General features: G+C 60.7%; 40 protein-coding genes and 10 pseudogenes. 25 read left to right on the top strand and 25 right to left on the bottom strand.

Translation table 11 applies throughout. From position 1 onward, the window contains the following. Positions 1–116: 116 nt before the first annotated feature. Genes pepN through BZ163_RS12070 form a run of 6 tightly spaced genes read right to left on the bottom strand, consistent with a single transcriptional unit; the run spans position 117 to position 6,648 of the window. Entirely contained in the window at positions 117–2,789 is a 2,673-nt protein-coding gene (pepN, locus tag BZ163_RS12095; protein WP_128871098.1) for an aminopeptidase N, read from the bottom strand. A 10-nt stretch (positions 2,790–2,799) separates the two neighbouring features. Continuing rightward, complete coding sequence (locus BZ163_RS12090; protein ID WP_128871097.1) at positions 2,800–3,630, bottom strand: DUF2797 domain-containing protein; 831 nt, start codon at positions 3,628–3,630, stop codon at positions 2,800–2,802. After that, on the bottom strand, positions 3,627–3,887 hold the full coding sequence (locus tag BZ163_RS12085) for a YeaC family protein (RefSeq protein WP_128871096.1): 261 nt from the start codon (positions 3,885–3,887) through the stop codon (positions 3,627–3,629). Before BZ163_RS12085 ends, BZ163_RS12090 begins: the two co-directional genes overlap by 4 nt. Before the next feature lie 33 nt (positions 3,888–3,920). After that, positions 3,921–4,790 carry a rhomboid family intramembrane serine protease gene (locus BZ163_RS12080; RefSeq protein WP_128871095.1) on the bottom strand — a complete coding sequence of 290 codons (870 nt, stop codon included), beginning with the start codon at positions 4,788–4,790 and terminating at the stop codon, positions 3,921–3,923. Further along, entirely contained in the window at positions 4,787–5,761 is a 975-nt protein-coding gene (locus BZ163_RS12075; protein ID WP_371916798.1) for a metallophosphoesterase, read from the bottom strand. The genes BZ163_RS12080 and BZ163_RS12075 overlap by 4 nt, the downstream gene beginning before the upstream one ends. Further along, positions 5,758–6,648, bottom strand: coding sequence for an NAD(+) kinase (locus BZ163_RS12070; RefSeq protein WP_010459816.1), 891 nt, complete (start codon positions 6,646–6,648; stop codon positions 5,758–5,760). The genes BZ163_RS12075 and BZ163_RS12070 overlap by 4 nt, the downstream gene beginning before the upstream one ends. A gap of 108 nt (positions 6,649–6,756) precedes the next feature. Between BZ163_RS12070 and BZ163_RS12065 the strand changes: the two are divergent. Continuing rightward, positions 6,757–7,706, top strand: a pseudogene (locus tag BZ163_RS12065) (DUF1853 family protein). Positions 7,707–7,835: 129 nt separating this feature from the next. On the opposite strand, the gene BZ163_RS12060 reads toward BZ163_RS12065, so the two are convergent. After that, complete coding sequence (locus tag BZ163_RS12060) at positions 7,836–9,119, bottom strand: arsenic transporter (RefSeq protein ID WP_128871093.1); 1,284 nt, start codon at positions 9,117–9,119, stop codon at positions 7,836–7,838. A gap of 384 nt (positions 9,120–9,503) precedes the next feature. Further along, on the bottom strand, positions 9,504–10,064 hold the full coding sequence (locus BZ163_RS12055) for an NADPH-dependent FMN reductase (protein WP_128871092.1): 561 nt from the start codon (positions 10,062–10,064) through the stop codon (positions 9,504–9,506). Positions 10,065–10,238: 174 nt separating this feature from the next. Between BZ163_RS12055 and BZ163_RS12050 the strand changes: the two genes are divergently transcribed. Continuing rightward, positions 10,239–10,499: a hypothetical protein gene (locus BZ163_RS12050; protein ID WP_128871091.1), complete on the top strand. Its 261-nt coding sequence runs from the start codon at positions 10,239–10,241 to the stop codon at positions 10,497–10,499. An 89-nt stretch (positions 10,500–10,588) separates the two neighbouring features. Then, a complete protein-coding gene (locus BZ163_RS12045; protein WP_128871090.1) occupies positions 10,589–11,482 on the top strand; it encodes a LysR family transcriptional regulator in 894 nt (297 codons plus the stop codon). Here the strand turns inward: BZ163_RS12045 and BZ163_RS12040 are convergent. From BZ163_RS12040 to BZ163_RS12020, 6 genes are all read right to left on the bottom strand, one after another. Beyond that, complete coding sequence (locus BZ163_RS12040) at positions 11,448–12,062, bottom strand: GNAT family N-acetyltransferase (protein WP_128871089.1); 615 nt, start codon at positions 12,060–12,062, stop codon at positions 11,448–11,450. The two genes, BZ163_RS12045 and BZ163_RS12040, sit on opposite strands and share 35 nt — an antisense overlap. A gap of 14 nt (positions 12,063–12,076) precedes the next feature. Further along, positions 12,077–14,332, bottom strand: coding sequence for an Orn/Lys/Arg decarboxylase N-terminal domain-containing protein (locus BZ163_RS12035; protein WP_128871088.1), 2,256 nt, complete (start codon positions 14,330–14,332; stop codon positions 12,077–12,079). A 155-nt stretch (positions 14,333–14,487) separates the two neighbouring features. Next, the gene (dnaQ, locus tag BZ163_RS12030; protein WP_128871087.1) at positions 14,488–15,246 is read right to left on the bottom strand and encodes a DNA polymerase III subunit epsilon; all 759 of its coding nucleotides are present in this window, start codon (positions 15,244–15,246) and stop codon (positions 14,488–14,490) included. Between the two features lie 13 nt (positions 15,247–15,259). Continuing rightward, complete coding sequence (locus BZ163_RS35565; RefSeq protein WP_256578988.1) at positions 15,260–15,391, bottom strand: hypothetical protein; 132 nt, start codon at positions 15,389–15,391, stop codon at positions 15,260–15,262. Between the two features lie 68 nt (positions 15,392–15,459). Beyond that, positions 15,460–15,912 carry a ribonuclease HI gene (gene rnhA, locus BZ163_RS12025; RefSeq protein WP_008152099.1) on the bottom strand — a complete coding sequence of 151 codons (453 nt, stop codon included), beginning with the start codon at positions 15,910–15,912 and terminating at the stop codon, positions 15,460–15,462. 92 nt (positions 15,913–16,004) lie between these two features. Then, positions 16,005–16,763: a class I SAM-dependent methyltransferase gene (locus tag BZ163_RS12020; protein WP_128871086.1), complete on the bottom strand. Its 759-nt coding sequence runs from the start codon at positions 16,761–16,763 to the stop codon at positions 16,005–16,007. Positions 16,764–16,829: 66 nt separating this feature from the next. Here BZ163_RS12020 and gloB point away from each other — a divergent pair, with 66 nt between their 5' ends. The 8 genes and pseudogenes from gloB (at position 16,830) to fabI (ending at position 27,589) form a co-directional block, all read left to right on the top strand. Next, positions 16,830–17,597, top strand: coding sequence for a hydroxyacylglutathione hydrolase (gene gloB, locus BZ163_RS12015; protein WP_128871085.1), 768 nt, complete (start codon positions 16,830–16,832; stop codon positions 17,595–17,597). A gap of 99 nt (positions 17,598–17,696) precedes the next feature. Next, the gene (locus tag BZ163_RS12010) at positions 17,697–19,127 is read left to right on the top strand and encodes a transglycosylase SLT domain-containing protein (RefSeq protein WP_128871084.1); all 1,431 of its coding nucleotides are present in this window, start codon (positions 17,697–17,699) and stop codon (positions 19,125–19,127) included. 262 nt (positions 19,128–19,389) lie between these two features. Next, positions 19,390–21,221: pseudogene (locus BZ163_RS12005) on the top strand (extracellular solute-binding protein). Continuing rightward, positions 21,218–23,060: pseudogene (locus BZ163_RS12000) on the top strand (extracellular solute-binding protein). Before BZ163_RS12005 ends, BZ163_RS12000 begins: the two co-directional pseudogenes overlap by 4 nt. 4 nt (positions 23,061–23,064) lie before the next feature. Further along, the gene (locus tag BZ163_RS11995; protein WP_128871083.1) at positions 23,065–24,138 is read left to right on the top strand and encodes a microcin C ABC transporter permease YejB; all 1,074 of its coding nucleotides are present in this window, start codon (positions 23,065–23,067) and stop codon (positions 24,136–24,138) included. Between the two features lies 1 nt (position 24,139). Beyond that, positions 24,140–25,159, top strand: coding sequence for an ABC transporter permease (locus BZ163_RS11990; protein WP_128871082.1), 1,020 nt, complete (start codon positions 24,140–24,142; stop codon positions 25,157–25,159). Position 25,160: 1 nt separating this feature from the next. Further along, positions 25,161–26,772: pseudogene (locus BZ163_RS11985) on the top strand (ABC transporter ATP-binding protein). A 22-nt stretch (positions 26,773–26,794) separates the two neighbouring features. Continuing rightward, positions 26,795–27,589: an enoyl-ACP reductase FabI gene (gene fabI, locus BZ163_RS11980; protein ID WP_008152082.1), complete on the top strand. Its 795-nt coding sequence runs from the start codon at positions 26,795–26,797 to the stop codon at positions 27,587–27,589. A 219-nt stretch (positions 27,590–27,808) separates the two neighbouring features. On the opposite strand, the gene BZ163_RS11975 is transcribed toward fabI, so the two are convergent. The 4 genes and pseudogenes from BZ163_RS11975 to BZ163_RS11960 form a co-directional block, all read right to left on the bottom strand. After that, entirely contained in the window at positions 27,809–28,390 is a 582-nt protein-coding gene (locus BZ163_RS11975; protein WP_128871081.1) for a GGDEF domain-containing protein, read from the bottom strand. Positions 28,391–28,464: 74 nt separating this feature from the next. Beyond that, positions 28,465–29,044: pseudogene (locus BZ163_RS11970) on the bottom strand (hypothetical protein). 1 nt (position 29,045) lies between these two features. Beyond that, a pseudogene (locus BZ163_RS11965) lies at positions 29,046–31,216 on the bottom strand (molybdopterin cofactor-binding domain-containing protein). A 25-nt stretch (positions 31,217–31,241) separates the two neighbouring features. Further along, entirely contained in the window at positions 31,242–31,697 is a 456-nt protein-coding gene (locus BZ163_RS11960) for a (2Fe-2S)-binding protein (RefSeq protein WP_128871080.1), read from the bottom strand. A 241-nt stretch (positions 31,698–31,938) separates the two neighbouring features. Here BZ163_RS11960 and BZ163_RS11955 point away from each other — a divergent pair, with 241 nt between their 5' ends. Next, the gene (locus tag BZ163_RS11955; protein ID WP_128871079.1) at positions 31,939–32,772 is read left to right on the top strand and encodes an AraC family transcriptional regulator; all 834 of its coding nucleotides are present in this window, start codon (positions 31,939–31,941) and stop codon (positions 32,770–32,772) included. Between the two features lie 55 nt (positions 32,773–32,827). Here BZ163_RS11955 and BZ163_RS11950 read toward each other — a convergent pair whose 3' ends face one another. Further along, positions 32,828–33,424 (bottom strand): LysE family translocator, encoded by a 597-nt coding sequence (locus tag BZ163_RS11950; protein ID WP_128871078.1) that lies wholly within the window; start codon positions 33,422–33,424, stop codon positions 32,828–32,830. A 360-nt stretch (positions 33,425–33,784) separates the two neighbouring features. Here BZ163_RS11950 and BZ163_RS11945 point away from each other — a divergent pair, with 360 nt between their 5' ends. The 4 genes from BZ163_RS11945 (at position 33,785) to BZ163_RS11930 (ending at position 36,786) form a co-directional block, all read left to right on the top strand. Then, positions 33,785–34,213, top strand: a complete 429-nt coding sequence (locus BZ163_RS11945) for a LysE family translocator (RefSeq protein WP_168187349.1) — start codon at positions 33,785–33,787, stop codon at positions 34,211–34,213. A 178-nt stretch (positions 34,214–34,391) separates the two neighbouring features. Further along, positions 34,392–35,474, top strand: coding sequence for a bifunctional transcriptional activator/DNA repair enzyme AdaA (locus BZ163_RS11940; protein ID WP_128871077.1), 1,083 nt, complete (start codon positions 34,392–34,394; stop codon positions 35,472–35,474). 45 nt (positions 35,475–35,519) lie between these two features. Further along, positions 35,520–36,137 (top strand): DNA-3-methyladenine glycosylase, encoded by a 618-nt coding sequence (locus BZ163_RS11935; protein ID WP_128871100.1) that lies wholly within the window; start codon positions 35,520–35,522, stop codon positions 36,135–36,137. A 160-nt stretch (positions 36,138–36,297) separates the two neighbouring features. Next, positions 36,298–36,786, top strand: a complete 489-nt coding sequence (locus BZ163_RS11930) for a GFA family protein (protein WP_128871076.1) — start codon at positions 36,298–36,300, stop codon at positions 36,784–36,786. Between the two features lie 15 nt (positions 36,787–36,801). Here BZ163_RS11930 and BZ163_RS11925 read toward each other — a convergent pair. Continuing rightward, positions 36,802–37,409: pseudogene (locus BZ163_RS11925) on the bottom strand (tRNA-(ms[2]io[6]A)-hydroxylase). A 159-nt stretch (positions 37,410–37,568) separates the two neighbouring features. Here BZ163_RS11925 and BZ163_RS11920 point away from each other — a divergent pair. Further along, positions 37,569–38,432, top strand: coding sequence for a universal stress protein (locus BZ163_RS11920; RefSeq protein WP_128871075.1), 864 nt, complete (start codon positions 37,569–37,571; stop codon positions 38,430–38,432). A gap of 99 nt (positions 38,433–38,531) precedes the next feature. Here the strand turns inward: BZ163_RS11920 and BZ163_RS11915 are convergent, their stop codons facing one another. After that, complete coding sequence (locus tag BZ163_RS11915) at positions 38,532–39,002, bottom strand: DUF1289 domain-containing protein (RefSeq protein WP_128871074.1); 471 nt, start codon at positions 39,000–39,002, stop codon at positions 38,532–38,534. A 406-nt stretch (positions 39,003–39,408) separates the two neighbouring features. On the opposite strand from BZ163_RS11915, the gene acnB reads away from it, so the two are divergent. Further along, complete coding sequence (acnB, locus tag BZ163_RS11910) at positions 39,409–42,009, top strand: bifunctional aconitate hydratase 2/2-methylisocitrate dehydratase (protein ID WP_128871099.1); 2,601 nt, start codon at positions 39,409–39,411, stop codon at positions 42,007–42,009. A gap of 167 nt (positions 42,010–42,176) precedes the next feature. Here the strand turns inward: acnB and BZ163_RS11905 are convergent, their stop codons facing one another. Next, positions 42,177–43,457 carry a serine/threonine transporter gene (locus BZ163_RS11905; protein ID WP_128871073.1) on the bottom strand — a complete coding sequence of 427 codons (1,281 nt, stop codon included), beginning with the start codon at positions 43,455–43,457 and terminating at the stop codon, positions 42,177–42,179. 302 nt (positions 43,458–43,759) lie between these two features. Here BZ163_RS11905 and BZ163_RS11900 point away from each other — a divergent pair, with 302 nt between their 5' ends. The 7 genes and pseudogenes from BZ163_RS11900 to BZ163_RS11865 all read left to right on the top strand — a co-directional run bounded on the left by BZ163_RS11900 (position 43,760) and on the right by BZ163_RS11865 (position 49,981). Beyond that, on the top strand, positions 43,760–44,143 hold the full coding sequence (locus BZ163_RS11900) for a tautomerase family protein (protein WP_128871072.1): 384 nt from the start codon (positions 43,760–43,762) through the stop codon (positions 44,141–44,143). A 236-nt stretch (positions 44,144–44,379) separates the two neighbouring features. Then, positions 44,380–44,901, top strand: a complete 522-nt coding sequence (locus BZ163_RS11895; protein ID WP_128871071.1) for a DUF4822 domain-containing protein — start codon at positions 44,380–44,382, stop codon at positions 44,899–44,901. 100 nt (positions 44,902–45,001) lie between these two features. Then, a complete protein-coding gene (locus BZ163_RS11890) occupies positions 45,002–45,439 on the top strand; it encodes a hypothetical protein (protein ID WP_128871070.1) in 438 nt (145 codons plus the stop codon). 214 nt (positions 45,440–45,653) lie between these two features. Next, a pseudogene (locus BZ163_RS11885) lies at positions 45,654–46,618 on the top strand (2-hydroxyacid dehydrogenase). 145 nt (positions 46,619–46,763) lie between these two features. Continuing rightward, positions 46,764–47,831: a phosphotransferase family protein gene (locus BZ163_RS11880; protein ID WP_128871069.1), complete on the top strand. Its 1,068-nt coding sequence runs from the start codon at positions 46,764–46,766 to the stop codon at positions 47,829–47,831. A gap of 43 nt (positions 47,832–47,874) precedes the next feature. Then, positions 47,875–48,642 carry an SDR family oxidoreductase gene (locus BZ163_RS11875; RefSeq protein WP_128871068.1) on the top strand — a complete coding sequence of 256 codons (768 nt, stop codon included), beginning with the start codon at positions 47,875–47,877 and terminating at the stop codon, positions 48,640–48,642. A gap of 222 nt (positions 48,643–48,864) precedes the next feature. Further along, positions 48,865–49,981, top strand: a pseudogene (locus tag BZ163_RS11865) (Gfo/Idh/MocA family protein). Between the two features lie 377 nt (positions 49,982–50,358). Here BZ163_RS11865 and BZ163_RS11860 read toward each other — a convergent pair. The 3 genes and pseudogenes from BZ163_RS11860 to BZ163_RS11850 form a co-directional block, all read right to left on the bottom strand. Continuing rightward, positions 50,359–50,607 carry a DUF1652 domain-containing protein gene (locus tag BZ163_RS11860; protein ID WP_128871066.1) on the bottom strand — a complete coding sequence of 83 codons (249 nt, stop codon included), beginning with the start codon at positions 50,605–50,607 and terminating at the stop codon, positions 50,359–50,361. 203 nt (positions 50,608–50,810) lie between these two features. After that, on the bottom strand, positions 50,811–52,301 hold the full coding sequence (locus BZ163_RS11855; RefSeq protein WP_128871065.1) for a helix-turn-helix transcriptional regulator: 1,491 nt from the start codon (positions 52,299–52,301) through the stop codon (positions 50,811–50,813). 132 nt (positions 52,302–52,433) lie between these two features. Next, positions 52,434–53,599: pseudogene (locus BZ163_RS11850) on the bottom strand (Zn-dependent hydrolase); the annotation flags it as partial.

Here is a 53,599-nt window from a genome sequence, read left to right as displayed (position 1 = left end):
TGGCTTGCCAGCGAAGGCGGTGGGTCAGTCGACATATTTATTACTGAACGGACGCCTTCGCTGCAAGCCAGCTCCTACAGGGGTCCGGGTGAACACCTGCAGGAGATGAGCCGGACTCAGGCCAGGCTCTTGCTGACCACTTCAAACACATCGCTGGACAACTGACCCGAAGCACGAATCCGCTCCAGCTCACCTTTCATCAACGCCTGGCGCGCAGCGTCGTATTTGCGCCAGCGCGTCAGCGGCGCCAATTGCCGGGAAGCGATCTGCGGGTTGAACCCGTCCAGCTCGATCACCAGATCCGTCAGGAACCGGTACCCGGAACCGTCCGCCGCATGGAAGTTGATCAGGTTCTGCCCGGCAAACGCGCCAATCAGTGCCCGGACCTTGTTCGGGTTCTTGATGTTGAACGCAGGATGCTGCATCAACTGCCGAACCCGCTCCAGACCGCCCGGCAAGGTGCTGCCGGCCTGAACGCTGAACCACTGATCCATGACCAGCGGGTTGTCCTTGAAGTGCTCGGCGAAACTCGCCAGGGCCGTGGCCTTCTGCTCCTCGAATGGCGAATTCACCAGCACCGCCAACGCCGTCAGGCGCTCGGTCATGTTGTCGCTGGTCTCGAACTGCTCGAGCGTCGCCGCCAACACTTCCGGCTTGCCGCTGAGCATCAGGTACGACAACGCAATGTTCTGCAGCGCGCGACGGGCGAAGTGCTCGGCTTCGGCGACATAGGGGGTCTGCTTCGAGAGGTCGCGATTAGCCTGATAACGCAGCCACAGCGCCTCGAACAAACCTTCCGCCAATTGTTTGCGGGCAAACTCGCGGGCGATGTGGATGGCATCGACGTCGGCCACTTCGCTGATCTCGGTCAGATAGGCTTCGCCCGGCAGCGAGAGCATTTCGGCGACCATGGCCTGGTCCAGCGTCTCGTCCGACAGCACCGTGCGCAAGGCCGTAATCAGACGCGGGTCGAGGACCAGCGTCTCGCCCTTCTGGTGATCGGCGATCAGCTCCTGCAAGACCTGAACCGACAATTGCTGACCGGCATCCCAGCGATTGAAGCCGTCGCTGTCATGCTGCATCAAAAACATCAGCTGGTCGCGGTCGTACGGGAAGCTCAGCTTCACCGGGGCCGAGAAGCCGCGCAGCAACGAAGGCAGTGGTTTTTCAGCGATGTCGACAAAGGTGAAGGTCTGCTCGGCTTCGGTCACGGAAATAACCCGCGATGTACCTTGAGCCGTTGCTTCACCAGAAAGACGCAGGGCAATCTCACCGCCCTTGCTGTCCAGCAGGCCCAGTTCGACCGGAATCACGAACGGCAGTTTTTCGACTTTGTCCGGGGTTTGCGGGCAGCTCTGGCGGAAGGTCAGGCTGTAGGTTTTCGCTGCGGCGTCGTAGGACTCGCTCACCGCCAACCGCGGTGTGCCGGCCTGGCTGTACCAGCGCTTGAACTGGGTCAGGTCGACCCCGTTGGCGTCTTCCATGGCCTTGATGAAGTCATCACAGGTCACGGCCTGGCCGTCATGGCGTTCGAAGTACAGGTCGCTGCCTTTGCGAAAGCCGTCAGCGCCGAGCAAGGTGTGGATCATGCCAACCACTTCCGAGCCCTTTTCGTACACGGTCAGGGTGTAGAAGTTGGAAATCTCGATGAAACTGTCCGGGCGCACGGCGTGGGCCATGGGACCGGCGTCTTCGGCGAACTGGTGGGTGCGCAGGTAGGCCACGTCCTGGATGCGCTTGACCGTCGCCGAGTTCATGTCGGCGGAGAAGCCGGAATCGCGGAACACGGTGAAGCCTTCCTTGAGCGACAGCTGGAACCAGTCGCGGCAGGTCACGCGGTTGCCCGACCAGTTGTGGAAGTATTCGTGGGCGACAATGGCCTCGACCCGCTGGTGCGCGGCGTCGGTCGCGGTTTCGGCCTTCGCCAGCACGGCGCTGGAGTTGAAGATGTTGAGGCCCTTGTTCTCCATGGCGCCCATGTTGAAATCATTGACCGCGACGATCATGAAGATGTCCAGGTCGTACTCGCGACCGTAGACCTCTTCGTCCCAGCGCATGGACTTCTTCAGGCTGTTCATGGCGTGCTGGCACTTGTCGATGTTTTCCGGCTCGACATAGATACGCAGCGCCACGGGGCGCTCGGTCATGGTGGTGAAGGTGTCTTCGACGCACCACAGATCACCGGCCACCAGTGCGAACAGGTAGGCCGGTTTCTTGAACGGGTCTTCCCAGGTCGCCCAGTGCCGGCCGTCTTCGCCAGGCCCCGAGGCAATCGGGTTGCCGTTGGACAGCAGCACCGGGTAGCTGTGCTGCTCGGCGACGACCGTGGTGGTGAACGTGCTCATCACGTCCGGACGGTCGAGGTAATACGTGATCTTGCGGAAGCCTTCGGCCTCGCACTGGGTGCAGAACATCGTGCCGGACTTGTACAGGCCTTCCAGCGCGGTGTTGGTTTCCGGGTGGATCCTGACGCTGGTGTCGACCGTGAAGGTGGTGCCGGTCGGCTGCAGGGTCAGGTGCTGCTCTGTTAACTGATAGTCGGTCAACTGATAGTCCGCAATGCCCAGTTCACGATCGGCCAGGGTCACCGACAGCAGTTCGAGTTGCTGGCCGTCGAGCACCAGCGGCGGCAGGCCCGGGCCGCGCTCGGGATTGCGGCGCATCACCAGTTGCGCATGGACCAGGCTGTGGTCCTCGAACAACTCGAAGGTCAGGTGCGTCTCGTCGATCAGGTACTCGGGGGCCTGATAGTCCTTCAGGTAAATCATCTTCGGTTGTTCGGTGCGCATGCTGGAGTCCTTACTGATGCACGGCGAGCTGATAGGCCGTGTACTTGCGAATATTGATCACGCCGGTGTCGAAAATCAGGTATTGACCCTTGATCCCCAACAGCGTGCCTTCGGCAATCGGGTTCTTGTCCAGGTTGAAGCTGACAATCTTCGCCGGGTATTGCTCGATGGGATAGCGGATTTCGAGCGGTTCGACATCGGCAATGGTCTGGATCGCCTGCAGGCCGAATCGTTCCTGCAAACCTTGCAAACCGTCGGCACAGCTTTCAAACAGCTGATCGCGAACCTGGGCCAGGTCGACCGACATCGCGTCGCCCTTGAGTAAAGCACGCCAGTTGGTCTTGTCCGCCACCTGGCTGCGGAACAGGTCCTCGACGAAGCCCGATTGCTGGCGGGTCGAGACGCGCATGATCGGCAAGGCCTGGCTGGCACCCTGATCGATCCAGCGAGTCGGCAACTGGGTCGCGCGGGTAATGCCGACCTTCACCCCCGAGGAGTTGGACAGGTAGACGATGTGATCGGTCATGCAGAACTGCTCGCCCCACGCCGGCTCCCGGCACGTGCCCGCGTCGTAGTGGCAGCGCTCCGGGCTCATGATGCACAGGTCGCACTGTGCCAGTTTGGTCATGCACGGGTAGCAGTAACCCTGGCTGAAACTGGTTTTGGTCTTGCGTCCGCAATGGGAGCAGAAGATCGCCCCCAGGTATTCCAGGCGCACCGTGGTGCCGATCAAGGGATTGACCGGTACCTCGAGGTCGTCCAGACGAAACGCGTATTGCACGTTCGGCCCGTCCAGGCGCGCCGACATTTTGCTGATTGCACCGCGGCCGATCTCGATCAATGGACAGCATCCGACTTGAACAGGATATTGGGTACGGTGATCGACTTGGAGCTGCATTCCTGCGGGCCCATGTAACCGGTGCGCTGTTCTTCCGGCAGGTTCTGGACTTCCCAGGCGATCATCGCCTGCAGCGACAGTTCCCGTTGTTCGGCGGTGAGTTTGCCACCGTCGGACCATTTGCCGATTTCCACCGCCAGTTTCAGGCTCTGGTAGATGTCGGGGGTGATGTTGTTGATCATTTCGTTAAAAGAGGACATCAAGGTCTCCGTCCTGATTGATACACAGCTTGTTTAGAGGGCCAGTTTACGGCGGTTGTACAAACCACCCAACAGACCGGTGAAGCATCCGATGAGTAACCCGCTGACGTGGGCCGCGTTGGCGATGTCACCGAAGCCGATCATCGAGACCAGCCCGGACAGGCAGAGCACCAGCCACACCAGCATCATCACCAGCACGCCACGCGGCAGGCGATAGGCCGGGTTCGGCGACAGAATCTGGAAAATCCAGCAGTGCCCCAGCAGGCCGTACAGCACCCCGGACAACCCGCCAAACAAGCTCGGGCCGCTGAAAATGAACTGGGTATAATTGGACACCAGGCTGAACAGCAAGGTCAGGCCGAGCAGGTTGATACTGCCCTGGCGCGACTCGATGCGCCGCCCCAGCTCCCAGTACCACATGCCGTTCATGGCCAGGTGCAGGATGCCGAAATGGATCAGCATCGGCGTCACCAGGCGCCACCACTGCCCCGCCGCCAGGCTGTCGGCCAACGGCACGAAATGGAGGTAGTCGCCGACGATGCGGAAATCGAGAAAGGTCAGCCAGCGCATCGTCGCGAAGTTTTCGCCCAGCAGCGTCACCGCGCCGACCAGCAGGCTCAACGCCAGTACCAGTGCCGTCGCCTTGGCATGGCGCAGTTGCTCGACAAAACCGGGGCGGCGGGTGGTCGACGCCACGGGGATGTCCAGTTGCTGCCCGGGATCGCCCGCGGGAAAACGTTCGTATAACGAACGCACGTCTTCACTGATGTTCGCCGGCACCCACAGCACTTGTTCGCCCGCCTCTTCACTGACCCGATGCGGCACTTGCATGCGCTGCAGCAACTTGACGAAGCCACTCAGGTCCACCGCCAGGGGCAGGCGCAATACCGCAACGGTACTCATTGCAGCACCTCCGGCCGCTCGACATCGACCCAGACGAATTTATGCGGGTCGAGACGGGTTTCCTGATCCAGGCGATAGGCCACCAGTTTGCCGTAGAGCACTGCGCTGTAGTCCAGGCAGGCCAGGTTCGGCCGGATCGGTGCCGGTTTGCCGTTGCGCCAGTAATGACCGACGAACAGCAGAGGCTCATCGCCGCCATAACGCAGCAAGGTGTCTTTCTCGGTGGACGACAAGGGCGTTTGGGCCACGGGCTCTGGCAATGCATCAGGCTGGAACACAATGTCTCCGTAGGTTTGCGGATCGTCTTCCCAGAACTTGGTGCGGAAGAACGAACGCGTCAGGCCATCACCGCTGGTCATGGTCAGCCCGTGGGGCAAACGCATGTCGGTGCCGCGCAGCAAGCGATCGAACACGGTGCAGGCAAAGCTGCCGGGCACCGCCGAGGCCTGGAGGAAATGCTCATCGACGCAACCGTTGGGGAACAGCGCCTGCAGCGGTTCGATCAGGCCGGCATCCCAGCAGGCATGCACGACCCGGAAGCGCCCGGCATCGATGAACAGGGGCAGCTCATAGAACCATTGCAGAAAGTCGTGCCAGTCAGCCGGATGGTGCTCGAACTGGGTCAGGGTTTCGTTGAGCAGACGGGCATGGCGCGGCGTGTGTTCACGGACGAATTGCTGGCCGCTGCCAGGCAGCGCCGGGGTGCTCCAGCCCAGGGCGTTGAATTCATGGTTGCCCATGATGCACAGCGCCTGGCCGGCCTCGACCATGTCGTGAACGATGTGCAGCGCCTCGCGAATCCGCGGGCCGCTGTCGATGATGTCGCCGACGAACACCGCCATGCGCGACGGATGCCGCCAGACGCCGCCTTGTCTTTTATAACCGAGCCGGTCGAGCAAGTGCTCCAGGGTCAGAGCGCAACCGTGCACGTCACCGATCAGGTCGTAACTTCGCGCGGGATCGAACATCAGTCGCCTCCACCCCCCAATCGGCTGCCCCAGCCAAGTTTGGTCCGGCACACCTCATAGTAGTTGTGGTCGAGCGGATGAATCAGCCGCAACTTCTGCGCCTTCTTGCTGATGGTAATGGTGTCGCCGGGCGCGCAGGTGAAATGGTTCTGCCCGTCACAGGAGACTTGCGGGTAGATCTGCATATCCTTGGACACGACGATTTTCAGCTCACTGTTGCCATCGACCACAATGGGCCGGCCCGACAAGGTATGGGGGTACATCGGCACAATCACAATAGCGTCAAGCTTGGGGTGCATGATCGGTCCGCCCGCCGACAGCGCATAGGCGGTCGAGCCGGTGGGCGTGGCGACGATCAGGCCGTCGGCCTTCTGGCTGCAGACGAACTGGCCGTCGATGTACAGCTCGAATTCGATCATCCGCGTCGATTTGCCCGGGTGCAGCACCACGTCGTTCAACGCATCGCCCTGGCCAATGGCCTCGGCGTGACGCCGGACTTCGGCCTGTAGCAGGAAGCGGTTTTCCACCAGGTAGTGGCCGTCGAGCACTTCGGCGACTTTCACTTCCAGTTCGTCGGGGCGAATATCGGTGAGGAAACCCAGGCTGCCGCGGTTGATGCCCAGCACCGGAATATTGTGCCGGGCCAACGCCCGGGCAGCCCCCAACAGGCTGCCGTCGCCGCCGACCACAATCACCATGTCACAGACTTCGCCGAGCATCTTGCGTGACGAGGTTTGCAGGCCATGACCGGGCAAGACTTCGGCAATGGTGTCTTCGAGGATCACGTGCAGGTGACGATCGAGCAGAAACCGTTTCAGTCGGCGGACGGTATCCAGCACCTGGGAACTGCCCAGGCGACCGATGATGCCGATATTGCGAAATTGCTCCATGGGGTTCCTGCGAGGACGGCGAAAAACACGATTATGGGCGAAAGCGCGGGATAGACAAAATCCTTTCAGCCACAACGGTGTACTCGCGATTGAGGCTATGCTCGCAAGATGATCCTATTTCCCGATTTGCTGCAGTTACCCCATCAGTTGCGCCACCCCGAAGTGCGCGACCTGGCCTGGGTCATTCTCGCGCCGCCGATGCTCGACGTCACCCCGTGGCCGCAGCGCCATCCGCTGGCCGGCAGCGACTGGGTGCAGGCGCCGCAACAACTGGAACTGTGGCTGCGGCAGCTCGATCGCGACAGTTATGACTTGCTGCACTGGCTGGCCCAGGCCAGGACCCGGCGCCTGGGTTTGTATTACGAACGTCTGTGGCAGTACGCAGTGCGCCACGCACCGGGCATCGAACTGATTGCCGCGAACATGCCGATCCGCCGCGAGGGTCACACCCTGGGCGAGCTGGACATGTTGCTGCGCGATCGCGATGCGTGCACCACCTGGAACTGGCGATCAAACTCTACCTCGGCCCGCAGAATGGCGACGGACACGACACGGCGCAGTGGCTCGGCCCGGGCTGCCACGATCGGCTGGACCGCAAACTCGCCCACCTCAGCCAGCACCAATTGCCGATTTCCGCCCGCCCGGAGAGCCGTGAGGTGCTGGCGGCGCTGGATATCCAGCAGTTCAGTGCGCACCTGTGGCTGGGCGGTTACCTGCTGTATCCGTGGCCGGGGCAGTCCACACCACCGGACGGCGCACATCCGCAGCATTTGCGTGGCAGCTGGTTGCATCAAAAGGACTGGGCGGACTTTGTCGTGCAGCGCCCGTCCGGTCGCTGGCAACCCCTGCCCCGCCACGCCTGGCTGGCGCCGGCGCATTACCCGGTGGAACAGACCTGGAGCGCTGAACAGCTGGAAACGTGGTTGGGCGACCTGGAACCACTGGCCCCGGCGCAGTTGCTGGTACGACTGGTCGAGAATGGCGATGGGGACTGGGAGGACGCGGAGCGGTTGTTCCTGGTGGCGGATCTTTGGCCTAATGTGCCGGGCAATGGCTGAGTTTTGTAGCGCCTGGCTGGCCTCTTCGCGGGCAAGCCCGCTCCCACAGGGTTTGGTACCGTTCGCTAAATCTGCATTCGACATAAATCCTGTGGGAGCGGGCTTGCTCGCGAAGGGGCCAGACGCGGTCTAGATGGACAGCCGCAACGCCAACGCCGCCAACGTCGCCAACAACACCGGCACCGTCAACACAATCCCGACCTTGAAGTAATACCCCCAGCCAATCCGGATGTTCTTGCGCTGCAGCACATGCAGCCACAACAACGTCGCCAGACTGCCGATCGGCGTGATCTTCGGCCCCAGATCACTGCCGATGACGTTGGCGTAGATCATCGCCTCCTTCACCAACCCCGTAGCCTGGCTGGCATCGATCGACAGCAACCCGATCAGCACCGTCGGCAAATTATTCATCATCGACGACAGCAGTGCCGTCAAGACACCGGTGCCCAGGGCCGCGCCCCAAATGCCGTAACCGGCAAAGCCGTCGAGCCAGCCGGCCAGATACCCGGTGAGCCCGGCATTGCGCAGGCCGTAGACCACCAGGTACATGCCCAACGAGAAAATCACGATCTGCCACGGTGCTTCTTTCATCACCTTGCGCGTGGAAATTTTGTGGCCACGGGCAGCAATGGCCAACAGCAGCGCCGCACACACCGCCGAGATGGCACTGATCGGAATGCCCAGCGGTTCCAGGGCGAAGCAGCCGAGCAACAGAATCACCAACACCACCCAGCCGGCAACAAACGTCGCCTTGTCATGAATCGCGGACTCGGGAGACTCGAGCTGCCCGGGGTCGTAAGCCTTGGGAATGTCGCGCCGGAAGAACCACATCAGCATGGCCAGGGTCGCCGCGACGCTCACCAGGTTGACCGGGATCATCACGGCCGCATAACGATTGAACGTGATGTTGAAGAAGTCTGCGGAAACGATGTTCACCAGGTTCGAGACCACCAACGGCAGGCTCGCGGTGTCGGCAATGAAACCGGCGCCCATGACGAATGCCAGGGTTGCCGCCGGAGAAAACCGCAGGGCCAGCAGCATGGAAATCACGATCGGGGTCAAAATCAACGCCGCGCCGTCATTAGCGAACAACGCCGAGACCAGCGCGCCGAGCAGCACCATGTAAGCGAACAACTTGCGTCCACTGCCGCGCCCCCAGCGCGCCACATGCAGCGCCGCCCAGGCAAAGAACCCCGCCTCGTCCAGCAGCAGGCTGATAATGATCAGCGCGACAAAGGTGCCGGTGGCATTCCAGATGATCTGCCACACAATCGGGATATCGCCCAGGTGCACCACGCCGAAGATCAACGCCAGCACGGCGCCGAATACCGCGCTCCAGCCGACGCCGAGGCCTTTGGGTTGCCAGATCACCAGGGTGATGGTCAGCAGGAAAATCAACGACGCAATGAGCATGCACAGCAGCCTTCAAAAAAGGGGCGCAACGAAAACCGGGGTTCAACAGCAGCGTGCAGGTCGGTCGCTCATGGCTTGCAGTCGCGCGACATCCGCGCCAGCCAGCCTTGATGATCGGCCAGGGCGCCCTGGAGTCGGACATGGGGAGCACGCTTCTGGACAAACGAAGCGTGAATATATGGAATTTCGAATATACAGTAAAGCACTGATTCCCGGAGCAACCCATTGCTGCTGTAGGAGCAAGCTTGCTCGCGATGGTGTGTCAGCCACATGGGTGTCAACTGACACCCATGCTGTAGGAGCAAGCTTGCTCGCGATGGTGTGTCAGCCACATAGGTGTCGACTGACACACCATCGCGAGCAAGCTCGCTCCTACAGGGTTCTTCACAATTTCTTATGCTGTTCTACCCATTTTCCATAGGCATTGATGAATTTCTGCAGGAACGGCTTGACCGTCTCGGACAATTTGCCCGCCTCGTCGAACGCCGCACCAGCCCCGCTCAGGTAGGCTTCCGGCTGCTGCATGCAGGGTACATCGAGGAACACCATGGATTGGCGCAGATGATGGTTGGCACCAAATCCGCCCACCGCGCCCGGTGAAACGCTGATCACCGCCCCCGGTTTGCCGCCCCAGGCGCTCTGGCCATAGGGACGCGAACCGACGTCGATCGCATTCTTCAATGGCGCCGGCACCGAACGGTTATATTCGGGGGTCACGAACAGCACTGCGTCGGATGAGCTCACTTGTTGTCGGAAAGTGCTGTAGGCTGCCGGCGGTGAAGCGCCATCGATGTCTTCGTTGTACAGCGGCAGGTCGCCGATTTCGATGATGTTCAGCTTGAGATTCGCCGGCGCCAGATCGGCCAGGGCCAGAGCGACCTTGCGATTGATCGATTCCTTTCTCAAGCTGCCGACCAGTACCGCGATCGTGTAGACGTTGCTCATGGAAGATTCTCGACTATCCGATAGAAAGAGCTAGTAGTTATAGATGACGATTCAAGCAGTGGGCGACTAAAACACCGCCCCTGACTATTTTTTTCCAGCAGGAAAACTTACTTCGCCCAACCAAGGTCTACAGACCCGCAAATTGCGTGATTTATCTCCAGAGGTTCTAAGCAGATGGCAGCAGTACTCGTCGGTCAGTTCCATGCAAGAGACGCGGAAGGCCGCGTTTACCTAGTGCATGAGTTCCAGGACTCCACCCCGCCGGCAGACGGTCTTGCCGGCTCGGCGCCTGTCACCACCTATAAACTGGCTATCGGCGATCGAATGAAAAAACTCGATGACAACCGGTTTCAGCTGATTCAATCGGACGTCACTATCACGCGTGAACCCGACACCTATGTCGGCGAGCTGCCGGAAACCACCGTTGCCTCATAACCTGCCGTTATGAGCAGAAGTCATATGCGCGCACTTTGGGTTAGGATTCAGTCACTGACTCCCTCACCTGCCGAACATGGACTTCACGCATGCGTTTACGTCATATCGAAGTGATCCAGGCGCTCTTGCAGACCGGTCACCTGGGCACTGCCGCCGAATGGCTGCAGTTGCCGGTGGCCGAGGTTGAACGCATTCTGCGCGAGGCCGAGGATCAGTTGGGTTTCATGCTGTTTTCCAGCGTGCGTGGACGCCTGCAGGCCACGCGCGAGGCGCGGGCGTTGCAAGTTGAAATAGCCCACGTCTATGACGCGCTCGAGCCGGTCCAGCGCCTGGCCAGCAGCCTCAAGCACTATCAAGCCCCGCCCCTGCGTATAATCTGCACCCCGCCCCTGGCGCAACAGCTGCTGCCGCAGAGCATCGCGACCTTGCGCAAGCGCCTTCCCGATGCGCCTTGCAGCCTGCTGAGCCAACCCACCCGCGAGATCGTCAGAAGCCTGCTGCTGCGCGAAAGCGATCTGGGCCTGAGCCTGCACGACCCCGACCACGCCGACATCCATTGCCAGGTGATTGGCCAGGGCAAACTTCAGCTGCTCGCCCCCCATGGCTGGCTGCAACCGAAACAGAAGTACGTGTCGCTGCAAGACCTGGCGGGACAATCGATGGTGGGTCTGGAAGGTCATGATCCGTTGAGCCCGGCGTTCGACCACAAACTGCACGGGTTACGCCCGGCCCCGGTGGTCCATACCCGGGTGCAGACTCATCAGATGATGCGCAGCATGGTCGAGGCCGGCGAAGGCCTCGCGATCGTCGACCCGTTTACCGCGCTCGGGGCCAGATCGACCGGGCTCGACGCTTGCCCGCTGGCGCCCGCGGTGCCGATCAGCCTGTATGCCCTGACCTTGAAAAATGGCGAACTTTCGCCGGCCATTCAGGCACTGCTGGACATCGTCACGGAACAAGCCGCGGCGATGCTGGCGAGCTGAACGGGTTTTCCAGCGGGTTATCGAACAATCGGTACCAAAACAGCGCCACTTCCGCGGTGTTCGGATCAATGCCGCGATAACGCAGATGATCGATCCCGCCCACCACGAAGCCGCAACGCTCATAGAGCCGACAGGCACCCAGGTTATTGTTCTGGGTTTCGAGCATGATGCCCGGCAGTTTTTTCTTGCGACTCCAGAACTGCGCCACATCCAGCAGCGCCTTGGCCACGCCATGTCGGCGAGCCGGCGCGTGCACCGCCAACTCATCGATATGGGCAAAGCCGTTCCAATTGGTGCTCACCACCAGGTGACCCACCGGTTCGTCATCGAGATACGCCATGAAAATCTCGCTGTCGGTCGCCTCGCGGAAACTGCTGAACTCCTCGGGATCGATGCCGTAGCACTTGCGGTAAGGCGTGATGGGCGTCACCGGCCAGCGCTCCACCGGTTCGCCGAGGTGTGCGGCGCCATAGGCCGCGACTTCAAAACTGAAGTCACTGCCCCAGATATAAGCGGCGAAACCATCGTCGGCAACGCGCACCGACAGCCCTGGGTATTGCGGATTCATGACCGGTTGCATACTGGGAAAGGTCCTCATTCCTTGATGCAATCGACGGTGTAATGCCGTCCATTGCCCTCGTCTTCGTGTTGCAAGCCGTGCACATCAACGACAAATCCCGGGAAGCTGCTGTCGAATGTACGGGCAAACGCCAGGTAATCGATGATCGAGCGCGTCGACTGGGTAAAACGTTCGCCGGGCATGATCAACGGAATCCCCGGTGGGTACGGCACCAGCATCACTGCGGCGATCCGACCCTCCAGGTCGTCGATCGACACCGCTTCAACGTCGCCACGCACCAACTGATCATAGGCGTCGGATGGCTTCATGGCGATTTCCGGCAGCACGGTGTACATGCGCTTGAGGTGTTTGGCCGTGGCGTTGCTGCGGTAGCAGGCGTGCAATTGATCACACAGGTCGCGCAGCCCCATGCCCTGATAACGCGTGACATGCGCTTGCGCCACGCAGGGCAGGCAGCTGGCGAGGCTGACGTTGGCATCGTAGCTGCGCTTGAATTCCAGCAGCTCGGTCAGCAGCGTGCTCCATTTGCCTTTGGTGATGCCCATGGAAAACAGCACCAGGAATGAATACAGCCCGGTCTTCTCGACGACCAAGCCACGCTCCCAGAGGAATTTGCTGACCACCGCCGCCGGAATCCCGCGCTCGCTAAGCGCTCCACCGGCGGTCAGGCCTGGCATCACCAGGGTGACCTTGATCGGATCGAGCAACACGTAGTCGTCGGTCACGCCGCCAAAACCGTGCCATTCGGCCTCGGGTTGCAGCAACCAGTCTTCGGTGACGACACGGTCGATGCCTTGCACCGACGGTGGCTGCCAGATGGAGAACCACCAGTCATCCGCGGCAATGTGTTGCCGCAGATTGGCCAGGGCCCGACGAAAACTCAGGGCCTCGTCGAACATTTCCTGCAACAGCGAACGTCCCGCCGGGCCCTCCATCATGGCCGATGCCACGTCCAGGGACGCAATGATGCTGTACTGCGGCGAGGTGGAAATATGCATCATGAACGCTTCATTGAAGCGATCCCGGTCCAGTTGCCGCGCGCCGCCGTCCTGGACGTGAATCATCGAGGCCTGGCTGAACGCTGCCAACAGCTTGTGGGTGGAATGGGTGGTGAACACCAGCGGGCTGTCTTCACTGCGGGAAGTGCCCATGCCGTAACGTCCGGCGAAAAACTCATGGAATGCCGCATATGCGTACCAGGCCTCGTCGAAGTGCAAGACCTCGACGCTGTTGCCCAGGTTCTGCTTGATCAGCTCAGCGTTGTAACAGAGGCCGTCATAGGTGGAGTTGGTGATCACCGCGAGTTTGACCCTGGGGGCCCGGCCCTTGGTCAGCGGGCTGGCGTCGATCTTGGCCTGGATCGATTCGCGGCTGAATTCGCTCAAGGGAATCGGGCCGATGATCCCCAGTTCGTTACGCTCCGGGCACAGGTAGAGCGGGATGGCGCCGGTCATGATGATCGAATGCAGCACCGATTTGTGACAGTTGCGATCCACCAGCACCAGGTCATCCCGGGCGACCATCGAATGCCAGACGATCTTGTTGGCGGTCGAGGTGCCGTTGATGACGAAGAAGGTGTGATCGGCGCCGAAATTGCGGGCGGCACGGGCCTCCGCTTCTGCCAGGGGACCGGTGTGATCGAGCAGCGAACCCAGCTCCGGCACCGACACCGACAAATCCGAACGCAGGGTGTTTTCCCCGAAGAACTGGTGGAACGCCTGCCCGACCGGACTCTTGTGATACGCCACGCCACCGCCATGACCGGGCGTGTGCCAGGAATAGTTGGAGTCGGCGGTGTGCTGCACCAGGGCTTTGAAAAACGGTGGCAGCAGGCCATCAAGGTATTTGCGCGACGCGCGGGCCACCTGTCGGGCGAGGAACGGCACGGTGTCTTCGAACAGGTACAGAATGCCGCGCAATTGATTGAGTTCAGCCATGGCGTCGGCCGGGGCGTTTTCCAGTGTCACCTGTTCGCCGAGGGCGAAGATCGGCAGATCCGGCGCACGCACCCGCGCCAGGCCGATCAGCTCGGCCATGTTGTGCAGCAGGTGCGAGTTTGTGCTGGCGTCTTCGGCGGCAATCAACATGCAGGAGAGGCCGTGGTGGGTCGAGGCGACCAGACGCCCCTCGGTGTAATTGACCGCCGAAACAATGCTGAAGCCTTCCTGCTCCAGCTCCCGGGCGATGCCACGCACACGGTCACCGGCGACGGTGTCGGCCTTGATGTCGCGGTGGACGATCAGGACCGGGAATTTCAAATCTTTATACATGAGGCTCAGTGTCCTGAGGCGGCGGACCGTGGTCCGCCAATCACCTCAGGGTAGAGGGTTGATGCGGTTGTGGCGAGCGCGGATGCACTGAAATGGGTCATTGGCTCCGTGGGCGTTATCAAGATCAAGAGATCTTTTCGGGCCTACGCCTATCCCTAAGCCTGAGCCTTGGCCTCCGCCAGTTGCTGCCACAGCGACGGCGCACCGGCGGACTTGGCGATGGCTTCCAGGCGGGCGATGTGCTGCGCCAGGTCATCTTCGCTGGCGCGAATGACGCGCGTCGGTTGACGGTCGACTGGCAAGCGGCGGATTTCAGTGGCCGAGTTGTCCGCGCCTTCACCGGAACCGTTGCCATCGGAAGCATTACCGGCCAGGGACAGGCTGGTCTGGCCGCCGGTCATGGTCAGGTAGACGTCGGCAAGGATCTCGGAGTCGAGCAAGGCGCCGTGGAGTTCACGGCCGGAGTTATCGACGCCGTAGCGTTTGCACAAGGCATCGAGACTGTTGCGCTGCCCGGGGTGACGCTCCCGGGCCATCATCAGGGTGTCGAGGATCGAGCAGTGTCGGGTGATGTCCGCGCGATCGTGCTGGCCCATCAGGGCGAATTCGTTGTTGATGAAGCCAACGTCGAACGCCGCGTTATGGATGATCAGCTGCGCGCCCTTGATGAACTCGAAGAACTCCTCGGCGACTTCGGTGAAACGCGGCTTGCCCACCAGGAATTCGTTGGTGATGCCGTGGACGCCGATGGCGCCTTCATCACTCTCGCGATCCGGTTGCAGGTAAACGTGGAAATGCCGGCCCGTCAGGCGCCGACCGATCAACTCGACACAACCGATTTCGATAATCCGGTGGCCATCGGTCACCGGCATGCCGGTGGTTTCGGTATCGAGTACAACGGATCTGGTGGCCATCAGTGCTCAGCTCTCAACGGGTCGTTCTTACAAAGGCGGCGATGTTAACACGCTCGCCGGGGTGTTTCAGGTACACCGTGCTGCCCCATTCGCGAGCAAGCCCGCCCCACATTGGATCTTCATGCAACACAAATTCTGCATGCACTCAGGCTCCAGTGTGGGAGCGGGCTTGCTCGCGAATGGCCGCGACGCGGTGTTCCGGTGGAATCGGAATCAGGCCTGCTTGTACCCACGCACTTCATCCACCCCGCGGTTGGCCAGTTGGTCGGCCCGTTCGTTGCCATGGTGGCCGATGTGCCCGCGCACCCACTTCCACGTAACGTTGTGCCGGTTGACCTGCTCATCCAGCAGCTTCCACAGATCGGCATTTTTTACCGGCTCCTTCGCTGCGGTCTTCCAGCCGCGCTTCTTCCAGTTGTCCATCCACTCGTTGATGCCTTTCATCACGTACTGGGAGTCGGTGACCAGCAGCACGTCGCAGGAACGCTTGAGTTCCTCCAGGCCGCGGATCGCGCCCATCAACTCCATGCGGTTGTTGGTGGTGTTGGCTTCGCCGCCCCAGAGTTCTTTTTCAATGCCCTTGCACACCAGCAATGCGCCCCAGCCGCCAGGGCCGGGATTGCCTTTGCAGGCGCCGTCGGTGAAGAGTTCTACGCTATCGCTCATGCCAATCTATCCAGAAAATGCGGTTGGCCCGTCGATCCTTGACCGACGATGCCCGAGGCCGGGACAAACCCGACCGGGAATATGAATGTGTATTACGGCTCGATGCGACGACGGTTGACCTTGGCCATCGGCAACGGAATCAGCTTGCCCATCGGTTCGCGCCGCTCCTGACGCAGCGGTCGCAGGCCCACCACGATCTTGCGTGCGACGAGTAGATAGAAGCCGCCACCCGACAGTTGCCAGTCACCGGCCTTGCGCTCCCAACCGGCCAGGCGGGCCTGCCAGGCGGGGGACGCCAGCGGCGGACGATAGCATCCGAAGCGGCGTTTCTCCAGCGCAAAGCCCAGCAGGTTCAGCCAGTCGCCGACCCTGGACGGGGAAATGCAGCGCGCCTTGCGCAAGCCATCGTGGGCGAATACATGGCGCAAGCCCCAGGTGCTCCAGGGGTTGATCCCGACGATCAACAGATGACCGCCGGGGCGTACGCTGCTGGCCGCTTCGCGCAGCAAACCATGGGGCGACAGGCAGAAATCCAGCCCGTGTTGCAGCACCACCACATCGGCGGCATGCTCGCTCAGCGGCCAGGCCTGCTCCTCACAGACGATCTCGACGCCCGGCAATGGCGCGCCGAGCCGCACATTGCGCTGCACCTGCGGCGCCGACGGCGGGGTCTGGGCCGACGGACCGTAATGCACCAGGTAGCCGCCGAAGAAGCGCCCCAGCTCGTCTTCGAGCATGCGGCGCTCTTCGTCCAGCAGAAACTGCCCGATCGGGCCGGACAGCCATTCACGGGCCGCGCTGATCAACGTCAGCCACTCAGGATCGGCCTGAGCGAACGCTTTATCGGTCATTGCATTTCTCCAACGCGCCAGGAAGTTCTAAGATGCGCCATTGTTTTCTCCTTGGCGAATCCGACGATGATACAGATCAGTGCCCTGCCCGCCTTCACCGACAACTACATCTGGTTGTTACAAGACCACCCCACCCGGCGCTGCGCAGTCGTCGATCCGGGCGATGCCGGGCCGGTCCAGGCCTGGCTCGAGGCAAATCCGCAATGGGTACTGAGCGATATTCTGATCACTCACCACCATCATGACCATGTCGGCGGCGTCGAACAGCTGAAAAAAGCGACAGACGCCACCGTCTACGGCCCGGCCAGTGAAAACATCCCGGCGCGGGACATCGCTCTCAAGGACGGCGACCGCTTCAGCGTGCTGGGCTGTGACTTCGAGGCCATCGCAATCCCTGGCCACACGCTGGGGCACATAGCCCTTTATCACCCGGGGCTGCTGTTTTGCGGTGACACCCTGTTCGCCGCAGGATGCGGACGCCTGTTCGAAGGCACGCCGGAGCAAACGCACAGCTCGCTGACACGCCTCGCGGCCCTTCCCGACGATACGCAGGTCTACTGCGGTCATGAATACACCCTGAGCAATCTGCGCTTCGCCCTCGCGGTCGAACCGGGCAACCCGGCGATCGTCGAACGGCTGGCCACTGTCACTCGACAACGGGAAGCCGGGATCATCACCCTGCCTTCGACGCTGGCCCTGGAAAAGCTCACCAATCCGTTTCTACGTACCGGAGAAACATCCGTTAAAGAAAAAGTGGACGAACGGAACGGAACCCATAACCGGGCTCCAAGTGCGGTCTTTGCTGCTCTTCGGGCTTGGAAAGATAAGTTCTAAGCCGTGTCGCCGATGGTACAAAAATTCTGAATGGTTGACCTAGGGGGGTACGCTTTCTAGAATCGCCCGACATTTTTGCCCGGAACTTACTTCCAGCCAATGTCGTCATCCATTCGTAAAGCCATCAATACAGACGCATTGACCCGCCTGGCTCAAGCCATCGCGGTGGCTGTGTCCGCCACCCTGGCGGGCTGTTCCAGCCATGTGCCGCAGACCGACGCGACACACGTTCCGAACCTTGCCGCGCGAGTCAAGCCAAAACCTGTGCTGCTCAGCGTGAAACCGACCCCGGAAATACCCCAGGATGTCTGGGAGCGCATGCGCCAGGGCTTCCAGCTGCAGGACAACGTCGGCGTCAACCCGCGTATCGAGCAACAGCGCCTGTGGTTCGCCAGCAACCCGTCATTCCTGGAAAACGCCGGCGATCGCGGCAGCCTGTACATCCATTACATCGTCGAACGCCTCGAAGAACGCAACATGCCGCTGGAGCTGGCGCTGCTGCCAGTCATTGAAAGCGCCTACAACCCGATGGCCTACTCCCGGGCCAACGCGGTGGGTCTGTGGCAATTCATCCCTTCCACCGGCCGCTACTTCAACCTGCGTCAGACCCGTTTCTACGATGGCCGGCGCGATATCACCGCCTCGACCACGGCGGCGATGGATTACCTGTCCCGCCTGCATGACATGTTCAACGGTGACTGGTTGCTGGCCCTGGCGGCCTATAACGCCGGCGAAGGCACGGTCAGCCGGGCCATCGAGCGCAACGAAAAGCTCGGCCTGCCGACCGATTACTGGAACCTGCCACTGCCGGCCGAAACCCAGGCCTACGTGCCGAAGCTGCTGGCGCTGTCGCAAGTGGTACTGGCACCGGACGCCTACGGCGTGAACCTCAACCCGATCGCCAACGAACCCTACTTCCAGGTTGTCGAGATCAACCAGCGCATGGACCTGTCCAAGGTTGCCGCGGTGGCCAATATCGACGAAGACGAACTGTTCCAGCTCAACCCGGCGTTCAAACAGCGCACCACCATCGATGGCCCCCAGCATTTGCTGGTGCCGACATCCAAGGCGCAGCTGCTGACCACCAGCCTGTCGACCATGCGGCCTGACGAGTTGATCAGCAAGAAGCCGCTCAAGCCGGTCTTCGAAGGTGCCAACAGCCCCGCCATTGCCGGCGTCAAGCGTTCCTACCGGGTCAAGCGCGGCGACAACCTGGGCACCATCGCCAAGGCCAACAAGGTCGACGTCAAGGACCTGCAGCGCTGGAACAATCTGACCGGCAAGAATCTCAAGGCCGGTCAGACCCTGGTCATGCAGGACACTGCCAAGCGCAGCGCCGGGCGCGTCAACACCGTGGTCGCGGCCACCAGCAAGAAGCAGCGGACCCAGTACAAGGTCAAGCGAGGCGATTCGCTGTACATGGTGGCCAAGCGTTTCAATGTTGAAATGCAGCACCTCAAGCGCTGGAACCCCCGGATTGGCCAGGCGCTGAAGCCGGGACAGATGTTGACGGTGGCTTCGCCACGTTAATGTAGGAGCGAGCTTGCTCGCGATGGTCGTTAACGATAACGCGTGTTAACTGATTTAACGCGGCGCTGTCGAGCCGATCGCGAGCAAGCTCGCTCCTACACAAACATCCCACGATTCCAAGGGCTTTTTTTTGCCTGTTGTTTCAAGGATGGCCATTATCCCCTGCAATTAACCGCGCATTAAATCCCCATCTTTTTCCTGCCCAGACAAGCTGTTACTGTACGGCCCACAAAGCCCAAGCCGCCTGGATCGGATCTCTGACTTGAAGCGTCCCCTCCTCCTGTTCCTGATCAGCCTGGCCTTGAGCTCCCCCGCAAGCGCGACGATCAGCGAAAGCCATGGTTATGCGCAGTTCGGCACGCTCAAGTACCCGGCCAGATTTACCCACTTCGACTGGGTCAACCCGCAAGCGCCCAAGGGCGGCACCTTGCGGGTGATGGCGTTTGGCACCTTCGATACGCTCAATCCCTATACCTTCAAGGGCTCAAGCCCGGTTTCCACCGCCAATTTCCTGCAGTACGGCATCAACGAGCTCAACGAACCCTTGATGGTCGGCACAGGGCAGTACGCACCGTCCGGCGACGAGCCGACGTCCAGTTATGGCCTGATCGCCCAATCGGTGGAGTACAGCGAGGACCGCAGCTGGGTGGTGTTCAACCTGCGCCCGCAAGCGCGGTTCCATGATGGCTCGCCGATTACCGCCTACGACGTGGCGTTTTCCTACCGCCTGCTGCTCAAGGAAGGTCACCCGCAATACCGCACCAATCTTCAGGAAGTGTCGCGGGTCGACATCCTCAACCCGCATCGGATCCGCTTCGTCTTCAAGCGCGCCGGCAATCCCTTGCTGATCCTGCGCCTGGGCGAGCTGCCGGTGCTGGCGCAGCACTACTGGAAAGGTCGCGACTTCAAGGCCACCACCTTCGAACCGCCCCTGGGCAGCGGCCCGTATCGCATTACCTCGGTCACGCCCGGGCGGCAGATCGTGTTCGAACGGGTCAAGGATTACTGGGGCAAGGACCTGCCGGTCAATCGCGGCAAGTACAACGTCGACCGCATGGAAGTGGAGTTCTACCGTGACAGCGACGTGGCGTTTGAAGCCTTCAAGGCCGGCGAATTCGACATTTACATCGAACACCAGGCCAAGAATTGGGAAAACGGCTACAACTTCCCGGCGGTGCGCCGCGGCGACGTGATCAAGGCGCAGATTGCGCACCAGATCCCGACCCAGACCCAGGGTCTGTTCATGAACAGCCGGCGCCCGACCTTCGCCGACGCCAGGGTCCGTGAAGCCTTGGGGATGATGTTCGACTTCGAGTGGACCAACCGCACGCTCTTCAGCGGCGCCTACAAGCGTGCGTTGAGCTACTACCCCAACAGCGAATTCTCGGCCACGGGCCTGCCGATCGGCCATGAATGGCTGATGCTCAAGCCCTATCGCGAGCAGTTACCGGCCCGGCTGCTCACCGAGCCGTTCAGCCTGCCGCAGACCCAAGGCCGCGGCATCCCCCGGGAAACCCTGCGCAAGGCCCTGGGCCTGCTGGCCGAGGCCGGCTGGAAGCTCAATGGCCAACGTTTGCAGAACGCCGCCGGGCAACCGTTGCGCCTGGAGATCCTGCTGGTCAACCCGAACCTGGAACGCATCCTTCAGCCCTACGTGGAAAACCTCGCCAGCAGCGCATCGACGCCCGACTGCGCACGGTGGATCGCGCCCAGTACAAACAGCGCCTCGATCAGTTCGATTTCGACATGATCCTGATGACCCTCAACCAGACCCTCAGCCCCGGCCTTGAGCAATGGCAGTACTTCCACTCGAGCCAGGCCGGGGTCAAGGGCAGCAAAAACTACGCAGGCATCGCCAACCCGGTGGTCGACCACTTGCTGGAACACTTGCTCGCCGCGCAGACCCGCGACGAACAGGTCGCCGCCGGCAAGGCGCTGGACCGGGTGCTGCTGTGGCAGCACTACATCATTCCCAACTGGTACCTCAATTATCACCGCCTGGCCTACCGTAACCGGTTAGCCTTTGTCACCACGCCGCCCTACACCCTGGGCCTGAGCGCATGGTGGCTGAAATCTTCGGAGAAGGATCGATGAAACCCGTCCGTGCCCTGCTGTTGCACGCCAGCGGCCTGTTGTTCGCCGGGCTGGCCTGCGCCGCCCCGCAACATGCCCTGACCTTGTACAACGAGCCGCCGAAATACCCGGCCGACTTCCAGCATTTCGATTACGTGAACCCCGATGCGCCCAAGGGCGGGATCTTCCGCCAGGCCGGGTTCGGCGGCTTCGACAGCCTCAACCCGTTCATCGGCAAGGGGGTACCGGCCGACGACATCGGCATGATCTACGACACCCTCGCCAAGCAAGGCCTGGACGAACCGTTCACCGAGTACGGGCTGGTCGCCGGCAAGATCGAGAAAGCCCCGGACAACAGCTGGGTGCGCTTTTACCTGCGCCCCGAAGCACGTTTCCATGACGGCCATCCGATCCGTGCCGAAGACGTAGTGTTCAGCTTCGAGACCCTGACCAGGGACGGCGCTCCGCTTTACCGCGGTTACTACAGCGATGTCGCCGAAGCGATCGCCGAAGACCCGCTCAAGGTGCTGTTCAAATTCAAGCACAACAACAACCGCGAACTGCCGCTGATCCTCGGCCAGCTGCCGGTGCTGCCCAAGCATTGGTGGGCCAGCCGCGACTTCAACAAGGGCAACCTGGAACTGCCGCTGGGCAGCGGCCCGTACAAGGTCAGCGAAGTCAAGGCCGGGCGCTCGGTGCGTTATGAGCGGGTCAAGGATTACTGGGGCAAGGACCTGCCGGTGAACCGCGGGTTCTACAACTTTGACGTCATGACCACCGACTATTACCGCGACAACACCGTGGCCCTGGAAGCCCTCAAGGCCGGGCAGTTCGATTACTGGCTGGAGATGGCCGCGAAGAACTGGGCCAACGCCTACAACATCCCGGCCGTCACCGAGGGCAGGTTGATCAAGGAACAGATCCCCAACGGCAACCCCACCGGCATGCAAGGCTTTGTGTTCAACCTGCGGCGCCCGGTGTTCCAGGACCTGCGCGTGCGCCAGGCCCTGACCCTGTTGCTGGACTTCGAATGGACCAACAAGCAACTGTTCAACGGCGCGTACGCGCGCACCCGCAGTTATTTCGAGAACTCGGAAATGGCCGCCACCGGTTTGCCGGACGCCGATCAGCTGGCGATTCTCGACCCGTTCCGCGGCAAGATCCCCGAGCAGGTCTTCAGCGAGGCATTCCAGAACCCGGTCACCGATGGCAGCGGCATGATCCGCGCCCAGCAACGCCAGGCCTATCAACTGTTGCAAGAGGCCGGCCTGGCGCATCGTCGAGGACAAGATGGTCGACGCCACCGGCAAACCGGTGACCATCGAATTCCTGCTGGCCCAGACCGAGTTCGAGCGGGTCCTGCTGCCGTTCAAGCGCAACCTGAGCGACCTGGGGATCGACCTGGTGATCCGCCGGGTCGACGTCTCGCAGTACATCAACCGTGTGCGTTCACGGGACTTCGACATGATCGTCGGCAGCTTCCCGCAGTCCAACTCACCGGGCAACGAACAGCGCGAGTTCTGGATGGCCGCCGCGGCCGACAAACCCGGCAGCCGCAACTCCATGGGCCTGAAAGACCCGGTGGTGGACCAGTTGGTCGAGCAACTGATCAACGCCGACTCGCGGCAAAGCCTGGTGGCCCACGCCCGGGCACTGGACCGGGTGCTGCAATGGGGCTACTACGTGATCCCCAACTGGCACATCAAGACCTCGCGCGTGGCCTACTGGAACCACATCGGCCACCCGGACATTTCACCCAAGTACGACATCGGCATCTCCACCTGGTGGGTCAAGCCCGACGCGAAACCTGCGGTAGAAGTCGAAACCAAACTGCAAGCCGACCCTGCGGGCACGGAGTAATCAGATGCTGGCGTATATTTTTCGGCGACTGCTGCTGATCATCCCGACCTTGCTCGGCATTTTGCTGATCAACTTCGTGATCATCCAGGCCGCCCCCGGCGGGCCGGTGGAACAGATGATCGCCAAGCTCGAAGGCTTCGAAGGCGCCACCAGCCGCATCGCCGGCGGTGGCGCCGAAGTCTCGGTGGCCGGTTCGGCCTATCGTGGGGCGCAAGGCCTGGACCCGGCGCTGGTCAAGGAAATCGAGCACATGTACGGCTTCGACAAATCGGCGCCGGAACGCTTGTGGATCATGATCAAGAACTACGCCAGCCTGGACTTCGGCGACAGCTTCTTCCGCGACGCCAAGGTCATCGACCTGATCAAGGAAAAGATGCCGGTGTCGATCTCGCTCGGGTTGTGGAGCACGCTGATCATGTACCTGGTGTCGATCCCCCTGGGGATCGCCAAGGCCACGCGCCACGGCAGCCACTTCGACGTCTGGACCAGCTCGTTGATCATCGTCGGCTACGCGATCCCGGCGTTCCTGTTCGCGATCCTGCTGATCGTGCTGTTCGCAGGAGGCAGCTACCTGGACTGGTTCCCGCTGCGCGGGCTGACCTCGAACAATTTCGACGAGTTGAGCATGGGCGGCAAGATACTCGACTACTTCTGGCACCTGGCCTTGCCGGTGACCGCACTGGTGATCGGCAACTTCGCGACCATGACCTTGCTGACCAAAAACAGCTTCCTCGACGAAATCAACAAGCAGTACGTCGTCACCGCCAAGGCCAAGGGCCTGACCAACCACCGCGTGCTCTATGGCCACGTGTTCCGCAACGCCATGTTGCTGGTGATCGCCGGGTTCCCGTCGGCGTTCATCGGCATCTTCTTCACCGGCTCGTTGCTGGTGGAAGTGATCTTCTCCCTCGACGGCCTCGGGCTGATGAGTTTTGAAGCGGCGATCAATCGCGACTACCCGGTGGTCTTCGGCACGCTGTTCATCTTTACCCTGCTGGGTCTGGTAGTGAAGCTGATCGGCGACCTCACCTACACTTTCGTCGATCCGCGCATCGACTTCGAAAGCCGGGAGCATTGAGATGAACCTGTCCCCGCTCAATCGCCGACGTTTCGAACTGTTCAAGGCCAACAAGCGTGGCTGGTGGTCGCTGTGGCTGTTTTTGCTGCTGTTCGGCCTGAGCCTTGGCGCCGAACTGATCGCCAACGACAAACCGCTGGTGGTGCACTACGACAACGGCTGGTACTTCCCGGCGCTCAAACGCTACCCGGAAACCGCCTTCGGCGGCGAATTCCCGCTGGAAGCCAACTACAAGAGCCCGTACATCCGCGAACTGCTCAAGGCCAAGGACGCCTGGGTGCTGTGGGCGCCGATCCCCTACAGCTACCAGAGCATCAACTACGACCTGAAAGTCCCGGCCCCCGCGCCGCCCTCGACCGATAACCTGCTGGGCACCGATGACCAGGGCCGCGACGTGTTGGCCCGGGTGATTTACGGCTTCCGGATTTCGGTGCTGTTTGCCCTGTCCCTGACCATTCTCAGCTCGATCATCGGTGTCATTGCCGGGGCCTTGCAGGGTTTCTATGGCGGTTGGGTCGACCTGGCCGGGCAGCGTTTCCTCGAGATCTGGTCCGGGTTGCCGGTGTTGTACCTGCTGATCATTCTCGCCAGTTTCGTCCAGCCGAACTTCTGGTGGCTGCTGGGGATCATGCTGCTGTTCTCGTGGATGAGCCTGGTGGATGTGGTGCGCGCCGAGTTCCTGCGCGGGCGCAACCTTGAATACGTGCGCGCGGCCCGGGCACTGGGGATGCAGAATGGTGCGATCATGTTCCGCCACATCCTGCCCAACGCCATGGTCTCGACCATGACCTTCATGCCGTTCATCCTGACCGGCGCCATCGGCACCCTGACCGCCCTCGACTTCCTGGGCTTCGGTTTGCCGCCGGGCGCACCGTCGCTGGGTGAACTGGTGGCCCAGGGCAAATCCAACCTGCAGGCGCCGTGGCTGGGCATGAGCGCGTTTGCGGTGTTGGCGTTGATGTTGAGTTTGCTGGTGTTCATCGGCGAGTCCGCTCGCGATGCCTTCGACCCGAGGAAGTGAAATGAATCAGGACAATCTGATCGAAGTGCGCGACCTGGCCGTCGAATTCGTCGTCGGCGAACGTGTGCAGCAGGGTGGTCGAAGGCGTCAGCTTCGACATCAAGCGCGGCGAAACCCTCGCCCTGGTGGGCGAAAGCGGCTCAGGCAAATCGGTGACCGCGCACTCGATCCTGCGCCTGCTGCCCTACCCGCTCGCCCGGCATCCGTCCGGCACCATCGAGTATTCCGGGCAGAACCTGCTCGGCCTGAAAGAAAAAACCATCCGCCACATCCGCGGCAACCGGATCGCGATGATCTTCCAGGAAGCCGATGACCTCGCTCAATCCGTTGCACTCGATCGAGAAGCAGATCAACGAGGTGCTGGGCATCCACAAGGGCCTGATCGGTAAAGTCGCGACCAAGCGCACCCTGGAATTGCTGGAGATGGTCGGCATCCCGGAGCCGGAGAAGCGCCTCAAGGCCCTGCCCCATGAACTGTCCGGCGCCAGCGCCAACGGGTGATGATCGCCATGGCCCTGGCCAATGAACCGGAACTGCTGATTGCCGACGAACCGACCACCGCGCTGGATGTGACGGTGCAACTGAAAATCCTTGAATTGCTCAAGGAACTGCAGGCCCGACTGGGCATGGCGTTGCTGTTGATCAGCCACGATTTGAACCTTGTGCGAAGAATTGCGCATCGCGTATGTGTCATGCAGCGCGGTTGCATCGTCGAACAGGCATCGTGTGAAGAGTTGTTCCGCGCGCCGCAGCATCCGTACACTCGGGAACTGCTGGCAGCGGAGCCCGGCGGGACGCCTGCGAGCAATGTCATCGGCCCGCCTTTGTTGCAAGTCGAGGACCTGAAAGTCTGGTTCCCGATCAAGAAAGGCTTGCTGAAAAAGACCGTGGATCACATCAAGGCGGTGGACGGGATCAATTTCAGCCTGCCTCAAGGCCAGACCTTGGGGATTGTGGGAGAAAGCGGTTCCGGCAAGTCGACACTGGGTTTGGCGATTTTGCGGCTGATCGGCAGCCAAGGCACCATCCGTTTTGAAGGCAAGCAGCTAGACTGCCTGACGCAGCAACAGGTTCGACCGCTGCGTCGGGAGATGCAGGTGGTGTTTCAGGACCCGTTCGGCAGCCTGAGCCCCCGGATGTGCGTGAGCCAGATCGTCGGCGAAGGCCTGCGCATCCACAAGATGGGCACCGAGGCGGAACAGGAGCTGGCGATTATTGCGGCACTCAAGGAGGTAGGCCTGGACCCGGAAACCCGGAACCGCTACCCCCACGAATTTTCTGGTGGGCAGCGGCAGAGAATCGCCATTGCCCGGGCATTAGTGCTAAAACCGGCGTTGATTCTGCTGGACGAGCCGACCTCGGCCCTCGACCGGACAGTGCAACGCCAAGTGGTGGAGCTGCTGCGTTCACTGCAAACCAAGTACAACCTGACGTATCTGTTTATCAGCCATGACCTGGCTGTCGTCAAAGCGCTGAGCCACCAGCTGATGGTGGTCAAGCAGGGCCAAGTGGTCGAACAGGGAGACGCGCAAAGTATTTTTGCCGCCCCCAAACATCCGTATACACAGCAGTTGCTGGAAGCCGCTTTCCTGGCACCAGCCACTGCGCAATAACCTGAAAAGAGAGGAGCAACACATGGGTTTTCTCGCCGGTAAGCGCGTACTGATCGTCGGTGTCGCCAGCAAGCTGTCCATCGCATCCGGCATCGCTGCCGCCATGCATCGCGAGGGCGCTGAGCTTGCCTTCACTTATCAGAACGACAAACTCAAGGGTCGTGTCGAAGAGTTCGCACAGAGCTGGGGTTCGAACCCGGACCTGTGCTTCCCGTGCGACGTGGCCAGCGATGAAGAAATCGCCAAGGTCTTCGTTGAGCTGGGCAAGAAGTGGGACGGCCTGGACTGCATCGTGCACTCCGTCGGCTTCGCCCCGGGCGACCAACTGGACGGCGACTTCACCGAAGCCACCACCCGTGAAGGTTTCCGCATCGCTCACGACATCAGCGCCTACAGCTTCGTGGCCCTGGCCAAGGCCGGTCGCGAAATGATGAAGGGCCGCAATGGCAGCCTGTTGACCCTGTCGTACCTGGGCGCCGAGCGCACCATGCCCAACTACAACGTGATGGGCATGGCCAAGGCTTCCCTGGAAGCTGGCGTGCGTTACCTGGCCGGCTCCCTGGGCCCGGACGGCACCCGCGTCAACTGCGTATCGGCTGGCCCGATCCGTACCCTCGCGGCTTCCGGCATCAAGAACTTCCGCAAGATGCTGGCCGCCAACGAAGCGCAAACCCCGCTGCGTCGCAACGTCACCATCGACGAAGTCGGCAACGCCGGCGCCTTCCTGTGCTCGGACCTGGCGTCCGGCATCAGCGGCGAAATCATGTACGTGGACGGTGGTTTCAACACCACGGCCATGGGTAGCCTCGAAGAGTAATCTTCGGCTCTCCCACTAAAAAACCCGCCTCTTCAGGCGGGTTTTTTATGCCCGAGATTTCAACCCTGACGCAATCCCCTGTAGGAGCTGGCTTGCCAGCGAAAGCGGTGTGTCAGTCACAGAGATGATGAATGTGCTGACGTCTTCGCCAGCAAGCCGGCTCCTACAAGGTTACCTACCTACCTGCCTGCCTGCCTGCCTGCCTGCCTGCCTGCCTGCCTAACGGTGCAACACCTTTTCGGTCTCTGCCAGCAATCCCTCGACATCATGGTGTAGATTGGCGTCGTATTCGATCTGCCCGATACTGAAGCGGATGTCATAACCGCGGTGCACCGTGGCATTGCGCTCGTCGAGCATCTCTTCGAGGCGTGCCTTGATCGGAGCGATGTCCACCCAGCCCGAGCCGGTCAACAACGCGACAAATTCATCGTCACCAAGCCGACCAATCACGTCGTTTTCGCGAAACGCGATGCGCAGTACGTCCGCGAAGGTTTTCAGGGCGTCGTCACCCTCGGCACGGCCATACAGATAATTGATGTGTTTGAAGTCATCGAGATCGAAAAACAGCAGGGTCGCTGGACTGCCCAATTGTTGGCAGGCGTCCAGTCCCAGTTGGGCAAGCGCCCTGAAGCCGTGACGATTGGAGAGTAGCGTCAGCTCATCCATGCTCGACATTTGCAAGCCCATCAGTTCCTGCTCGGCCTTGCGGGCCAGGTCGCGCAACAATTCGCGCTCCTGCAGAGGAGTACGCAGGGGGTCTGCGCAAGCACTGTGTTTGACCGGTTTGCCTGGGATCAGCATTACTCACTCCATTGGCGGGTATGTTCTTTAGAGTCGTCCATACCCGGTTTGACTCCCTGTTAACGGACCACCGGTCAACCGCCCTCGATCGGACAGGGCCCTCCCGCGTCCGCCCATTGCTTGAACCGGCTGACAAAAATGTCGTGCGGCACCGGCACCGGCGCGCGCCCCACACCCGGATTCCAGCCCCAGAGCACCAGTTTGTCCTCACTGACATGCTTGATCAACGCGGCGAAATCACGATCGCCATTGCTCGAGCGGTCCTTGATCATGGCGCACAACTTGTCCGCCGGCAGGCCGATCCAGGCCATTTTGTGCGCCGCCGGGGGCAGGCTCCAGTGCGGGGCTCCGGGCGGCATGCCAGGGCCATAGCTGGCTGGCGGATTGCGTTCGGCATGACAGGTGGTACAGGGCAAACCGGCAGCGCCCTTGCCATCCATGCCCCGCACCACATCCATCGAGTGGGGAAGGCCGGCGTCGAACTGCAACGGTGAATCCCCGGGGATATGGCAGTTCTGGCAGCGCGGGCTCTGGAAGACCTTTTTGCACGGTATCGAATGCCTTCACTGCCTCCTTTTCATCAGCAAGCACGTGCTCCGCGTAAGCGACCAGACCAATCAATACCATCGCGCCCAGCAGCAGGTGTCGTTTCATCTCACACCCCCGCCAGTTGCAGCGGCAGCTCGCGCAGGCGCTGCCCGGTCAGGGCGAACACCGCATTGGCCACCGCCGGCGCCGTGGGCGGTACGCCGGCTTCGCCGATACCGCCGGGTTTCTCGCTACTGGGCACGATATGCACTTCGACCAGCGGCATTTCATTGAGCCGCAGCACCTGATAATCGTGATAATTGGACTGCTCTACCTGTCCGTCCTTGAACGTCAGTTTGCTGTGCAAGGTAAATCCGAGGCCGAACGTAATCGCCGACTCCATTTGCGCGGCGATGCTCATCGGGTTGACCGCAATGCCGCAATCCACCGCGCACACCACCCGATGCACACGGATCGCCAGGTTGTCCTGGGACACTTCGGCGACTTGGGCAACGTAACTGCCGAACGACTCATGCACCGCGACACCCAAGACGTGGCCGTCCGGCAAAGGGGCCTTCCAGCCGGCTTTCTCGACGGCCAGGTTCAGCACGCCCAGATGCCGTGGATGATCCTTGAGCAGGGTTCGTCGATAGTCGACCGGGTCCTTGCCGGCCGCCTCGGCCAGTTCGTCGATCAGCGACTCCATCACGAACGCGGTATGGGTGTGCCCGACCGAACGCAGCCAGAGCACGCTGATCCCGGTTTTCGGCGAATGCAGGTCAACCTGGTGATGGGCCAGCCCCGTGAGGTAAGGACTGTCGGCAACCCCTTCGACAGACGTCTTGTCGATGCCATCCTTGACCATGGTCGCCTCCAACGAGGTGCCGGCCATGATCGACTGCCCGACCATGACATGCTTCCAGGCGATGGGCAGGCCCGCGGCATCCAGGCCGATGCGTGCGTGATGCAGGAACGCCGAGCGGTAATAACCTCCGCGGATATCATCCTCGCGCGACCAGACGGTTTTCACCGGTTCCCCCGCGGCCTTGGCGACTTCCACGGCTTCAGCGACAAAATCCGAGGTGGGATTGGCCCGGCGACCAAAACCGCCGCCCAAAAACTGGGTATGAATCTCCACCTGTTCCGGTTTGAGCCCGGTGATTTTCCCCGCGATCATTTGATCCAGAGTCTGAAACTGGGTGCCGGTCCAGATCTCGCATTTGTTCCGGGTTATTTTGACGGTGCAATTAAGAGGCTCCATTGGCGCGTGGGCCAGGTAGGGCACGCTGTATTCGACATCGACGGTTTTCACCGCCTTGCCCATGGTGCCGTCGGTGTCGCCGGCCTTGCTGGCTGAAAGACCGGGGGTGGTCGCGAGTTTGCGGAAGTTTTCCAGCAATGCCTGACTGTCGAGCCCGGTATTCGGCCCCAGGTCCCAGTCGATCTTCAACGCATCGCGCCCCCAGCTTCGCCGCCCAATAGTGATCGGCAATCACCGCGACGCCCGTGGGCACCTGTAACACCTTATGCACGCCCGGAATCGCCAGCGCTTCGGCGCCTTCGAAGGACTTGACGCTGCCACCGAACACCGGTGAACGGGCGACCATGGCGGTCATCAGGCCATCGAATTGCACGTCGATGCCGAATTTGGCCCGGCCGGTGATTTTCTCCGGGGTGTCCAGGCGCTTGGTGGGCTTGCCGATGAGCGTCCAGTCCTTGGCCTCCTTGAACTTGATCGAAGCCGGATCCGGCATGGGCAGCTTGCCGGCATCATCGGCCAGTTCGCCGTAGGTGGCGCGCCGGTCACCGGCAATCACCACGCCCGCTTCGGTGCGAATCCCGGAAGGCGCAACATTGAAGCGCTTGGCTGGCGGCATCGATCAGCATCAACCGCGCCGTGGCGCCGGCCTGGCGGTAACGATCGAACTCCATCCAGGTCGAGGTGGACCCGCCGGTAATCTGCATCCCGCCAAACGCGGCCAGGCCATAATCGGCGGCCGACGCGGGTGCATGCTCGACGCGGATTTTCGACCAGTCGGCCTCCAGTTCTTCGGCGATCAACATGGTCAGGCCGGTCCAGATGCCCTGGCCCATCTCCGAATGGCCGAGCAGCACGGTGACGCTGTCGTCATTGCCGATCCGCAAAAAGGCGTTGGGGGCGAAGACCTTGCCTTGATTCTCGGCGCCGCTGGCAAAACGATGGGCACCGGGGATGACAAACGCCACCACCAGACCGCCACCCAGCCATGCGCTGCCCTGGAGAAAACCGCGGCGCGATAACGGTTTGATGCTGTTCATTGCTCAGGCTCCCGTCAACATGGCATCAACCGATTTCGGCAGCGCGTTTGACCGCGGCACGGATCCTTGGGTAGGTGCCGCAGCGGCAAATGTTGCCGGAAAGCGCCTGATCGATGTCGCTGTCAGTGGGGTGGGGAATCTTCGCCAGCAAGGCGGCCGCCGACATGATCTGCCCCGACTGGCAGTAACCGCACTGGACCACATCGAGTTCGGCCCAGGCTTGTTGCACCGGGTGCGAGCCGTCGGTGGACAGGCCTTCGATGGTGAGGATTTTCTGCCCGTGGGCCACGGCCGTGGCGGGCGTGACGCAGGAACGCAGCGGCGCACCGTCGACGTGCACGGTGCAGGCACCGCACTGGGCCATGCCGCAACCGAATTTGGTGCCGGTCAGGTGCGCGACATCGCGCAGGACCCAGAGCAGCGGCATGTCCGCCGGAACGTCCAGCGCCTGATCCTTGCCATTGATGTTAAGGGTCAGCATGGCGAATGTCCTCAGACTCACGGTGTTCTGAAGGGGCTCTGTGCATGACGCCATCATGTGGGGGCGAGCCTCGGGTTATCCCTACAGCTAAGCGCAAATTTCCCTGTGGGACAGGTTCATCGACCACCGGTCACTTGATGGCCGTCTTTATGACGACCAGAGGCTGACTTGCTGCATTGCAGCGCGCCTTTGACGGCGAGAGCTAATACACTGCGAAACCGATCCGTCGCGGACGTTGACCATGAAACACACCGTTGCCAAAGACACAGGCAAGGCCCCGCGTTTCTGGCGTGATGACGCCCTGCCCTTCATCGAAGCCCGCTCCATCGTCGATGGGCGCGAGGTCTGCTACACCCGGCACGCCCATGAGCACTTTTCCATAGGGGCGATCACCGTCGGGTGCAGTACCTATCTCCACGAGCAATCGGCATTCCAGGTCAGTGCCGGCACCGTCGTGCTGATGAATCCCGGCGATGTCCATGCCTGCAATCCCATTGATAATCAGCCCTGGTCGTACTTGATGTTATACGTCGATACGCCGTGGCTCACGGATCTGCAGCACCAGCTCGGGTTCAGCCACGACCTCGCGTTTCGGCGGTTTTCCGTCACCCATGACCGCGACGCGCAGCTGTTTACTGGCCTGACGGGCTTGTACGACGTGTTGGTTGACGATCAGCAGGACGTGCTGCGCAAACACAGCACGGCGGTGGAGTTTTTCACCGAGGTACAGCTACGGCTCAACCCGGTCGATCCACCGCTGCGCGAGCCCAATTTCAAACTGGAGCGGGCGGCAGACTACATCCGCGACAACTGCACGCAAATGCTCAAGCTCGAAGACATTTGCGCGGCCGCCCAGCTGTCGCCGTCTTATCTGATCCGTGCATTCAAGCAGCATTACGGCATGACGCCCCATGCGTTTCTGGTCAACCGGCGCATCCAGTTCGCCCGGGATCGACTGCGCAGCGGCAAGCTGATCGCCGATGTCGCGCTGGAAGCGGGGTTTGCCGACCAGGCGCATTTTCAACGGGCGTTCAAACAACACCTGGCGGCGACACCGGGGCAGTATCGCGGCTGAAACCAGCACGATCTCTGTGGCGAGGGAGCAAGCTCCCTCGCCACAGAGATCTGCGTCAATACGCCTGAGGCAACACCAGGTAAATGGCACTCACCGCCAGCAACAACGCCATGCTCCGGTTGAACAAGCGCATACCCGCCGGGTTGTGCAAATAGCCGCGCAAAAAGGTCCCGGCATAAGCCCAGCAGCCGACGGACACATAGCAGATCACCAGGTACACCGCGGCAAACTGCCAGACCAGCCGCGCCTCGCCATCGGCGACAAACGCGCCCATGCCGGCCACGCAAGCCAGCCAGGCTTTCGGGTTGAGCCACTGCATGACAGCGCCGTAGAGCATCGACGGTGCCCGGCCCGGCGCCTTCGCTTCGAGATGGCCCTTGTCGGCGGCGAGCTTGAAGGCCATGTACAACAGGAACGTCACACCGGCCCATTGCACCACCTGCGTCAACGCTGGCCAAAGCAGCAACAGCTCATGCAAGCCCAATCCCATCAGAACCAGCAGCAATACAAAGCCCAGCGTCGCACCGGCCACATGCCGCTGACTGGCCCGGAAGCCGAAACGCGCCCCCGAACTCAACGCCACGATATTCACCGGCCCCGGCGTGATCGACGCTACGAGGGCAAACGCCGCCATGGACATAATCAGACTCATCGCACCTTTCTTCCATTCAGTTGAACCAGGCCCCAAGGTAGAGAGCGGCTCGATGGCTGTATTGAACAAAACACCCCTCACCTGTACCGCGATTGACGCGCACCACTGTACGGGTCGAGCCACGCTGCACCTATGGTAAAAATACCGCTCTCGCTTCAGGAGCCCCGTCATGGACCTCGCCACCCTCTCCCTCTTCCTCCCCGCCTGCTTCGCCCTGAACATGGCGCCAGGCCCGAACAACCTGTTGTCGGTCAGCAATTCGACTCGCTACGGCTACCGCACCGCGTGTGTCGCCCGGCATCGGCCGGCTGCTGGCGTTCGCCGGGATGATCGCCCCTCGCGTCGGCGGGGCTGGCGGTGGTGCTGCAAACCTCGGAGCTGCTGTTCTACGGGATCAAGATCGTCGCGCGCCTATCTGTTCTATCTCGCCTGGCAGTTGTGGCGCGCGATCCCGGGACGCAAGACACTGTTGCGGGAGCGTCGGTGGGCACGCTGAGATTGGCGCGCCAGGAATTTCTGGTGGCGGCCGGCAATCCGAAAGCGATCCTGATCTTCACCGCATTCCTGCCACAGTTCGTTGACCCGGCCCGGGCAATCACCCCGCAATTTGCGCTGTTGGGCGCGTTGTTCCTGATGCTGGAATGGATTGCGATCGGCGCCTACGCCTACATGGGCCTGCACATGCGCCGCTGGTTTGCCCAGCCTCGGGGCAAGCGGCTATTCAACCGTTGCTGTGCGGGGTTGTTGTCGGCGGCGGCTTCGGTGTTGCTGATGGCCCGCCGGACCTGAACTGCCCGGCTCCAATGTGGGAGCGAGCCTGCTCGCGAAGAGGCCATTACATTCAACATCAATGTTGACTGCGACACCGCTTTCGCCGGCAAGACTGTCTCGCTCCCACACTGGATCTATGGAATTCTCTGTCGATTTTCCGGTGGAGGTACCGGTCGGCGCGTCTTATGCTCAGCCCATGAACTTACAAAACACTTTGCTGCCGCCCCACGCCGAGATGGTTCGCGCCATGCTCGAACGAGACACCGCCTACGAGGGGGTGTTCTTTACCGCGGTCAAGACCACCGGCATCTTCTGTCGCCCCGGTTGCACCGCGCGCAAGCCCAAGCCGGAGAACGTCGAGTTCTTTGCCCATGCCGATGAATGCCTGTCGGCCGGCTACCGCGCCTGCCTGCGCTGCAAACCACTGGACGCGGCGGCTATCGCTCCGGACTGGGTGCAAAAGCTGCTCGCGGCGGTGGACGCCGATCCCGACCTGCGCTGGAGCGATGCGCAGTTGCTCGCAGAAGGCATCGAGCCACTGAAACTGCGGCGCTGGTTCAAGCAGCATTTCGGCATGACCTTCCACGCCTGGCTGCGCACCCGCCGCCTCGGCATGGCCTTGGGCGGGATCAAGCAGGGCGACTCCATCGATCACGCGGCGTTCGACTCAGGCTACGAATCACTGAGCGGTTTCCGCGATGCCTTTCAAAAGTCCTTCCACATCACCCCCGGCCGCGCCATCAACAGCGAGCCGCTACTGTTCACTCGCCTGACCACGCCCCTGGGGCCGATGATCGCCATGGCCGAACGCCGGGGGCTGGTGTTGCTGGAGTTTCTCGACCGGCCGGCTCTGACCCGGGAAGTCGAAGAATTGCAGCAGCGCTACGGCTATGCCGTGGCGCCCGGGCACAATAGCCATTTACGCCAGATCGAAGAGGAACTGGCAGCGTATTTCGCCGGCAAACTGACCGGGTTCAACGTGCCGCTGCACCTGCCAGGCAGCGAATTCGCCCGCAAGGTGTGGGCCGAACTGGCGAAGATTCCCTACGGCCAGACCAGCACCTATGGCACCATCGCCGCGCAACTGGGCAAGCCTGGGGCGAGCCGCGCCGTGGGCCTGGCGAACGGGCACAACCGCCTTGCGATTGTCTTGCCCTGCCACCGGGTGATCGGTGCAGACGGCTCGCTGACCGGCTACGGTGGAGGACAACCGCGCAAGGCGTTTCTGCTCAGGCTGGAACAAACCGCGGTGCAGCTTACCGAACACCTTGCGTTCTGATCCACGCCGCTGATGATCATCATCACGAAGGACAACCCGACTTCCATGCCCGATCCGTACCTGCCCGCCACCGAGTTTATGGCATCCATCGACGACGACTGGCGCCGCCACATCGCCGCCATCGGCCCCTGCCTGCATCAGCCCCATGCGGCTCGCGATCCTTATGAATCGCTGGTGCGGGCGATTGCCTACCAGCAACTGCACGCCCGGGCCGGAGACGCGATAGTAGGAAGGTTGCTGGCGTTGTTTCCAGGGGGGGCATTCCCCAGGCCTGAACAGATTGTCGCGACGGACTTCGAGCAGATGCGCAGTTGCGGGTTCTCCGCCAGCAAGATCGCGACCATTCAAGGGATTGCTCAAGCGACCTTGGATGGCGTGGTACCTGATTTCGCCACGGCGCTGGCCATGGATGACGAGGCGTTGATCGAACGCTTGATCACTCTGCGCGGGGTCGGGCGTTGGACGGTGGAAATGTTGCTGATCTATAGCCTGGAACGCCCGGATATTTTGCCGGCCGATGACTTTGGCGTGCGTGAGGGTTATCGGCGGCTCAAGGGGCTGGAGGTGCAGCCGACGCGCAAGCAGATGATTGAGATCGGGCTGGCTTGGAGTCCTTGTCGGACGGTGGCTTCCTGGTATTTGTGGCGGGTGCCCGGCCGGTAGACCGCGTTACCCTTCCATCGCGGGCAAGCCCGCTCCCACAAGGGATCTTTGAACACCCACGATCCCCTGTGGGAGCGAGGCTTGCCCGCGAAGAGGCCGGCACATTCACCACAAACCGCTAGGCTGTCTTGGGTAAGCCAAAGACCCGCCGGAGGTTCCCATGCAACTCGAAGGCTCCTGCCATTGCGGCGCGGTGTCGTTCAGCTTGACCAGCGCCCACCCCTACCCGTACCAGCGCTGCTACTGCTCGATCTGCCGCAAGACCCAAGGCGGCGGCGGTTATTCGATCAATATTGGGGGTGACGCCGCCAGCCTGAAAGTGCGCGGCCGCAAACACATTACGATCTACCACGCACGACTCAAGGAAGAAGGCGCCCAACGTGCGCACCGCAGCACCGCCGAACGACATTTCTGCTCCCTGTGCGGCTCCGGCTTGTGGCTGTTCAGCCCGGAGTGGCCGGAATTGATCCACCCGTTTGCATCAGCCATCGACACCCCGCTGCCGGTGCCGCCGGAACACACGCACTTGTTGCTCGATTCCAGGGCGCCGTGGGTGGAAGTCGAAGTGCGTCCTGGTGACAAGCAGTTCGAGGTCTATCCCGAAGAGTCGATCGCCGAGTGGCATGAGCGCCTGGGTTTGAGCCGATAAGGCGCTTCACCGTCTTCAGGCGAGTACCGGCACACCACTGTGGAACCGGAACTCCACATCCGGCGATTCGATCAACGCCTGCTCGGCAACGCGAACCCTGTCGATCACCTGGGCGATGTCCTTGGCGTCACCATATTGATAGGCCAGTTTCAAATAACCCTGAAAATGCCGCGCCTCGCTTTTCAGCAGGCCGAAGTAGAACTTGCCCAGCTCTTCATCCAGATGCGGCACCAGCGCCTCGAAACGCTCGCAGCTGCGGGCCTCGATAAACGCGCCGACCACCAGGGTGTCCACCAGCTTGACCGGTTCGTGGCTGCGCACCACTTTGCGCAAGCCCGAGGCGTAACGCCCGGCGGACAGCTGACGCAACTCGATCTTGCGCTTCTTCATCAGCGCATGACCTGTTCGTGGTGCACCAGCTCTTCCCGGGCCAGGCGCGACATCAGGTTGATCAGGTCGACGTGGGAGTGATACTTGGCAATCAGGCTCAATGCCGTGCTGGCGGCCTTGAATTCGCAGTTCTTGTGATCGATCAGCAGGGTTTCCTGATCGGCCAGCGCGGCCTGGATCCAGCCGTCGGGGGTCCGGCAGCCGAGGAACTCGTGAATTTCGGGAAGGATCATGGGGCTCACGGATAAAAGGTTCAAAACGAAGGGCGCCGATTATACCGGCCTGCCGGCAGACCACCAGCCGCGACCGTTGATATGCATCAAGTCCCGAATGCCCGGCCAGCAACTATAGTTGTCCAACGCAGTATTTTTACCATCCTGGAGATCCCGATCATGCAAGCCATCCGCAGCATCCTGGTGGTCCTTGAGCCCGAACACTCGGAAAGCCTGGCGCTCAAACGGGCCAAACTGATTGCCGGTGTGACCCAGGCCCATCTGCACCTGCTGGTCTGTGACCGCAAACATGACCACAGCGCCATGCTGGGCGTACTGAAGGCTGCCCTGTTGGAGGACGGTTTCAGCGTCACCACCGAGCAAGCCTGGAATGAAAGCCTGCACGAAACCATCGTCGATGTGCAGCAGGCGGAAGGCTGCGGGCTGGTGATCAAACAGCATTACCCCGACAGTCCGTTGAAAAAAGCCCTGCTGACCCCGGCAGACTGGAAACTGCTGCGCTACTGTCCAACCCCGGTGCTGTTGGTCAAGACGTCGAAACCCTGGACCGGCGGGGTCATTCTGGCGGCGATCGACGTCGGCAATACCGATGGCGAACACCGCACCTTGCACGCCAGTATCGTCGACCACGGTTATGACATCGCCAGCCTGGCCAGAGCCCATTTGCATGTGGTCAGTGCCCATCCCTCGCCGATGCTGTCGGCCGCCGACCCGACCTTGCAACTCAGCGAAACCATCGAGGCCCGCTATCGCGAGCAGTGCAAGGCCTTTCAGGCCGAGTTCGACATTGATGACGAGCACCTGCATATCGCGGAAGGCCCGGCGGATGTGCTGATTCCGTATATGGTGCACAAGCTGGGTGCGTCGGTGACGGTGATCGGCACGGTTGCGCGGTCCGGTTTATCCGGGGCATTGATCGGCAATACGGCGGAAGTGGTGCTGGATGCGGTGGAGAGTGACGTGCTGGTATTGAAGCCGGATACGATCATGGATCATCTGGAGGAGATTGTGACCCAGCATTGAGATCCGCGCTGCCGGGTAGATCGCCTTCGCTGGCAAGCCGGCTCCTACAGGGATGCGCGGTCAACTGTAGGATCTGGCTTGCCAGCGCAGCTTTTAAAATCAACCGCCGAACGCATCCCTGAGAAACCCCGGCGCAATGTAACGCTGGTAATGCGCCTCCGAGAGCAAAAAGAACTCACGATCGATGGCATCACGCAGTTCCGGCAGGTTCCAGTCGCGAAACTCCGGCATCAGCACCATCCCGTAGGCTTCCAGATTGTTGATCACCCGCGCACCACGGGCGATCAGCTGATAAGCCCAGCAATATTGCGACTGATGCGGCACAAAACGGATTTTGCGTTGCTCCAGCTGCCATCGCAGGCGCTGGGGATCGAAAATTTCCAGCTTGCTGGCCATCACTTGGGACAGCAACTGCTCAAGTCGCAGCCACACCGCACGTTTTTCTTCCTCGTTGTACCCGTTCCAGTTGATCACTTCATGGTGGAAACGCTTGCAGCCACGGCACACCAAGTCACCGTAAACAGTGGAGCAAAGGCCGACGCAGGGGGTCTTGATGGTCTGATTGGGCATAGGTAGGAGAACACGGGAAAGCAGAACAGATGGGCATGTTAGCCCTTTGTCTAACATTCATCACCCCTCAAAATTCAGCCCCGAACTTACCTTTAATTTTTTTTTCCCGTAGAATCAGCCAGCCTTTTAAGGCGCCAATGTCCGTTAGAAGCTGTTTTCAAAGCGTCACGAGCACAGTCGTTCCTTCAGAGCGGTGTTGGCGAAGGGTTTTTCCAGCGGGGAAAAGCCCAACGCCAACCCTCATCAGCTCCCGTTCTGCAGGCGTAAAACTTTGAAAGCAGCTTCTGTAAGGAATTGTCGGTAATTCTGGCTGAGTGGCCCAAAACGCCATGAAGCGCATGAGTACGGCAATTTCGGGATGAGCGTCCCGGACACCCAGATGGGACCACTGATGAGGGTAATAACTGTGCTTGAAGCCTACCGCAAACATATCGAAGAGCGTGCAGCACTGGGTATCGTTCCCCAGCCGCTTAACGCCGAACAAACTGCAGGCCTGGTCGAGCTGCTGAAGAATCCCCCGGCTGGCGAAGAAGCTTTCCTCGTTGACCTGATCACCAATCGCGTTCCGCCTGGCGTGGACGAAGCAGCCTATGTAAAAGCCGGCTTCCTGTCTGCACTGGCCAAAGGCGAAGCCACCTCCCCTCTGCTCGACAAGAAACGCGCTGTTGAACTGCTCGGCACCATGCAAGGCGGCTACAACATCGTGACCCTGGTCAACCTGCTGGACGACGCCGAACTGGCGCCAGTAGCGGCCGAAGAACTCAAGCACACCCTGCTGATGTTCGACGCTTTCCACGACGTGGCGGAAAAAGCCAAGAACGGTAACGTTCACGCCCAAGGCGTACTGCAATCCTGGGCTGACGGCGAGTGGTTCAAGAACCGCCCGGTGCTGGCCGACAAGATCAGCCTGCGGGTGTTCAAGGTCACCGGCGAAACCAACACCGACGACCTGTCCCCTGCCCCGGATGCCTGGTCCCGCCCGGACATCCCGCTGCACGCCCTGGCCATGCTGAAAATGGCCCGCGACGGCATCGTGCCGGACGTACAAGGCGCCATCGGTCCGATGAAGCAGATCGAAGAAATGCGCAACTCCGGCTTCCCGATCGCCTACGTTGGCGACGTGGTCGGTACCGGTTCTTCGCGTAAATCGGCTACCAACTCGGTGCTGTGGTTCTTCGGCGACGACGTTCCTTTCGTGCCGAACAAGCGTGCCGGCGGCTTCTGCTTCGGCAGCAAGATCGCTCCGATCTTCTACAACACCATGGAAGATGCCGGCGCCCTGCCAATCGAGTTCGACGTTACCAACATGAACATGGGCGATGTCATCGACCTGTACCCGCATGCTGGCAAAGTCTGCAAACACGGCACCGACGAAGTCCTGACCACCTTCGAAATGAAGACCCCGGTGCTGTTGGACGAAGTCCGTGCCGGCGGTCGTATTCCGCTGATCATCGGCCGCGGCCTGACCGATAAGGCTCGCGCCGAACTGGGCCTGCCAGCGTTCGACCTGTTCAAGAAACCGGATGCCCCGATCGAAAGCACCAAGGGTTTCACCCTGGCGCAAAAAATGGTCGGCAAGGCGTGCGGCGTAGAAGGTGTACGTCCGGGTACTTACTGCGAACCGAAAATGACCACCGTCGGTTCCCAGGACACCACCGGTCCGATGACCCGCGACGAACTGAAAGACCTGGCATGCCTGGGCTTCTCGGCCGACCTGGTAATGCAGTCGTTCTGCCACACCGCGGCGTATCCAAAGCCGATCGACGTGACCACCCACCACACCCTGCCTGACTTCATGATGACCCGCGGCGGCGTTTCCCTGCGTCCGGGCGACGGCATCATCCACAGCTGGCTGAACCGCATGCTGCTGCCGGACACCGTCGGTACCGGTGGTGACTCCCACACCCGTTTCCCGATGGGCATTTCGTTCCCGGCCGGTTCCGGTCTGGTTGCGTTCGCTGCTGCCACCGGCGTGATGCCGCTGGACATGCCGGAATCGATCCTGGTGCGCTTCAAAGGCAAGATGCAACCGGGCGTCACCCTGCGCGACCTGGTTCACGCCATTCCTTACTTCGCGATTCAGGCTGGCCTGCTGACCGTCGAGAAGAAAGGCAAGAAGAACGCCTTCTCCGGCCGCATCCTGGAAATCGAAGGCCTGGACAACCTGAGCATCGAACAGGCTTTCGAGCTGTCCGACGCCTCGGCCGAACGTTCGGCTGCCGGTTGCACCATCAAGCTGTCGAAAGAGTCGATCACCGAATACCTGAGCTCCAACATCACCCTGCTGCGCTGGATGATCGGCGAAGGCTACGGCGATGCACGGACCCTGGAACGTCGTGCGCAAGCGATGGAAGCCTGGATTGCCAACCCTGAGTTGATGGTTGCCGATGCTGACGCCGAATACGCTGAAATCATCGAAATCGACCTGGCCGACATCAAGGAGCCTGTGCTCTGCGCGCCGAACGATCCGGACGACGCCCGTCTGCTGTCCAGCGTTGCTGGCGAGAAGATCGACGAAGTGTTCATCGGTTCGTGCATGACCAACATCGGTCACTTCCGCGCCGCCGGCAAGTTGCTGGAACAGGTCAAGGGTCAGCTGCCAACCCGTCTGTGGCTGTCGCCGCCGACCAAGATGGACGCTCACCAGCTGACCGAGGAAGGCTACTACGGCATCTACGGCAAGGCTGGCGCCCGCATGGAAATGCCAGGTTGCTCGCTGTGCATGGGTAACCAGGCACGCGTAGAGCCGAATTCGACAGTCGTGTCGACTTCGACCCGTAACTTCCCGAACCGTCTGGGTGACGGCGCGAACGTTTACCTGGCTTCGGCTGAGTTGGCGTCCGTTGCGTCCATCCTGGGTCGCCTGCCGACCGTCGAGGAGTACATGGAGTACGCTGGCAAGATCGACAGCATGGCGGCCGATGTCTACCGCTACCTGTCCTTCGACCAGATCGCCGAGTTCCGTGAAGCTGCTGCGAACGCCAACATCCCGGTCGTTCAAGCCTAACGCTGCAACGCAATAAAAAAACGCCGCCCATCGTGAGATGAGCGGCGTTTTTTTTATGCCTGCACCCGGCACCCTGTAGGAGCGAGGCTTGCCCGCGAAGAACGATAACGCGGTCCACCATTTGTCCGCGTGATGGCCTTCGCGGGCAAGCCTCGCTCCTACAGCTCTCACGCACTCAGCGAATAGATCAACGCCGAAATCGCCACCAGGCCCACCGCCGTCACGAAGACGTTGGAAGCCTGACCGCGATAACGCGCCATCGCCGGTACTTTACGGATGGCATACATCGGCATCAAAAACAGAATCGCCGCAATGATCGGGCCACCCAGGGTTTCGATCATCCCCAGGATGCTCGGGTTCAGCGTGGCAACAATCCAGCAGACCACCAGCATGAACGCCGCCGTCATACGGTCCAGGGTCTTCGGTGCCGGGCGCTTGCCACTCTTCACGATCAGTCCTTTAAGACCTTCGCTGGCACCAATGTAGTGACCGAGGAACGACTTGGAAATCGCCACGAACGCAATCAACGGTGCCGCAAAGGCGATGGTCGGATTGCTGAAGTGGTTAGCCAGGTAGGACAGGATCGACAGGTTCTGCGCCTTGGCCTCGGCCAGTTGCGCCGGCGACAGGGTCAGCACGCAACTGAACACGAAAAACAGTACCATCACCACCATCAAGCCGTGGGCCCGGGACAGGATCTGCGAGCTGCGCTCCTGGGCGTGATCGCCGTAACGACGTTTCTGGTCCACCGCAAACGCCGAGATGATCGGCGAGTGGTTGAACGAAAACACCATCACCGGAATCGCCAGCCACAAGGTGTGCAACAACGCCGAGGGTTCAGGCAGCGTGGATGCGGTGGCGAGGATGCCGCCGTTCCAGTGCGGAATCAGGAACACCGCGAGAAACAGCAGGGCCACGATAAACGGATAGACCATCAGGCTCATGGCCTTGATGATCGCTTGCTCGCCGCAACGCACCACGGCCAGCAGGCCGAGGATCAGCACCAGCGACAGTACGGCGCGCGGGGGTGGCATGATGTGCAGTTGATGCTCGAGAAAACTGCCCACGGTGTTGGTCAGGGCCACACTGTAGATCAGCAGGATCGGGAAGATCGCAAAGAAGTAGAGCAAGGTGATCAGCGCGCCGGCCTTGATCCCGAAGTGCTCTTCCACCACTTCGGTGATGTCCGCGCCTTCGCGACCGGACAGCACAAAGCGGGTCAAGCCACGGTGTGCGTAAAACGTCATGGGGAACGCCAATACTGCCAGGATCAGCAGCGGCCAAAAGCCGCCCAGACCTGCATTGATCGGCAAAAACAGCGTGCCAGCCCCGATGGCCGTGCCAAACAGGCCCAGCATCCAGGTGGTGTCATGGCGATTCCAGCGGGTAAGGCTTGCTGGTGTCGCCGCTACAAAGCGTTCGTCGACGCTATTGGCCTGATCATTCATCCGGTGGGATCTCCGCATTCCGGTCACTTGCTACCCGGTCAGGGCGAGTCGGAAAAAACCGACAGGCAGCGCCCTGGCCGAAACAGGGGCGCGATTGTCCGGGATTAATGAACAGAATTAAAGACTTAGCTGAGGAGCGGTGGTGCGGATCAGTCGAGAGGGGGTCGATGTACCCCTGCAGGAGCGACGGCGCCCTTGCGTCCGAATCAAATAGATTGTTTAAACAATCCATTTGCCAATATTTCACCCTGATGTATGTTCAATCCAGGTTCCGTCGGCAGCCCTCATCGCGGAGACAAGCCATGCCACTGGTTCGCGTCGATATCAAGAAGCATCAGGATCCCACCCACGCCAAACGCATCGGGCAATTGATCTACGCCGCCATGCACAGCGCCATTGGCGTGCCAGAGAACGATAATTTTCAGATTCTTGCCGAGCACGATGAACAGCATTTCATTTTCGATCCCGGCTATCTGGGTATCAACCGCACCGACAACCTGGTGGTGATTCAAATCACACTGAGCGAAGGCCGCACCGTCGAACAGAAAAAGTTGCTCTATAAAACCATCGCTGAGCGCCTTAATGCGCAACTGGCGGTACGACTGGAAGATGTTTTCATCAACCTGGTGGAAGTGAAGAAAGAGAACTGGTCGTTCGGCAACGGCATTGCGCAGTACGCCATCTGAGCGCTCTTATATTACATACAGTATTGATCGCCTTGCAATGTCGACGCGTAGGAAAACGCCTACATCCAACACTTCTATAAACAAGTGTGACAAAGCAAGTCTGAGTGCCATGCACTCTGAATTGTTACAAGCAACTACTCGGCATTGAACAACCCGCATTTCCAGCTTATATTTTTCAAGCATTGAATTTGAATGATTAGTAACGCGCCTCAAAAAACAGTCGAGGAGTTATCCGCATGCAAAAAAACAACATCACTTCCACACTCCTTCTTGCCGCGGCATTGTTGTGTCCTTTGAGTAGCTTTGCGCAACAGGCCCCCGCCATTAGCGATATTCGGGAGCTGGCATCCTCTCCTCGGTGGCTGACAACCAAGGTCTATATAGAGGGCGCACCACAAACGGATGTCAAAGAAAATTATCCCGGGGTGGTCGGAATATCAACATGGGACCCCGAACGCAATCGCTATGAGTTCTTTTACACCGACACGGGTGCATCAAAGTACAACCAGGGAGGTGGCGGTTACTTCTTTGTCACCGGCGATAAAAAAAACCACGTCCTAGTGCCCGACGTTGGCTCAACCAAAACCGTGGTCAGGCGGCTGGAAGCGTTGAACACCAAAGAGTTCACCTATTCTCGCGAAGTGCCTCGCGACATGGTAGAGAATAACCCTCTGGTACGCATCCATGTCGTTCATGCCCCCTACACTGGAACAGTAGTTACACAGTCCGCCATTAAGCCAGGCGTGGACACCAACTGAAATCCGCCACCCCGCAGCAGGCTAACTATTCCATTCATCACACTGAAGTAACACCATTTGAAACAAATCTTGTCGCCTAATAACAACATGGAGTTTCAACATGCAAAAAACACTCAGAACACTACTGATATCTACGTTACTGCTCTCGTCGGCCTTCTCCGTTGCCCATGCGCAATCCACAACGCCCGCCCCTGCAAAAAATGCCGTATCCACGCCAGATAATGCCGTCATGCTGACCGTCTTTTTAAAGCACGATCAGTCACGACCATTGGGCGAATTGAAGGCTCAACTGGCCAAGCAAGGATTCTATAACGCCTTTCCACCCGCAGGGGTAGAGGTTGTCAACTGGAACATCATGATGGGTATCGGGCAAGTCGTCACACTGCGCCTTCCGGCCTCCCGCCTGGCAGAAGTAAACCTTGCGCTTGAAAATACGGCGTGGGGAAGTTACAGAACCGAGTTCTATCCCACCTATGACTTCAAAGCGATCGCACAGGCGGAACGAACCAAGGCACAACCACCGCAAACTGCCCAGTAACGCCTGCGGCGGCACACTGTATTTGCAGTGTGCCGCATTGGGACATCACATCGGCTCCGTCAGCCCTGAAGCATGAATTTGCTTCTTCCAGGAAGCAGTCCAGACTAAAAAACACCGCGTCCGCGATTGACGACCATTGCCAATCCGCCCGGGAATCAGCACCCTGAAACTATTTTTCGTGCTCGACACGCCAATGAATTACAGGAGCAGAGTAATGCCCGCAACCGTTCTGGTACTGGTTGAAACCATCAATGATTACCTGCCGATTCTCGAACATCAGGGCTTTCACCTGATTCTGGCCCCGACGCCCGCCGAGCGCGCGGCGGCCATCACCCGGCAGGGCGGTCAGATCGATGCGGTGCTGACTCGCGGTCCATTAGGGTTGCATGCCGACGAAATCGCCGCCCTGCCCAATCTCAAGATTATCTGCGTGATCGGCGCCGGCTACGAACAGGTCGACCTGCAAGCCGCCGCCGACCGGGGCATCACGGTCACCAACGGTGCCGGGGTCAATGCGTCTTCGGTTGCCGACCACGCCATGGCGATGCTGCTGGCGCTGGTGCGCGACATTCCGCGCTGCGACGCCGCCGTGCGTCGGGGCGAGTGGCCGAAGATCATGCGCCCTTCCCTGGCCGGCAAACGCCTGGGCATCCTCGGTCTCGGCGCTGTCGGCATGGCCATTGCCAAGCGTGCGGCTCACGGCTTCGACATGACCGTGAGCTACCACAACCGCCAGCATCGTACGACGTGCCCTACAGCTTCTGCTCGACGCCGACCGAACTGGCGCGCGCCTCGGACTTTCTGATCGTCGCCACCCCCGGTGGCCTGGGCACCAGACACCTGATCAACAAACACGTGCTCGATGCCTTGGGCCCCAAAGGCTTCATCGTCAACATCGCCCGGGCCAGTGTCATCGTCACCGCGGATCTGATCAGCGCCTTGGAACAACGACGAATTGCCGGTGCCGCACTGGATGTCTTCGATGCCGAACCCCTTGTGCCGGACGCATTCAAGTCGTTGGCCAACGTTATCCTGACGCCGCACGTCGCTGGTTTGTCGCCTGAGGCAACCCAGGGAACCGTGGAACTGGTGGGCCGCAATCTGGTGGCGTTCTTTTCCGCAGAGCCGGTGCTCACCCCTATCGATCTGCCGGCATCCCGGGCCCAGGCAGAGCAATAGACGATCATTCAAACAGGTGTATCAAAAGCAATGATTGCCCGGCAACACGCTCACCTATAAGGGTTGTCCGTGGTTGTGGGTGTCGGCTGTGCGCATTAGATTAGCCAATAGTCTCAGGCCTCCAAAATAAGCAGAAGGGATAAGCATGGCGCTTACTGACCAGTCCACCCGTATCCGCTCCGGCGAAGAACTCGATGCCAGCCTGATCGATCCGTACCTCAAGGCTCATATTCCGGGCCTCAGTGGCCAGCCTGCCATCAGCCAGTTTCCCGGCGGTGCGTCCAACCTCACCTACTTGCTGGAATACCCCGAACAGGAGTTCGTCCTGCGTCGGCCGCCATTCGGCCACAAGGCCAAGTCTGCCCACGACATGGGCCGCGAGTTCCGGATCCTCAATCAGCTCCGGGACGGCTTTCCATACTGTCCTAAAGCCTACGTGCACTGCACCGATGAAACGGTGATCGGCGCCGAGTTCTATGTGATGGAACGGGTCAAGGGCATCATCCTGCGCGCTGAACTGCCGCCGGAGCTGGGCCTGGATTCGGCAAAGACCGAAGCCCTGTGCAAGAGCTTTATCGACAAGTTCGTCGAACTGCATCAGGTCGATTACAAGGCCTGCGGCCTGGGCGACCTTGGCAAACCTGAAGGCTACGTCGCGCGGCAGATCAAAGGCTGGAGCGAGCGTTACGAAAAAGCCCTGACCCCGGACGCGCCGCAGTGGCAAGCGGTCAAGGCCTGGCTCAATGACAAAATGCCGGCCGATCACCCCACGTCGAGCATCGTGCACAATGATTACCGCTTCGATAACGTGATCCTCGACCCGAACAATCCGATGCAGATCATCGGCGTGCTCGATTGGGAGCTGACGACCCTCGGTGACCCGTTGATGGACCTGGGCAACACCCTCGCCTACTGGATCGAAGCCGATGACCCGGCACCGGTGCAGTTGATGCGCCGTCAGCCGAGCCACGCCCCGGGCATGCTGACCCGCCGTGAGTTCGTCGATTACTACGGCCAACGCTCAGGCATCCAGATCGACAACTTCGACTTCTACTACACCTATGGCCTGTTCCGCCTGGCCGGCATCGTGCAGCAGATCTACTACCGCTTCTTCCATGGTCAGACCCAGGACAAACGCTTCGCGCAGTTCATTCACATGAACAAACTGCTGGAACAGATGAGCTTGCAGGTCATCCGCACATCCAGCCTCTGACTACGCCCCTGGCCCAATAACAAGACTTTCATAAGGGAATCCCATGTCCAAGACCCAGTTGTTCGACCTCGACGGCAAGATCGCTTTCGTTTCCGGTGCCAGCCGCGGCATTGGTGAAGCCATTGCCAAACTGCTGGCCCAGCAAGGCGCCCACGTCATCGTTTCGAGCCGCAAACTCGAGGGCTGTCAGCACGTGGCCGACGCCATCGTCGCTGCCGGCGGCAAAGCCACCGCCATCGCTTGCCATATCGGTGAAATGGAACAGATCAGCCAGGTCTTCGCCGGCATCAAGGAACAGTTCGGGCGCCTGGACATCCTGGTCAACAACGCCGCGACCAACCCGCAATTCTGCAACGTACTGGACACCGACCTCGGCGCGTTTCAGAAGACCGTGGACGTCAATATCCGCGGCTACTTCTTCATGTCGGTGGAAGCCGGCAAGCTGATGCGCGAAAACGGCGGCGGCAGCATCATCAACGTGGCGTCGATCAATGGCGTCTCGCCGGGGATTTTCCAGGGCATCTACTCGGTGACCAAGGCTGCGGTGATCAACATGACCAAGGTTTTCGCCAAGGAATGCGCGCAGTTCGGCATTCGCTGCAATGCCCTGCTACCAGGTTTGACCGATACCAAGTTCGCTTCGGCACTGGTGAAGAACGAAGCGATCCTGAACACCGCATTGCAGCAGATTCCGCTCAAGCGTGTAGCGGATCCGAGTGAGATGGCGGGGGCCGTGCTTTACCTGGCCAGCGATGCGTCGAGCTACACCACTGGCGTGTCGCTGAATGTGGATGGCGGTTTCCTGTCCTGAATTCGATTTTGTACCCCTTGCAGGAGCAAGCTTGCTCGCGATGGTCGTCAACGATACCGCTGGAAACCTGACACCCCGCGGCTTTCTCAGGTTCTTCGCGAGCAAGCTCGCTCCTACACCAAAATTCGCACTTAAGGAATATTTTTTCCATATATTGCAATTAAAGAATATTTATTCCATTAATAGCCCTCCTGGAAACAACAATCCAAAAGGATCCCGGCTATGCGCGAACTCGGTATCGGTCTCATCGGCACAGGCTTCATGGGCCGCGCCCATGCCTTGGCGTTTCGCAATGTCAGTGCAGTGTTCGAACTCCCCCTGAAGCTTAAACTCGTCGCCCTGGCCGACGCCGATCCACAGCGTGCCCGCCACTGCGCCGACGCCTGGGGGTTCGAAACCGCCCACAGCGACTGGCAACAATTGATCGATGATCCCAAGGTCCACTTGATCGCCATCACCACGCCCAACCACCTGCACTATCCCATGGCCATGGCCGCCCTCAGCGCCGGCAAAGCGGTGTACTGCGAAAAGCCGCTGGCGGTCAATCTTGAACAGGCCGACGCCATGCGCCAGGCGGCGAAAGCGGCAGGCGTGGTCACGCGGGTGGGTTACAACTATCAGCACAACCCGATCATCGGCCTGGCGCGGCAACTGATCGAAAACGGCGAACTGGGGCACATCATCAGTTTCCAGGGGGAGTTCAGCGAGGACTTCATGGCCGATCCCGCATCACCCTGGTCCTGGCGTTGCGACGCCGGGCATGCCGGCGGTGCGCTGGCGGATCTGGGCAGCCACCTGCTGGCCATGGCCCGTTATCTGGTAGGCGATGTCGAGTCGGTATGCGCCGACACCCAGACCGTGCACGGGCAACGTCCCGCCGCGCCGGGCAGCCAGGAGCAACGCAGCATCACGGTCGATGATCAGGTCCATGCCCTGCTGCGGTTTGCCAACGGTGCGCGTGGGACATTCAGCAGCAGTTGGCTCAAGCACGGTTACAAGAATCACCTGAGTTTTGAAATCAGCGGCACAAAAGGCACCCTGGCATTCGATCAGGAGCGCTTGAATGAATTGCGCCTCCATCGCGCCGGGCAAGACGGTTTCCAACGCTTGCTGGCGGGACCGAATTTGCCCGGTTACGCCGCGTTCAGCCCGGCGGCGGGACATCAGTTGGGCTACAACGAACTCAAGACCCTGGAAGTGCATGATCTGGTCATGGCACTCGCCGGGTTCGGTCAGGGTGGCACCGATTTCGAGCAGGCGTGGGAAGTCGAACGCCTGGCAACGGCGATTCGCCTCGCCGGCGCGAGCATCACGCTGGGTCAGGCTGGAAGAGGTCTGATCGACCACCCGGTGAGCGCCCGCCAGCAGCTCTACGCCGCTGGCGGCTTGCGCAAACTGATCCGCGCCTACTGCGTGACGCAACGGGTCAGGGTGGTATTGCGGGTCACCTGCCCTTCAGCTCGCATGTCGCCTTGCACATCAACGTTTTCAGTGGTTTGGCAGGTACGCACAGGGGGCGGCGGCGGAGCAAGGGGGGGTGGCGGCGGCGGACTGGCACAACCGCCGAGTATCACCGCGCAGAGGGCAAGCGGCAGTGGCGCAAAAACGCGTTTCCCAAGACTTTTCATAGGTTGACCCGCGATAAGTGATGTACACAGTGGTGTGACAACAAAATATCGCAGGAAAGTCCACGGGCCGGCAACAGAAAAGGCAGTTTTACGACGTTTCGGGACGATGCAAGGTATTGCTCTCAAGTTCATACCGCAGCTCTTCAACCAAAGCTGCCACGGCCTCCGGTGATCTGAGGTTCGTCACATTCAGTCCGCTGACCACCAGGTCCACCTGTCCCGAGACCGGGTGATACAGCTTCACAGTCACCGAGTTGTCACCCGACACGCTGCACTCACAAGCGCGCGGAGAAAACTGCTGCTCCAGTTGCGCGCGCAATTGCGTCAGATAAATCATTGCGATTCACCCTTGGGCTGGTTGACAGCCCCGTCGACCGAAACTGAATTGAATTGGCGAAGCATGTGCTGTTCCTTGAGCTGTTCCGAGGGGACGCGATAGCGGTCCAAAGCCCACTACCGCACCCTTACAGACTAAGCACTGCCGCACCCCGCCAGAACATCCATTTGCATCTCAAGGTATAGTGCATTTGCACCTTCGCGCTAGCCTTTTCCCCGCCACTGACCCGAGAACAACCCGCGCTCGCGGGCCCAGACAATCGCCTCGCTGCGACTGTGCACATCGAGCTTGGAATATACCGTCGACACGTGATTGCGCACGGTATTAGGTGCCAGCTTCAGCCGCGCGGCAATTTCCTTGTCGGCCAGGCCTTCGCAGATCAGGCTGAGCACATCGCGCTCACGGGCAGTCAGGTCAGTGAAGGACACGCTGGGCAATTTCGGCGAGTTGCCAGGCTTCACGTTGGCGAGTTTTTCGATCAGCGTGCGGCTGAACCACGAGGCGTCTTTCATGACCTCTTCGATGGCCGACACCAACTCCAGCTCCGTGCGTTTACGCTCGGTGATATCCATCAACACCAACAAATAGCAGGGGTTGTCCTGGATATTCACGGTGTCGGCGGAGACTGCGCAGTCGATCTCCCCGGCATCTTTTTTACGCATACGCACGTCGATCCGGTCCAGGCTTCCGGTTTTCTCCAACGCCGCGAACAACTTCGTATAAGCGCCTTTGTCCTGAATGAAATCGATCGCCGCGACGGTCTTGCCGAGCACCTCTTCGCTGGGGTACGCGAAGGTGTCCAGAAATGCTTCATTGACGTCCATGACCACCTGATCGCCGGCGTTACACACCAGGATCGGCACCGGGGTCAGGCGAAAGGCCTTGGCAAAACGTTCCTCACTCTGGCGCAGAGCGACTTCGGCCTTGTGCCGAGGCTCCATGTCCACGAAGGAAAACAACATGCAGGCCTCGTCATTGAGCTCCAGGGGTTGGCCGGCGACGATCACCTGTCTGCTGCCCCCTTCAGGCAATTGCAACTCGGCTTGCATCTGCGGAATGGTGGCGCCTTCGCGCAAGCGTTGCTTGGCCAGGTCTTTGTTCTCGGCCCCTTCCAGCACATCCAATTCATAGGTTGAACAACCGATCACCTGATCACGGGAGTAACCGGTCATTTCCAGGAAGCCGGAATTGACCTTGATGTAGCGCAAATCGCTGAGGCGACAGATCACCGCCGGGGCGGGATTGGCGTTAAAGGTTTTTTCGAATCGCTGCTCGGCGCTGGCCCACTCGGTGACGTCGTCCATGATCAGCACCAGCGACTCCGGTTCGCCGGCACTGTCGGTCAGCACCATACTGCGCACGTTGTGGACCCAGGTACGCTCTTCGTCCCCTGCCAGCCTCACCTCGACCAGCACATCGCTGAACGTCTCGCCCCGAGCCACGCGACTGATCGGGTAATTGTCCACCGGGACCGGGTGATTATTGCGATAGCGCAAGGTAAAACGCCGGGCATACTCTCCGGCATTGGCGCCCAGATCATCGATCCGACTGACGCCATGCATGGCCAGCGCGGCCTCGTTGGCCCAAAGAATGGTCTGGTCGAGCTCCAGCAGAATCACCCCGTCGGACAGGCCCGCGATGATCTGCTGCAACTGGCGGCGATTGGTTTCGGTGGTCAGGACGTCCTGGCTCATTGCATCTCCACGGGTGTGGCGGCGCTTTTTACGCGCCGCCCTGTGAAGATTACGACCGCGGGCGAGCCTGATCGTGCAGATGCTGTTGACCCCACGCGCCGGGAGCTGGCGCAGCCTGCGATCTTTTGCTGTTCATGCCGCCAATTTTCCACACGCGATGCCCGCCGAAGCCGCCAGCATCGCCCGCAACAGCACCGCACACCCGGCCGCCAGATCATCCGGCGCGGCGTTCTCGATTTCGTTGTGGCTGATGCCGCCTTCGCACGGTACGAAGATCATTCCGGCCGGGCCGAGTTCGGCAAGGAAGATTGCGTCGTGCCCTGCCCCGCTGACGATGTCCATGTGCGACAGGCCCAGCCCTTGGGCGGCACCGCGCACCGCTTCGACACAACCCTTGTCGAAGTACAACGGCGGAAAATCGGCAGTGGGCGTCAGTTCGAAAGTCAGGCCGTGGATCTGGCAGGTGGTTTCAATCACCTCGCGGACTTCGGCGATCATCGAATCCAGACGCGCCGGTTCCAGATGACGGAAGTCCAGGGTCATGCGCACTTCACCGGGGATGACGTTGCGTGAGCCGGGGTAGGCTTGCAGGCAGCCGACTGTGCCGCAGGCATGGGGTTGGTGGCCGAGGGCCGCACGGTTGACGGCGCGACGATGATCGCCGGCGCCAACCAGGGCATCCTTGCGCAAGTGCATCGGGGTAGGGCCGGCGTGGGCTTCGACGCCGCGCAGTTTCAGGTCGAACCATTTCTGCCCGAGGGCGCCCATGACGACGCCAATGGTCTTGTGTTCGTCTTCAAGGATCGGGCCTTGCTCGATGTGCGCTTCGAAATAGGCCCCGACCGCGTGACCGCTGACCTTGCGCGGGCCGGCGTAGCCGATGGCGTTCAATGCGTCGCCGACGGTGATGCCTTCGGCGTCGACCTTGGCCAGGGTTTCTTCGAGGGCGAATTTTTCCGCGAACACGCCGGAGCCCATCATGCAGGGCGCGAAGCGCGAGCCTTCTTCGTTGGTCCAGACCACCACTTCCAGCGGTGCTTCGGTTTCCACACCCAGGTCGTTGAGGGTACGCAGGACTTCGACGCCGGCCAGCACACCGAAGCAACCATCGAACTTGCCGCCGGTGGGCTGGGTGTCGATGTGGCTGCCGGTCATGACCGGGGGCAAGTCCGGATTGCGCCCGGGGCGGCGGGCGAAGATGTTGCCGACGGCGTCGATGCTGACGGTGCAACCGGCTTCCTCGCACCAGCGCACGAAAATATCCCGGGCCTGGCCGGTCGAGGTCGGTCAGGGCCAGG

This window comes from Pseudomonas sp. VI4.1, assembly GCF_002029345.1.
Classification (GTDB): domain Bacteria; phylum Pseudomonadota; class Gammaproteobacteria; order Pseudomonadales; family Pseudomonadaceae; genus Aquipseudomonas.
This window is presented reverse-complemented; position numbering and strand designations above follow the sequence as displayed.

What these genes read in the sequence shown, in the direction of transcription:
- BZ163_RS11855 (WP_128871065.1), bottom strand. Translation starts at nt 52,301, where the DNA reads ATGAGCCAGGACGTCCTGACCACCGAAACCAATCGCCGCCAGTTGCAG.
- BZ163_RS11875 (WP_128871068.1), top strand. Translation starts at nt 47,875, where the DNA reads ATGTCCAAGACCCAGTTGTTCGACCTCGACGGCAAGATCGCTTTCGTT.
- rnhA (WP_008152099.1), bottom strand. Translation starts at nt 15,912, where the DNA reads ATGAGCGATAGCGTAGAACTCTTCACCGACGGCGCCTGCAAAGGCAAT.
- BZ163_RS11940 (WP_128871077.1), top strand. Translation starts at nt 34,392, where the DNA reads ATGAACTTACAAAACACTTTGCTGCCGCCCCACGCCGAGATGGTTCGC.
- BZ163_RS11960 (WP_128871080.1), bottom strand. Translation starts at nt 31,697, where the DNA reads ATGCTGACCCTTAACATCAATGGCAAGGATCAGGCGCTGGACGTTCCG.
- gloB (WP_128871085.1), top strand. Translation starts at nt 16,830, where the DNA reads ATGATACAGATCAGTGCCCTGCCCGCCTTCACCGACAACTACATCTGG.
- BZ163_RS12010 (WP_128871084.1), top strand. Translation starts at nt 17,697, where the DNA reads ATGTCGTCATCCATTCGTAAAGCCATCAATACAGACGCATTGACCCGC.
- BZ163_RS12070 (WP_010459816.1), bottom strand. Translation starts at nt 6,648, where the DNA reads ATGGAGCAATTTCGCAATATCGGCATCATCGGTCGCCTGGGCAGTTCC.
- BZ163_RS12060 (WP_128871093.1), bottom strand. Translation starts at nt 9,119, where the DNA reads ATGCTCATTGCGTCGTTGATTTTCCTGCTGACCATCACCCTGGTGATC.
- BZ163_RS11955 (WP_128871079.1), top strand. Translation starts at nt 31,939, where the DNA reads ATGAAACACACCGTTGCCAAAGACACAGGCAAGGCCCCGCGTTTCTGG.
- BZ163_RS12040 (WP_128871089.1), bottom strand. Translation starts at nt 12,062, where the DNA reads ATGCAACCGGTCATGAATCCGCAATACCCAGGGCTGTCGGTGCGCGTT.
- BZ163_RS12020 (WP_128871086.1), bottom strand. Translation starts at nt 16,763, where the DNA reads ATGACCGATAAAGCGTTCGCTCAGGCCGATCCTGAGTGGCTGACGTTG.
- BZ163_RS11895 (WP_128871071.1), top strand. Translation starts at nt 44,380, where the DNA reads ATGCAAAAAAACAACATCACTTCCACACTCCTTCTTGCCGCGGCATTG.
- BZ163_RS11905 (WP_128871073.1), bottom strand. Translation starts at nt 43,457, where the DNA reads ATGAATGATCAGGCCAATAGCGTCGACGAACGCTTTGTAGCGGCGACA.
- BZ163_RS11860 (WP_128871066.1), bottom strand. Translation starts at nt 50,607, where the DNA reads ATGATTTATCTGACGCAATTGCGCGCGCAACTGGAGCAGCAGTTTTCT.
- BZ163_RS11890 (WP_128871070.1), top strand. Translation starts at nt 45,002, where the DNA reads ATGCAAAAAACACTCAGAACACTACTGATATCTACGTTACTGCTCTCG.
- BZ163_RS11935 (WP_128871100.1), top strand. Translation starts at nt 35,520, where the DNA reads ATGCCCGATCCGTACCTGCCCGCCACCGAGTTTATGGCATCCATCGAC.
- BZ163_RS11930 (WP_128871076.1), top strand. Translation starts at nt 36,298, where the DNA reads ATGCAACTCGAAGGCTCCTGCCATTGCGGCGCGGTGTCGTTCAGCTTG.
- BZ163_RS12045 (WP_128871090.1), top strand. Translation starts at nt 10,589, where the DNA reads ATGCGTTTACGTCATATCGAAGTGATCCAGGCGCTCTTGCAGACCGGT.
- BZ163_RS12055 (WP_128871092.1), bottom strand. Translation starts at nt 10,064, where the DNA reads ATGAGCAACGTCTACACGATCGCGGTACTGGTCGGCAGCTTGAGAAAG.
- BZ163_RS11915 (WP_128871074.1), bottom strand. Translation starts at nt 39,002, where the DNA reads ATGCCCAATCAGACCATCAAGACCCCCTGCGTCGGCCTTTGCTCCACT.
- BZ163_RS12085 (WP_128871096.1), bottom strand. Translation starts at nt 3,887, where the DNA reads ATGTCCTCTTTTAACGAAATGATCAACAACATCACCCCCGACATCTAC.
- BZ163_RS11995 (WP_128871083.1), top strand. Translation starts at nt 23,065, where the DNA reads ATGCTGGCGTATATTTTTCGGCGACTGCTGCTGATCATCCCGACCTTG.
- BZ163_RS11975 (WP_128871081.1), bottom strand. Translation starts at nt 28,390, where the DNA reads ATGCTGATCCCAGGCAAACCGGTCAAACACAGTGCTTGCGCAGACCCC.
- fabI (WP_008152082.1), top strand. Translation starts at nt 26,795, where the DNA reads ATGGGTTTTCTCGCCGGTAAGCGCGTACTGATCGTCGGTGTCGCCAGC.
- BZ163_RS12035 (WP_128871088.1), bottom strand. Translation starts at nt 14,332, where the DNA reads ATGTATAAAGATTTGAAATTCCCGGTCCTGATCGTCCACCGCGACATC.
- BZ163_RS12080 (WP_128871095.1), bottom strand. Translation starts at nt 4,790, where the DNA reads ATGAGTACCGTTGCGGTATTGCGCCTGCCCCTGGCGGTGGACCTGAGT.
- pepN (WP_128871098.1), bottom strand. Translation starts at nt 2,789, where the DNA reads ATGCGCACCGAACAACCGAAGATGATTTACCTGAAGGACTATCAGGCC.
- BZ163_RS11920 (WP_128871075.1), top strand. Translation starts at nt 37,569, where the DNA reads ATGCAAGCCATCCGCAGCATCCTGGTGGTCCTTGAGCCCGAACACTCG.
- BZ163_RS11990 (WP_128871082.1), top strand. Translation starts at nt 24,140, where the DNA reads ATGAACCTGTCCCCGCTCAATCGCCGACGTTTCGAACTGTTCAAGGCC.
- BZ163_RS12050 (WP_128871091.1), top strand. Translation starts at nt 10,239, where the DNA reads ATGGCAGCAGTACTCGTCGGTCAGTTCCATGCAAGAGACGCGGAAGGC.
- BZ163_RS11900 (WP_128871072.1), top strand. Translation starts at nt 43,760, where the DNA reads ATGCCACTGGTTCGCGTCGATATCAAGAAGCATCAGGATCCCACCCAC.
- BZ163_RS11950 (WP_128871078.1), bottom strand. Translation starts at nt 33,424, where the DNA reads ATGAGTCTGATTATGTCCATGGCGGCGTTTGCCCTCGTAGCGTCGATC.
- BZ163_RS11880 (WP_128871069.1), top strand. Translation starts at nt 46,764, where the DNA reads ATGGCGCTTACTGACCAGTCCACCCGTATCCGCTCCGGCGAAGAACTC.
- dnaQ (WP_128871087.1), bottom strand. Translation starts at nt 15,246, where the DNA reads ATGGCCACCAGATCCGTTGTACTCGATACCGAAACCACCGGCATGCCG.